General features: G+C 62.4%; 50 protein-coding genes. 32 read left to right on the forward strand and 18 right to left on the reverse strand.

Annotation, left to right across the window (positions count from 1 at the left end):
- A partial coding sequence (locus tag C7I87_RS13350; protein WP_149904665.1) for an alcohol dehydrogenase catalytic domain-containing protein occupies window positions 1–923 on the reverse strand: 923 nt, incomplete at its 3' end.
- 250 nt (window positions 924–1,173) lie between these two features.
- Here C7I87_RS13350 and C7I87_RS13355 point away from each other — a divergent pair.
- The 3 genes from C7I87_RS13355 (at window position 1,174) to C7I87_RS13365 (ending at window position 7,689) form a co-directional block, all read left to right on the forward strand.
- Window positions 1,174–3,186 carry an acetyl-CoA carboxylase biotin carboxylase subunit gene (locus C7I87_RS13355; protein WP_149904666.1) on the forward strand — a complete coding sequence of 671 codons (2,013 nt, stop codon included), beginning with the start codon at window positions 1,174–1,176 and terminating at the stop codon, window positions 3,184–3,186.
- 107 nt (window positions 3,187–3,293) lie between these two features.
- The gene (gene dnaE / locus C7I87_RS13360; RefSeq protein WP_149904667.1) at window positions 3,294–6,821 is read left to right on the forward strand and encodes a DNA polymerase III subunit alpha; all 3,528 of its coding nucleotides are present in this window, start codon (window positions 3,294–3,296) and stop codon (window positions 6,819–6,821) included.
- Between the two features lie 64 nt (window positions 6,822–6,885).
- The gene (locus C7I87_RS13365) at window positions 6,886–7,689 is read left to right on the forward strand and encodes a potassium channel family protein (RefSeq protein WP_149904668.1); all 804 of its coding nucleotides are present in this window, start codon (window positions 6,886–6,888) and stop codon (window positions 7,687–7,689) included.
- A 12-nt stretch (window positions 7,690–7,701) separates the two neighbouring features.
- Here the strand turns inward: C7I87_RS13365 and C7I87_RS13370 are convergent, their stop codons facing one another.
- Window positions 7,702–8,583: a DMT family transporter gene (locus C7I87_RS13370; RefSeq protein WP_149904669.1), complete on the reverse strand. Its 882-nt coding sequence runs from the start codon at window positions 8,581–8,583 to the stop codon at window positions 7,702–7,704.
- 190 nt (window positions 8,584–8,773) lie between these two features.
- Here C7I87_RS13370 and C7I87_RS13375 point away from each other — a divergent pair, with 190 nt between their 5' ends.
- Window positions 8,774–9,277, forward strand: a complete 504-nt coding sequence (locus tag C7I87_RS13375; protein WP_149904670.1) for a hypothetical protein — start codon at window positions 8,774–8,776, stop codon at window positions 9,275–9,277.
- 6 nt (window positions 9,278–9,283) lie between these two features.
- Here C7I87_RS13375 and C7I87_RS13380 read toward each other — a convergent pair whose 3' ends face one another.
- Window positions 9,284–10,612: a DNA polymerase IV gene (locus tag C7I87_RS13380; RefSeq protein WP_149904671.1), complete on the reverse strand. Its 1,329-nt coding sequence runs from the start codon at window positions 10,610–10,612 to the stop codon at window positions 9,284–9,286.
- Between the two features lie 65 nt (window positions 10,613–10,677).
- Here C7I87_RS13380 and C7I87_RS13385 point away from each other — a divergent pair, with 65 nt between their 5' ends.
- From C7I87_RS13385 to C7I87_RS13395, 3 genes are all read left to right on the forward strand, one after another.
- Window positions 10,678–11,253 (forward strand): GNAT family N-acetyltransferase, encoded by a 576-nt coding sequence (locus C7I87_RS13385; protein ID WP_149904672.1) that lies wholly within the window; start codon window positions 10,678–10,680, stop codon window positions 11,251–11,253.
- A gap of 79 nt (window positions 11,254–11,332) precedes the next feature.
- Window positions 11,333–12,805, forward strand: a complete 1,473-nt coding sequence (locus tag C7I87_RS13390) for a hypothetical protein (RefSeq protein ID WP_149904673.1) — start codon at window positions 11,333–11,335, stop codon at window positions 12,803–12,805.
- Between the two features lie 176 nt (window positions 12,806–12,981).
- Window positions 12,982–14,529, forward strand: a complete 1,548-nt coding sequence (locus tag C7I87_RS13395) for a hypothetical protein (protein WP_246696277.1) — start codon at window positions 12,982–12,984, stop codon at window positions 14,527–14,529.
- Window positions 14,530–14,586: 57 nt separating this feature from the next.
- Here C7I87_RS13395 and C7I87_RS13400 read toward each other — a convergent pair whose 3' ends face one another.
- A complete protein-coding gene (locus C7I87_RS13400; RefSeq protein WP_149904675.1) occupies window positions 14,587–15,249 on the reverse strand; it encodes a hypothetical protein in 663 nt (220 codons plus the stop codon).
- Window positions 15,246–15,545, reverse strand: coding sequence for a DUF3572 domain-containing protein (locus C7I87_RS13405; RefSeq protein ID WP_149904676.1), 300 nt, complete (start codon window positions 15,543–15,545; stop codon window positions 15,246–15,248). The genes C7I87_RS13400 and C7I87_RS13405 overlap by 4 nt, the downstream gene beginning before the upstream one ends.
- Before the next feature lie 201 nt (window positions 15,546–15,746).
- On the opposite strand from C7I87_RS13405, the gene C7I87_RS13410 reads away from it, so the two are divergent.
- The 9 genes from C7I87_RS13410 to C7I87_RS13455 all read left to right on the forward strand — a co-directional run bounded on the left by C7I87_RS13410 (window position 15,747) and on the right by C7I87_RS13455 (window position 25,993).
- Window positions 15,747–16,160 (forward strand): response regulator, encoded by a 414-nt coding sequence (locus tag C7I87_RS13410; protein WP_281409053.1) that lies wholly within the window; start codon window positions 15,747–15,749, stop codon window positions 16,158–16,160.
- Window positions 16,161–16,193: 33 nt separating this feature from the next.
- Entirely contained in the window at window positions 16,194–17,567 is a 1,374-nt protein-coding gene (locus C7I87_RS13415; protein ID WP_149904677.1) for a PleD family two-component system response regulator, read from the forward strand.
- Between the two features lie 559 nt (window positions 17,568–18,126).
- Entirely contained in the window at window positions 18,127–19,806 is a 1,680-nt protein-coding gene (locus tag C7I87_RS13425; RefSeq protein WP_246696268.1) for an FAD-dependent monooxygenase, read from the forward strand.
- Complete coding sequence (locus C7I87_RS13430) at window positions 19,749–20,483, forward strand: FadR/GntR family transcriptional regulator (RefSeq protein WP_149904678.1); 735 nt, start codon at window positions 19,749–19,751, stop codon at window positions 20,481–20,483. The genes C7I87_RS13425 and C7I87_RS13430 overlap by 58 nt, the downstream gene beginning before the upstream one ends.
- Entirely contained in the window at window positions 20,480–21,667 is a 1,188-nt protein-coding gene (locus C7I87_RS13435; RefSeq protein WP_149904679.1) for a PLP-dependent transferase, read from the forward strand. The genes C7I87_RS13430 and C7I87_RS13435 overlap by 4 nt, the downstream gene beginning before the upstream one ends.
- Window positions 21,668–21,696: 29 nt before the next feature.
- Window positions 21,697–22,974 carry an ABC transporter substrate-binding protein gene (locus tag C7I87_RS13440; protein WP_149904680.1) on the forward strand — a complete coding sequence of 426 codons (1,278 nt, stop codon included), beginning with the start codon at window positions 21,697–21,699 and terminating at the stop codon, window positions 22,972–22,974.
- Between the two features lie 175 nt (window positions 22,975–23,149).
- Window positions 23,150–24,073 carry a carbohydrate ABC transporter permease gene (locus tag C7I87_RS13445; protein ID WP_149904681.1) on the forward strand — a complete coding sequence of 308 codons (924 nt, stop codon included), beginning with the start codon at window positions 23,150–23,152 and terminating at the stop codon, window positions 24,071–24,073.
- Window positions 24,073–24,921 (forward strand): carbohydrate ABC transporter permease, encoded by an 849-nt coding sequence (locus tag C7I87_RS13450; RefSeq protein ID WP_149904682.1) that lies wholly within the window; start codon window positions 24,073–24,075, stop codon window positions 24,919–24,921. The genes C7I87_RS13445 and C7I87_RS13450 overlap by 1 nt, the downstream gene beginning before the upstream one ends.
- 4 nt (window positions 24,922–24,925) lie before the next feature.
- The gene (locus C7I87_RS13455; protein WP_149904683.1) at window positions 24,926–25,993 is read left to right on the forward strand and encodes an ABC transporter ATP-binding protein; all 1,068 of its coding nucleotides are present in this window, start codon (window positions 24,926–24,928) and stop codon (window positions 25,991–25,993) included.
- Window positions 25,994–26,079: 86 nt separating this feature from the next.
- Here C7I87_RS13455 and rpmG read toward each other — a convergent pair whose 3' ends face one another.
- The 8 genes from rpmG to C7I87_RS13500 form a co-directional block, all read right to left on the reverse strand.
- A complete protein-coding gene (rpmG, locus tag C7I87_RS13460) occupies window positions 26,080–26,247 on the reverse strand; it encodes a 50S ribosomal protein L33 (RefSeq protein WP_006201775.1) in 168 nt (55 codons plus the stop codon).
- 155 nt (window positions 26,248–26,402) lie between these two features.
- Window positions 26,403–26,861, reverse strand: coding sequence for a YqfO family protein (locus C7I87_RS13465; protein ID WP_149904684.1), 459 nt, complete (start codon window positions 26,859–26,861; stop codon window positions 26,403–26,405).
- 111 nt (window positions 26,862–26,972) lie between these two features.
- Window positions 26,973–28,151, reverse strand: a complete 1,179-nt coding sequence (locus tag C7I87_RS13470; RefSeq protein ID WP_149904685.1) for an MFS transporter — start codon at window positions 28,149–28,151, stop codon at window positions 26,973–26,975.
- 78 nt (window positions 28,152–28,229) lie between these two features.
- Entirely contained in the window at window positions 28,230–28,970 is a 741-nt protein-coding gene (locus tag C7I87_RS13475; protein ID WP_149904686.1) for an NUDIX hydrolase, read from the reverse strand.
- Between the two features lie 73 nt (window positions 28,971–29,043).
- Window positions 29,044–29,478, reverse strand: coding sequence for a DUF983 domain-containing protein (locus C7I87_RS13480; protein ID WP_188393835.1), 435 nt, complete (start codon window positions 29,476–29,478; stop codon window positions 29,044–29,046).
- On the reverse strand, window positions 29,478–31,784 hold the full coding sequence (rnr, locus tag C7I87_RS13485; protein ID WP_149904688.1) for a ribonuclease R: 2,307 nt from the start codon (window positions 31,782–31,784) through the stop codon (window positions 29,478–29,480). The genes C7I87_RS13480 and rnr overlap by 1 nt, the downstream gene beginning before the upstream one ends.
- A gap of 6 nt (window positions 31,785–31,790) precedes the next feature.
- Window positions 31,791–34,412 (reverse strand): type I DNA topoisomerase, encoded by a 2,622-nt coding sequence (gene topA, locus C7I87_RS13490; RefSeq protein WP_149904689.1) that lies wholly within the window; start codon window positions 34,410–34,412, stop codon window positions 31,791–31,793.
- Between the two features lie 344 nt (window positions 34,413–34,756).
- Window positions 34,757–35,134, reverse strand: coding sequence for a COG4315 family predicted lipoprotein (locus C7I87_RS13500; RefSeq protein ID WP_149904691.1), 378 nt, complete (start codon window positions 35,132–35,134; stop codon window positions 34,757–34,759).
- Window positions 35,135–35,411: 277 nt separating this feature from the next.
- Between C7I87_RS13500 and C7I87_RS13505 the strand changes: the two genes are divergently transcribed.
- Entirely contained in the window at window positions 35,412–36,158 is a 747-nt protein-coding gene (locus tag C7I87_RS13505; protein WP_149904692.1) for a cytochrome c biogenesis CcdA family protein, read from the forward strand.
- Window positions 36,159–36,283: 125 nt separating this feature from the next.
- Entirely contained in the window at window positions 36,284–37,660 is a 1,377-nt protein-coding gene (gene glmU, locus C7I87_RS13510; protein ID WP_149904693.1) for a bifunctional UDP-N-acetylglucosamine diphosphorylase/glucosamine-1-phosphate N-acetyltransferase GlmU, read from the forward strand.
- A gap of 3 nt (window positions 37,661–37,663) precedes the next feature.
- Here glmU and C7I87_RS13515 read toward each other — a convergent pair whose 3' ends face one another.
- On the reverse strand, window positions 37,664–38,035 hold the full coding sequence (locus tag C7I87_RS13515; protein WP_373424691.1) for an ADP-ribosylation/crystallin J1: 372 nt from the start codon (window positions 38,033–38,035) through the stop codon (window positions 37,664–37,666).
- Window positions 38,036–38,241: 206 nt separating this feature from the next.
- Between C7I87_RS13515 and glmS the strand changes: the two genes are divergently transcribed.
- From glmS to C7I87_RS13535, 4 genes are all read left to right on the forward strand, one after another.
- Window positions 38,242–40,065 carry a glutamine--fructose-6-phosphate transaminase (isomerizing) gene (gene glmS, locus C7I87_RS13520; protein WP_149904694.1) on the forward strand — a complete coding sequence of 608 codons (1,824 nt, stop codon included), beginning with the start codon at window positions 38,242–38,244 and terminating at the stop codon, window positions 40,063–40,065.
- Window positions 40,066–40,167: 102 nt separating this feature from the next.
- Entirely contained in the window at window positions 40,168–40,449 is a 282-nt protein-coding gene (locus C7I87_RS13525) for a type II toxin-antitoxin system RelE/ParE family toxin (protein WP_149904695.1), read from the forward strand.
- Window positions 40,450–40,487: 38 nt separating this feature from the next.
- The gene (locus tag C7I87_RS13530) at window positions 40,488–40,787 is read left to right on the forward strand and encodes a HigA family addiction module antitoxin (RefSeq protein WP_135915815.1); all 300 of its coding nucleotides are present in this window, start codon (window positions 40,488–40,490) and stop codon (window positions 40,785–40,787) included.
- A 90-nt stretch (window positions 40,788–40,877) separates the two neighbouring features.
- Window positions 40,878–41,630: a DUF502 domain-containing protein gene (locus C7I87_RS13535; RefSeq protein ID WP_149904696.1), complete on the forward strand. Its 753-nt coding sequence runs from the start codon at window positions 40,878–40,880 to the stop codon at window positions 41,628–41,630.
- Here C7I87_RS13535 and recG read toward each other — a convergent pair.
- Complete coding sequence (gene recG, locus C7I87_RS13540) at window positions 41,582–43,690, reverse strand: ATP-dependent DNA helicase RecG (protein WP_149904697.1); 2,109 nt, start codon at window positions 43,688–43,690, stop codon at window positions 41,582–41,584. The genes C7I87_RS13535 and recG overlap by 49 nt on opposite strands.
- A 91-nt stretch (window positions 43,691–43,781) precedes the next feature.
- Between recG and C7I87_RS13545 the strand changes: the two genes are divergently transcribed.
- The 4 genes from C7I87_RS13545 to C7I87_RS13560 all read left to right on the forward strand — a co-directional run bounded on the left by C7I87_RS13545 (window position 43,782) and on the right by C7I87_RS13560 (window position 49,930).
- Complete coding sequence (locus C7I87_RS13545; RefSeq protein WP_023783257.1) at window positions 43,782–44,069, forward strand: succinate dehydrogenase assembly factor 2; 288 nt, start codon at window positions 43,782–43,784, stop codon at window positions 44,067–44,069.
- A 71-nt stretch (window positions 44,070–44,140) separates the two neighbouring features.
- The gene (mfd, locus tag C7I87_RS13550) at window positions 44,141–47,638 is read left to right on the forward strand and encodes a transcription-repair coupling factor (RefSeq protein ID WP_149904698.1); all 3,498 of its coding nucleotides are present in this window, start codon (window positions 44,141–44,143) and stop codon (window positions 47,636–47,638) included.
- A 159-nt stretch (window positions 47,639–47,797) separates the two neighbouring features.
- Entirely contained in the window at window positions 47,798–49,171 is a 1,374-nt protein-coding gene (locus C7I87_RS13555; protein WP_149904699.1) for a class II 3-deoxy-7-phosphoheptulonate synthase, read from the forward strand.
- 189 nt (window positions 49,172–49,360) lie between these two features.
- Window positions 49,361–49,930 carry a DUF4337 domain-containing protein gene (locus C7I87_RS13560; protein ID WP_246696269.1) on the forward strand — a complete coding sequence of 190 codons (570 nt, stop codon included), beginning with the start codon at window positions 49,361–49,363 and terminating at the stop codon, window positions 49,928–49,930.
- A gap of 78 nt (window positions 49,931–50,008) precedes the next feature.
- On the opposite strand, the gene C7I87_RS13565 is transcribed toward C7I87_RS13560, so the two are convergent.
- Entirely contained in the window at window positions 50,009–51,079 is a 1,071-nt protein-coding gene (locus C7I87_RS13565; RefSeq protein WP_149904700.1) for a GGDEF domain-containing protein, read from the reverse strand.
- 388 nt (window positions 51,080–51,467) lie between these two features.
- On the opposite strand from C7I87_RS13565, the gene C7I87_RS13570 reads away from it, so the two are divergent.
- From C7I87_RS13570 to C7I87_RS13580, 3 genes are all read left to right on the forward strand, one after another.
- Window positions 51,468–51,884, forward strand: a complete 417-nt coding sequence (locus tag C7I87_RS13570; protein WP_149904701.1) for a GFA family protein — start codon at window positions 51,468–51,470, stop codon at window positions 51,882–51,884.
- A gap of 78 nt (window positions 51,885–51,962) precedes the next feature.
- Window positions 51,963–52,322, forward strand: coding sequence for a diacylglycerol kinase (locus tag C7I87_RS13575; RefSeq protein WP_149904914.1), 360 nt, complete (start codon window positions 51,963–51,965; stop codon window positions 52,320–52,322).
- Window positions 52,323–52,362: 40 nt separating this feature from the next.
- The gene (locus C7I87_RS13580; protein WP_149904702.1) at window positions 52,363–52,950 is read left to right on the forward strand and encodes a hemerythrin domain-containing protein; all 588 of its coding nucleotides are present in this window, start codon (window positions 52,363–52,365) and stop codon (window positions 52,948–52,950) included.
- 4 nt (window positions 52,951–52,954) lie between these two features.
- On the opposite strand, the gene C7I87_RS13585 is transcribed toward C7I87_RS13580, so the two are convergent.
- On the reverse strand, window positions 52,955–53,542 hold the full coding sequence (locus C7I87_RS13585) for a DedA family protein (RefSeq protein ID WP_149904703.1): 588 nt from the start codon (window positions 53,540–53,542) through the stop codon (window positions 52,955–52,957).
- Window positions 53,539–54,099, reverse strand: coding sequence for a DUF1003 domain-containing protein (locus C7I87_RS13590; RefSeq protein WP_149904704.1), 561 nt, complete (start codon window positions 54,097–54,099; stop codon window positions 53,539–53,541). The genes C7I87_RS13585 and C7I87_RS13590 overlap by 4 nt, the downstream gene beginning before the upstream one ends.
- A gap of 88 nt (window positions 54,100–54,187) precedes the next feature.
- On the opposite strand from C7I87_RS13590, the gene C7I87_RS13595 reads away from it, so the two are divergent.
- The 3 genes from C7I87_RS13595 (at window position 54,188) to C7I87_RS13605 (ending at window position 57,116) form a co-directional block, all read left to right on the forward strand.
- Window positions 54,188–54,904 (forward strand): DNA-3-methyladenine glycosylase I, encoded by a 717-nt coding sequence (locus tag C7I87_RS13595; protein ID WP_149904705.1) that lies wholly within the window; start codon window positions 54,188–54,190, stop codon window positions 54,902–54,904.
- 64 nt (window positions 54,905–54,968) lie between these two features.
- Window positions 54,969–56,645, forward strand: coding sequence for an NAD+ synthase (locus C7I87_RS13600; RefSeq protein ID WP_149904706.1), 1,677 nt, complete (start codon window positions 54,969–54,971; stop codon window positions 56,643–56,645).
- A 54-nt stretch (window positions 56,646–56,699) separates the two neighbouring features.
- Window positions 56,700–57,116 (forward strand): GNAT family N-acetyltransferase, encoded by a 417-nt coding sequence (locus C7I87_RS13605; protein ID WP_149904707.1) that lies wholly within the window; start codon window positions 56,700–56,702, stop codon window positions 57,114–57,116.
- The last annotated feature ends 372 nt before the right edge of the window (window positions 57,117–57,488 follow it).

Consider the following 57,488-nt stretch of genomic DNA (forward strand, 5'->3'; position numbering starts at 1 on the left):
TGGAACGGCCTGGTCGAAATCTCCTGGCCGGCGCCGGCGACGCCGATGACGACCGACTTGCCCCAGCCGCGATGCGAGGCTTCCAGCGCCTGGCGCATCACCTTGGTGTTGCCGGTGCAGTCGAATGTGTAGTCGGCGCCGCCGATCTGGTCGGCACCGCGTTTGGTCATGTTGACGAGGTGGGGGACGATGTCGCCCTCGATCTCCTTGGGGTTGACGAAATGCGTCATCCCGAAGCGCTCGCCCCATTCCTTCTTGTCGTTGTTCAAATCGACACCGATGATCATGTCGGCGCCGGCAAGCTTCAGGCCCTGGATGACGTTGAGGCCGATGCCGCCGAGGCCGAAGACGACCGCGGTCGCGCCTTGCTCGACCTTGGCGGTGTTGATGACGGCACCGATGCCGGTGGTGACGCCGCAGCCGATGTAGCAGATCTTGTCGAAGGGGGCGTCGGGGTTGACCTTGGCGACCGCGATCTCGGGCAGCACGGTGAAGTTGGAGAAGGTCGAGCAGCCCATGTAATGAAAGATCTTGTCCTTGCCGATCGAGAAGCGCGACGAGCCGTCGGGCATCAACCCTTGGCCTTGTGTCGCGCGGATGGCGGTACACAAATTGGTCTTTCTCGACAGGCAGGACGGGCACTGCCGGCATTCGGGCGTATAGAGTGGGATGACGTGGTCGCCCTTCTTGACCGAGGTGACACCCTTGCCGACATCGACCACTACGCCGGCGCCCTCATGGCCGAGAATGGCGGGAAACAACCCTTCGGGATCGGCGCCCGACAGCGTGAATTCGTCGGTATGGCAGATGCCGGTCGCCTTGATCTCGACAAGCACCTCGCCGTCGCGCGGTCCCTCGAGGTCGACCTCCATGATCTCCAGCGGCTTTCCGGCAGCGACAGCGACAGCGGCGCGGGTTTTCATCGGGCAATTCCTCCAAAGGCGATTTTTAGCTCAGGCTTTCAGGTTTTGGCCCGCTCTTCAACAGTCAGATGAGACGAAATCGCGGCTTTGTTGGCGCAGATAGCACACCGCTCGACAATCAGCCCCGGCTCGGCAGAGAGCGCGACGGTACGTCGGCAGGGGCGCCCTTCATCTCGTCCACTGCGGCACTTGAGACCTGGCGACATAGTCCATAGAACTGAGCCGTCTGCCGGAGGGGAATTCTGTCCGCATGTTCACCAAGATTCTGATCGCCAACCGTGGCGAGATCGCCTGCCGTGTCATCAGGACGGCGCGCAAGATGGGCATTGCCACGGTCGCGGTCTATTCCGATGCCGATCGCGATGCCGTGCATGTCGAGATGGCCGACGAGGCGGTGCATATCGGCCCGTCACCCGCCGCGCAGAGCTATCTCGTCCCCGAAAAGATCATCGCTGCCTGCAAGGCGAGCGGCGCCCAGGCCGTGCATCCCGGTTATGGGTTCCTGTCCGAGCGGGCCGCGTTCTGTGAAGCACTGGAAGCGGAAGGCATCGTCTTCATCGGCCCGAAGCCCAAGGCGATCAAGGCGATGGGCGACAAGATCGAATCGAAGAAATTCGCCAACGCCGCCAAAGTGTCGACGGTTCCGGGTTGGCTCGGCGTCATCGAGAATGCCGACCATGCGGAGAAGATCGCCGGCGAAATCGGCTACCCCGTGATGATCAAGGCTTCGGCCGGCGGCGGCGGCAAGGGCATGCGCATCGCCTGGGACCAGTCGGAAGTGCGCGACGGGTTCGACCGGGCGCGCTCGGAGGCGAAAAGCTCGTTCGGCGACGACCGCGTCTTCATCGAAAAGTTCGTTGTCGACCCGCGCCATATCGAGATCCAGGTGTTGGCCGACGCGCACGGCAACGCGCTCTATCTCGGCGAACGCGAATGCTCGATCCAGCGCCGCAACCAGAAGGTGGCGGAAGAGGCGCCGTCGCCATTCCTCGACGCCAAGACGCGCAAGGCGATGGGCGAGCAATCGGTGGCGCTGGCCAAGGCCGTCGACTACCAGAGCGCCGGCACGGTCGAATTCATCGTCGACAAGGACAAGAACTTCTATTTCCTTGAAATGAATACACGATTGCAGGTCGAGCATCCGGTGACGGAGCTTGTCACCGGCATCGACCTGGTCGAGCAGATGATCCGCGTCGCCGCCGGCGAGAAACTCGCCATCAAGCAGAGCGACGTGAAGCTGAACGGCTGGGCGGTTGAAAGCCGGCTCTACGCCGAGGATCCGTACCGCAATTTCCTGCCGTCGATCGGCCGGCTGACGCGCTACCGGCCGCCGGAGGAAGGACAGTTCGGCGACATCGTCATTCGTAACGACACCGGTGTCACCGAAGGCTCGGAAATCTCGATGTTCTACGATCCGATGCTGGCCAAGCTGTGCACCTGGGCGCCGACACGGCTTGAGGCAATAGACGCCATGTCGGAAGCGCTCGACAGCTTTGTCGTCGACGGCATCGAGCACAATATCCCGTTCCTGGCGGCGCTGATGCAGCATCCACGCTGGCGGGAAGGGGCGATATCGACTGGCTTCATCGCGGAGGAATATCCCGACGGTTTTGCCCCCGTCGTGCCGAACAGCGAGGAAAGGGCCGTGCTGGCATCGATCGTCACCGCGGTGGAACTGCTGCGCCGCGACCGTCTCGACCGGCTGGGCGGGCGGCTGGCGCCGCATTCGGGAGCGCTCAAGCGCGATTGGGTGGTGAAGATCGGCGAAGACTACCTGCTGGCGTCCATCCTCGGAGGCATGATCTCCATTCCGATGGAGATCGACCTGTCCATCGATGGTGGCAAGGCGCTGACCGTTTCGTCCGATTGGCGGCCGGGTGACCTCATCTGGCGCGGCATGGTAGGCAAGCGCAGGGTTGCGGCCCAGATACGGCCTGTCGCCAACGGCCTCCGCATCGCCTGGAAAGGCATGTCGGTGACCGCGCGCGCCATGTTGCCGCGCACCGCCGAATTGGAAAGGCTGATGCCGGCGAAGGTGGCGCCGGACACCTCGAAGCTGCTGCTCTGCCCGATGCCCGGGCTTGTCGTGTCCATTGCCGTTGCCGAAGGCCAGGAGGTCAAGGCCGGCGAGACCTTGGCCGTGGTCGAGGCGATGAAGATGGAAAACGTACTGCGCGCCGAGCGCGACCTCGTCGTGGCGAAACTCAACGCCAAGCCTGGCGATAGCCTGGCTGTCGACGCTGTGATCATGGAATTCGCCTGAGCGGGCTGGAAGCCTGTGGTCAGTAGTCGTTTGTGCTGGACTGGTATCGCCGGGTCCCGGACAATACATTTCCATCGACTCAAAGACCTTCGGCAGCGCGAGAAACCATGGCGGATGACAGACTTCCACGCGATCCCCTGAAGCGCGAGGCCGCGATCGCGGCCGCGCGGCCGGAGGTGCCGGCGCGGCCGTTCGTCCATCTTCGCGTGCATTCGGCCTATTCGCTGCTCGAGGGCGCGCTTCAGCTCGGCAAGATCGTTGGTCATGCCGTCAAGGACGAAGCGCCGGCCATCGCCGTCACCGACACCAACAATCTGTTTGGCGCCTTGGAGTTCGCTCAGAAGGCGGTGAAGGACGGCATCCAGCCGATCATCGGCTGCCAGATCGCGCTCGCTTTCTCCGGCGAAAACAGCGACGGCCAGCGCGACCGCCGTCGGCAAGGTCCCGATATGCGGCCGGTCGTGCTGATTGCGGCCACCGAAGCCGGCTATTCCAATCTGGTCCGGCTGGTTAGCCGCGTTTATCTCGAGACACCGCCCGGCGAAGCGGTGCACCTGACCACCGAAATGATGGACGGCCAATGTGACGGCTTGATTTGCCTCAGTGGCGGGCCGCGCGGTCCGATCGGCATAGCCCTGAAGGAAGATCGCCGCGATCTGGCCGAGGCACGCCTGCTCACGCTAAAGGCGATGTTCGGCGACCGTCTCTATGTCGAGCTGGACCGGGTTTCGGGTTATGATCGCATGATCGAGAAATACTCGATCGATCTCGCCTATGGCCACGAGCTTCCGCTTGTTGCCACCAACGAGGCCTTCTTCTCGTCGCGCGACGAGTATGAGGCGCACGATGCGTTGATCGCCATCGCGGAGGGTTCGGTCGTCGCCGTCGACACCCGCCGCCGGCTGTCGCCGGACAATTTCCTGCGCAGCCAGGCCGACATGGCGCAGCTGTTCGCCGACCTGCCGGAAGCCATCGACAACACGGTCGAGATCGCACTGCGCTGCTCCTACTATCCAAAAACCCGCAGCCCGATCCTGCCGCGTTTTACGGGCGGCGATGCCTCCGACAAGGACGCGGCCGAAAAGGCCGAGGCCGAGGAACTAGCCCGTCAGGCGCGCGAGGGGCTCGACGCACGGCTCGCCTTGCACGGACCGACCCCGGGCTACACGGTCGAGCAATATCGTGAGCGGCTCGAATTCGAGCTTGGCATCATCGAGAAGATGAAGTTCCCCGGCTACTTCCTGATCGTCGCCGACTTCATCAAATGGGCGAAGGCGCAAGGCATTCCGGTCGGGCCGGGGCGTGGTTCGGGCGCCGGTTCACTGGTCGCTTATTCCACCACCATCACCGACATCGATCCGCTGCGCTTCTCGCTGCTGTTCGAGCGCTTCCTCAATCCGGACCGCGTGTCGATGCCCGACTTCGACATCGACTTCTGCCAGGATCGCCGTGAAGAGGTGATCCGCTACGTCCAGCAGAAATACGGCCGCGACCAGGTCGGCCAGATCATCACTTTCGGTACGCTGCAGGCGCGCGCCGTGCTGCGCGACGTCGGCCGTGTTCTGCAGATGCCGTACGGCCAGGTCGACAAGCTGTCGAAGATGGTGCCGCAGAACCCGGCCAATCCGGTCAAGCTCGCCGACGCCATCGCCAACGAGCCGCGCTTCGCCGAGGAGGCGGAGAAGGAACCGATCGTCCAGACGTTGCTCGATATGGCGCAGAAGCTGGAGGGCCTCTATCGCCACGCCTCGACACACGCCGCCGGCATCGTCATCGGCGACAGACCTTTGTCGGAACTGGTGCCGATGTACCGGGATCCGCGCTCGGACATGCCTGTCACCCAGTTCAACATGAAATATGTCGAGCAGGCCGGGCTGGTGAAGTTCGACTTCCTCGGCCTGAAGACGCTGACGGTTCTGGAGACGGCGGTGAAGCTGATCCGTCGCCGTGGCATCGACATCGATCTGGCGACGATCCCGCTCGACGATCCCGACACCTACGCCATGCTGTCGCGCGGCGAGGTGGTTGGCGTGTTCCAGGTGGAAAGTGCCGGCATGCGCAAGGCGCTGATCGGCATGCGGCCCGACTGCATTGAGGACATCATTGCGCTGGTGGCTCTCTATCGGCCAGGCCCGATGGAGAACATCCCGACCTACAACGCCAGAAAGCACGGCGAGGAGGAGATGGCCTCGATCCATCCCAAGATCGACCATCTGGTGAAGGAGACTCAAGGCGTCATCGTCTACCAGGAACAGGTGATGCAGATCGCGCAGGAGCTGTCCGGCTATTCGCTCGGCGAAGCCGACCTTCTGCGCCGCGCCATGGGCAAGAAGATCCGCGCCGAGATGGACAAGCAGCGCGAACGCTTCGTCTCCGGCGCGGTCGAACGCGGCGTCGCAAAGCCACAAGCCGACTTCATTTTCGACTTGCTGGCCAAGTTCGCCGACTATGGTTTCAACAAGTCGCACGCCGCCGCCTACGCCGTCGTTTCCTACCAGACCGCGTATCTCAAGGCGCATTATCCGGTCGAGTTCCTGGCGGCGTCGATGACGCTCGACATGGGCAACACCGACAAGCTCGCCGACTTTCGCCAGGATGCGCTGCGCCTCGGCATCGAGGTCCTGGCGCCGTCGGTGATGACCAGCTTCCGTCCCTTCGAGGTCGGCGAGAACCGAATCTATTATTCCATGGCCGCCCTGAAGGGCGTCGGCGATGCGGCGGTGGAGCACATCGTCGCCGTTCGCGGCGAAAAGCCGTTCACGAGCCTGGCCGACTTCTGCGAGAGGGTCGACCCGAAGATCGTCGGCAAGCGGGTTTTCGAAAGCCTGATCATGGCCGGCGCGCTCGACTGCTTCGGCCATGATCGCGCCCAGATGATGGCTGGCGTCGAACGGATGATGGGGCTGGCGTCGCTCGCCCAGCAGAACGCCGTTTCGGGCCAGGCCGATATTTTCGGCGCCTCGCTCGGCGCCCAGTCGCAGGCGCTCAATCTGCCGGCGACCGATCCGTGGCTCGCCGCCGACCGGCTGCATCGCGAATTCCAGGTCGTCGGCTTCTATCTCTCGGCGCATCCGCTCGACGAGTACAAGGCGGCGCTGCAGAAGATGCGGGTACAGAACTGGGCGGAGTTCTCCGCTGCCGTCAAGCGTGGCGCTTCCGCCGGTCGGCTTGCCGGCACCGTTACCAGCAAGCAGGAGCGCAAGACACGCACCGGCAACAAGATGGGCGTGGTGGCCTTTTCCGATACTTCCGGCCAGTACGAGGCCGTGTTGTTTTCAGAAGGATTGGCTCAGTACCGCGATCTCCTCGAAGCCGGCCGCTCCGTCGTCATCACCGTCGCGGCGGAGGACAGGCCCGAGGGCGTCAACCTGCGCATCAACTCCGTGCAATCGCTGGAGGACGAGGCAAGCCGCATCCAGAAGGCGCTGCGCATTTTTGTCAGGAACGATGGGCCTGCCTCGATGATCCAATCCCAGCTTACTCAGCGCGGTGAAAGCCAGGTGAGCATCATCGTGATCAAGGACGAGGCGCAGGGCGAGGTCGAGATTGCCCTGAATGGCGGCTACCGTGTCTCGCCGCAGATCGCCTCGGCAATGCGCGCCGTACCCGGCGTGGTCGAAGTGGAACTGGTGTGATCTGCGCGCTTGCCAGGCGGCTACCCGCGGGAAAGCATCCGCAGTTCACGCCGTCGCAATCCGCATGAAAGGCACTGACAGCAGGGCACCGCAAGGTCTCTCCGCGATGGCGCGACTGCGCGACACGCTGCACAGGCTCTACCATGGGTGCTCGCCCGCCGCGTTCCGGTTCCAACTCGTGGCTGTCATCATCGACCTCGCCATTATCGCCTTCTTCATCGCCACACCGGTCATCCAGCAGTCGGCCTCGTTCCTGTGGCTGGATTATGCGGTAGCGGCCCTGGTCGTCGCCGATCTGGGTGCCAGGCTGCTGGCGTCGAACGACATGCTGCGCCTGATGAAGCAACCGACCTTCTGGGTGGATGCCTTCATCCTTCTGACGCTGTTGATGCCGACGGCGCTCGCAAATCTCGCCTTTCTGCGCATTCTGCGGCTGTGGTCGCTGTCGCGCAGCGGTTCGATCTGGCGACATTTCGAGATGCGCGGCCTGAGACCATGGCGCGAGGCAAGCCACGCTGTCATCAACCTGTTGACGTTTCTCTTCGTCATCACGGGCTTCGTCTACACGTTCTTTTTCCGCAATGGAGCTGGACTGGAAAACTATATCGATGCGCTTTACTTCACCGTCGCGACCGTGACGACTACCGGCTTCGGCGACATCGTGCTGCCGGGCATCGCCGGCAAGCTGACGGCGATCGTGACCATGATCATCGGTATATCGCTGTTCGTCAGGCTGGCGCAGGCGATCTTTCGGCCGGCCAAGGTGTTCTTCCCCTGTCCGCAATGCGGACTGCGGCGGCACGAGCCGGACGCCGTGCATTGCAAGGCCTGCGGTCAGGTTCTGAACATACCGAACGAGGGCGACTGATCGGCGGCGGGGTTACGAAGCGGCCACTTCCGCCGGCCTTGCCGGTTTCCGCTGAAGATTGAGCAGGTTGCCCATCAGGATGAGCAACGCGCCGCCGGCGGTGAAAGCGTCGATCTGCTCGCTGTAAAGCAGCCAGCCGATCAGAGCCGACAACGGCACGCGCAGGAAATCCATCGGCGAAATGACGGTGGCGTCGGCGTAGCCAAGCGCCCGGGCCATGCAGAAATGCGACGACATGCCGGAGAAGGCAATCAGCACGATCCACGGCCACAGTTCCAGCGGCGGGTTGCGCCACTCGTAAAGGGCTGGAACGAGGCCGACCACCGACTGGATGATCAGCATCCAGAAGATGATGCGCACGACGCTGTCCGTCCGCGTCAGCGACTTGACCATGACCACCGAGATGCCGAAGCAGACCGCGGCGCCGAGCACGACGAGATGGCCCGGATCGACCGAGCCCACACCGGGGCGAACGATGACCACCACGCCGATCAGGCCCAGCACGATCGCGGCAAGCTTTGGCCGGGACAGCTTTTCACCAAGAAAAGTCACCGCCAGGATAGCTGTCCAGATCGGCGTGGTGAATTCGATCGAGATCAGCACGGCCAGCGGAATCAAGGTCAATGCGTAGAGCCATGCCGCCTGCCCGGTATAGTGGATGACGTTTCGGGCGATATGGGCGAGGGGACGTCGCGTGCGCATCGCCGCAAATCCGCCGCTCGCAAACACTAGCGGCAAGAGGATGAGGAATCCGATCACCGAGCGCAATTCCAGCACCTGGAAGACGTTGAGTTCGGCCGTGGTGGCACGGCCCGCGACCGACATCGCCAGGAACGACGTGATCGACAGCGTCATCCAGAACGCGGCCTTGGGGATCGAAGGGGTAGGTGCCATGTCCGCTATGTCGCAAGCCGGGGTTTTTGCCGCAACCACTAGCTGCCCCATTTGAGTGGGCCAGAGATACCGGCGCGAAGTTTGCAACAGTCTTGTCGCGGGGGGAACCTGACATGGCAAGGTGCGTTGAGTCGCGGTACCCGCCTGAGCATCACCGATTGCCGTTTCACCCATCACAAGGAGACCTTCGATGTCACTCACGCGGTTCGTGCTTGCTGGATGCCTGCTCGTGGCGGCCACTGCCGCGCATGCGGACGACAGCAAGTTTCTCCAGTCCTTCCAGGGCAATTTCGCCGGCAAGGGAACCGTTCAGGTGACGACGCAGGCGCCAACGGTCAGCGTTTCCTGCACGTTCAAATCGGATGCGACATCGTCCTCGCTGTCGCTCGACGGCAACTGCCGCGGCCTGATCCTGGTGACGCGCGCTATCAGCGCTCGTCTGAAGGTCACCGGCGGAAAATACAGCGGCGTCTATGTGGGATCACGCACCGGACCGGCGCAGCTGAACGGACGCCGTTCAGGCAATGCGATAAACCTCGCCATCCGCTGGGCCAAGGAGGTCAATGGCGACCGCGCGGCGCAGCTTACCGTGCAGAAAAACGGGGCCGACGGCATTGTTTTGACCGTAGTCGACCGTGATCCCAAGACCGGCAAAAACGTGGTGACCAGCCGCATCGATCTTCGACGCAGCTGATCGGCCTCAATCTTCAAGGGGCTCGGGCGGATGGGCGTCGCGACCCCTGCCGAAGGTGTAGCCAGTTTCTACCGCCTTGCGGCCGAACTTGTCGCGCAACTCATCGATGGCGCCTTCGGCAATGGCGCGCTTGCGCGACTGGACATCGACCAGGTCGGGCGGGTCGGCCTTGTCGTCGTCGGAGAGATCGCTGACGCCGATGCCCAGCAATCGAAATTTCGTTCCGTCCGTCTCCTTGCGAAGAAGCTCCACGCCGGTTGAAAAGATGCGGTCCGCGAGCCGGGTGGGGTCGCCGAGCTGGCGGTTGCGCGTGCGTAGCTTGAAATCCTGGGTTTTCAGCTTCAGCACCACGGTGCGCCCGGCAATGCCTGACTTTTTCAGCCGCGCCGAGACCTTTTCCGAAAGGCCTCTCAGCACCGAGACAAGCTCGTCCAGCGACGCGATGTCGGTGTCGAAAGTGGTTTCGGCCGATATGCTCTTGGCGTCCTGGTCAGGATCGACGCGGCGGACATCCTCGCCGCGCGAAAGCCGGTAGAGCCGTTCGCCCATCACCCCATAGCGGCGCATCAGGTCGCCGCGCTCCATCTTCTGAAGCTGGCCGATTGTGCGGATGCCATCCTGTTCGAGCGTGGCGTTGAACGCCTTGCCGACACCCCAGATCATCGTCACCGGCTGCGTTGCCAGAAAGCCGACCGCCTCGGCCTCGCCAATGACGGAATAGCCGCGCGGTTTGCGGAAGTCGGACGCTATCTTGGCGAGAAACTTGCAATAGGACAGGCCGGCCGAAACAGTGATGCCGATTTCCTTCTCCACCGCCAGCGCGAAGCGCGCCAGCACCACTGCCGGCGGCAGACCATGCAGCCGCTCGGTGCCGGCGAGGTCGAGAAATGCCTCGTCGATCGACAGCGGCTCGACCAGCGGCGTCAACGCCTGCATCATGGCGCGCACCTCGCGGCCGACGGCCACGTATTTTTCCATGTTGGGCGCGATCACGACCGCCTCGGGGCAGGCCTCGAGCGCCTTGAACATCGGCATGGCGGAGCGCACGCCGCGGATGCGCGCGATGTAGCAGGCGGTGGAGACGACCCCGCGCTTGCCGCCGCCGATGATCAACGGCTTGTCCTTGAGCGCCGGGTTGTCACGCTTTTCGATGGCCGCGTAGAAGGCATCGCAATCGATATGGGCGAGGTGCAGCCGGTAAAGCTCGGGATGGCGGGCAAGGCGAGGGCTGCCGCAACGTTCGCAGCGGAGCGTTTCACCGCGCTGAAACGTCAGGCAGTCACGACAAAAACCGTGATCGGGATTGTTGACAGGAGCCGCCATCGCTGCGAACATAAAGAGAACAGATGCAATGGTACGACAGTGCAGGGCTAGCGACAAGCTTGGCCTGGGGAGAACGCATGAGCACGACCATAGTGCCGCTGGCGCCGGAGCTCTGGCCTGATTTCGAGGACCTTTTCGGCAAGCAGGGCGCCTGCTACGGCTGCTGGTGCACGCATTTCAGGCTGGCGCCGGCGGCGCGGCGCGAAAGCAGCCGTGAACGCAACAAGGATCACATCAAGGCGCGCATCGAAGCCGGTCCGCCGCCCGGCCTGCTGGCTTTCGAGGACGGCAAGGCGGTTGGCTGGATGCAGATCGGGCCACGCGCCGACGTGCCCGAGTGGAACAACAAGGGCCGGGGCTCGGCGCCGATCGATCCCGCCGACGCTTCCGATCCGGCCGTCTGGGCGATCTCCTGCTTTTTTATCCGTGCCAAGGCACGCGGCAGGGGCATCACGCATAGGCTCGTCGAAGGCGGCATCGATTTCGCGCGCAGGAACGGGGCACGGCTTATCGAGGCCTGTCCGATCGACCTGTCGCGCGATTCGCGTTCGATCGGCCTGTTTGTCGGCTCATCTGGGGTCTTCGAGAAGGCCGGGTTCGAGAGGCTTGTGGAACGCAAGGCCGGCCGACCGCTGATGCGGCTGGTGTTGTAAGGGAACTTCAGCTTGCGATTGCAACACAGTATTTCTAGAGCAAAGCGATTTTACTCATCCGGAAATAAGGGGGACTAAAGTGAAGCGTGTTCTGCCAGCTGTTCTTGGTTTTGCCCTGGTTGCGCCCGCCTGGGGGCAGACCGTCGACAATCGGGGCGCAAAGCAGCTTTCCGATAATCTGTCGCGCTATGTCGGGAAGCAAGTGCTCAGCGGAGGTATTTTGAAGGTTTCGGCCGTAGGCGATGCCTACAAGATTACCTTCGATTTGAAGGCGATCGCAGCCGGCTTGCCGAAACAGGATCCGCCGAAGTTCGATTTCCCGCCTTACACGCTGCTGGTCAAACCGCGCGGCGACGGTGGCTGGGACGTGTCCTCGGATTTTTCGACCAGCGGGTCAATCCAGATAGATGGCCCGAATGGTCAGACAAGCGCGCGGATCGTCATCAAGGATGGCAAGTTCACGGGTGTCTACGATCCTGAGCTGGCGGCATTTACCAAGGGCGACAGTTCGATAGCAGGCATGACGATGACGTCGCGCATGCCCAGGCAAGTAACGGAACTCGGCATCGGCTCGAGCACTTCCAAGTTCGGCGCCAGCAAGTCAGCGAACGGTGGTGTCGACCTCAAGGTGACGCGGGCGATAGCCGACTTGGTCGAAACGGTTAAAATCGACGACCGGGCCGTTGGAGCGATCAAAGCTTCGGACCTCGTCGTGGACGTAACCGCCAAAGCAATACGGACAAGGCCGTTCCTGGACCTGTTGGCGTTCGCCGTAGCCCATGAAGATGAGGCGCGGCTGAAAGCCGACCAGGCGGAGCTCAAAGCACTTCTGCTCGCCGCGCTGCCGCTCTGGGATCAGTTGGCCGGAACCTATTCGTTCAAGAACGTTGCCTTTGATACATACGCGGGCAATTGGGGCGCGGCGCAACTGAGCACCGCATTCGCGGCCGATGGCGTCGCCCAGAATGGTAAGCTCGATTACGCAATCAAAGCCTCTGGCTTGACCTTCCCCGAGGTCATACCCGGCTGGATCGCCGCAATACTTCCCACCGAGCTTGATCTGAAATTCGGCGGGTCCAACATTGACCTCGACAGCATGGCCAGAAAGACGATCGAGACATTCGATCTCGGCAAGAACCCGCCGCTGCCGGCGGGATTCCGCGATCAGATCAAGAACGACTTCATGGCCAACACACCGAAATTCATCGTCGGCCGCAGCGTCTTCAGGAATGGCGGCACGGAGATCGCGATGGAGGGCGAGATGACCTTCCCCGGCCAGAAGCCAGATGCAACCATGACCATCGACGTCGCGGGCTACGACAAGATCGTTGCGGCCCTGCAGACGGCGGCCAAAACCGAACCAGAAGCGGCACAATATTTCCCATTCGCATTGGCCGTCAAAGGATTTGCCAAGACGTTGCCGGACGGCAGGATGGAGTGGGTCATCAATGCCAAGCCCGACGGCTCCGTGGTGGTCAATGGCGCCATGTTGAAGCCGGCCGATCCGGCTGTGGACGATAGCGGTGGGGGCGGGGCGAAACTGAATCCTTGATTCTGCAGCGGTGCCAGATTGTGCGGCTGGTCGACGACCCCTCCGCCGCGCCAAATGCGGCCGCGGTTGAAGCCGATTGCCCTACTGTCATCGTCTTGCAGTCGTGATGGTATTTCCCTACCAGAGATACGAAGCGATTTTGCCTTTCGACCGAACGGAGAAGTCCCGTGAACCGTATGTTGCCAATTGCCTTTACCGCGCTTCTGCTCAGCGCGCCTGCTTTCGGCCAGACCGTCGACAGCCAGGGCGCCAAGCAATTGTCCGATGACCTGTCGCGCTATGTCGGTAAACAGGCGCTCGACAAGGGTATCCTGAAAGTTTCGGCCGAAGGCGACGCCTACAGGATCGTGTTTGATTTCAAGGCGCTGGCCAGCAGCTTCCCCAACCAGAAGCTGGTGAAATTCGACTTTGCGCCCTACGCCCTGCTGGTCAAGCCGCGCAGCGACGGATCCTGGGATGTCTCTATGGACTTTTCACAGAGCGCCTCCTTTGAGTTCAACGGCCCTGAGGGAAAGCAAAGCACGCGGTTTTCGATCAAGGACGGCAAGGGCAGCGGCGTCTACGATCCCAAGCTGGCGGCCTTCACTAGCGCCACAAGCTCGATTGCCGGGATGACGATGTCGTCGCAGGACGCCAAGCAGCAGATGGATGCGAGCGCCGGTGCCGGCAGCGCGACCCTGTCGGCGACCAAGGCGGCCAATGGCGGCGTGGATTTTACGACGACGCAAAAGATTTCGAACTTCGTCGAAGCGATAAAATTCAATGATCCCGAGAGCGGGCTGAATTTTCCCGTTACCGTGAAGTCGCCGGAATTTTCTGTGGAGGCCAGCGGCAAGGGCGTGCAGACCAAGCCGCTGCTCGATCTCCTGGCGTTTGCCGTGGCCAATGAGGACGAAAAGACGCTGAAGGCAAACCAGGCGCAGCTCAAGTCGCTTCTGCTTGCAGCACTTCCGGTGTGGGAGCGTATCGACGGAACCTACGGCTTCAAGGATTTCGGGGTCGACAGCCCGATCGGCACGTTCGGCGCGACCCAGCTCGGCATAACGTTCGGTTCCGACGGCGTCGCCCAGAACGGCAAGATCAGCTATGGCATCAAGGCTTCGGGGCTGACCGTGCCGCAGCAGCTCTTGCCGAGCTGGAGCGTGGCACTGCTGCCTACCGATATCGACCTGAACTTCGGCGGCGCCAACATCGATCTGGACAGCATGGCGAAGAAGGCGATCGAAACCTTTGATCTCAATCGGGATCCGCCGCTCTCAGCAGAGTTCGGAGACCAGCTCAAGGCCGACTTCCTGGCCAAGGCGCCGAAGGTCGTCATTGGCCATAGCACCGTGAAGAACAAGGACATGGAGATTGCGCTGGAAGGTGAGATGACAAGCTTCGGCCAGAAACCCGATGCAAATCTGACCGTCGACGTGGCCGGCTTCGACAAGATCATGGAGCATCTGCAGGAAGCGGCGAAGGCGGAGCCGGAGGTCGGGCAGTACGTGCCCGTCGCTCTCATGGCGAAGGGTTTTGCCAAGACGCTGCCGGACGGCAAGCTGGAATGGGCTATCAACACCAAGGCCGACGGCTCGGTCACCGTCAACGGCGTCATGCTGAAGCCCGCTGATCCGGCGGCGGATGACAAAGTCGATGGCGGTGACGGCGCGGACGATGACAACGGCGGCAGCGGTAATGGCGGCAGCGCTAACGGCGGGGCAGGGGCGAAACTCAATCCTTGAGGGTTCTGTCCTCGAGCAATTCCAGGAAAAGCGTGAAGCGGTTTTCCTGGAATTGCGTCAAAGCGACTGAAGTCCTAGCGCGCCAGTGATCTTCGGCGATGCTTCGTGCCAGTCCTGGACGACGATGACATCGTCCGGGACCGATGGCAGGAACGCGCGCAGCGAATTGTCGGCCATCAGGTGGAAAAGATTTGCGTCGGCGACCGATTCCCGCACCGAAGCCAGGTTGGCTGGCTGGTCGTCGACGAAGACCACCGGCCTGCCGCTCTTGCCGCGCAGCTTGGCCACCGCCGGCCCCTTGGCCATTTCGGTGGTCAGCAGAGGATAGGCTAGCCCAAGTGCGTCGAGATGCGCCCGGCGCACGGCGCGATGCCTGTGCGGCATGGCCGTCAGCAGTATGATTTCCGCGCGGTCCCCAAGCCCGGTCAGGGCTTCCGCGGCTCCGTCGGTGATGCTCTGCCAATCGGCTTGCGCGTCGAAGAAATCGCCCAGGAGTGCCGTGACTTCGGATTGCTCGATCAGCCGACCGCTGGCCGTTTCGGCAATGTTGCCGGTCAGTCGGAAGGAAGCCAGTGTCAGGCCGTAGCCGCGCGCCTTGAGGAAATGCGGAAACGGGCGGATGAATTCGAGCACCACATCGTCGACATCGAGCACCAGCAGCGGCCGGTCGTCGGCCGCGAGCTCCTCGATCTGGCGTGCGGTTTCGGGATCATCGCTCATGTGGAACGCTCGTGATTGTCATCGCCAGTCGGCAAGGCGCGCAACGCCTTGCCGATAGCGGCTGGTGGCGTGCCGGTTTCCTCGGCGAAGCGCATCAAAGTCGGCTCGTGGGCCAGAATGAACTGCAGGACGCCGGCCAGGAAACCCGGCTCGCCGGCCGCCCGGCGGATCGAATGCGCCTCTATTCCCGTGACCGCCAGAAAGCGCGGTAAAAGCTCGGGATCGGCGGCAACGAAGCCCAATGCCTTCACGGCAATGGTTTCCGCCTCTTCGCGCATTGACGCTGCGTTTGCCATCACTACCTTCGGTGTGTGGAATGAGTCTCTCCCGCAGTAATGGCAAGAGTTGCTTGCGGCAAGCCATTAGAGTGTTGCGCGCCCTTTGGACGCGCGGGGGCGAGGCGGAATTCGTGCTGCTTTGCAGGCCCCGGGTTTCCGTTTCGTCAATCATATTGCCGTATAGTGAAGCAGGGTTTGGTGCGTTCAAGGAAAGAGCGCATGACGGCACCTCCAGTGGAGGAAGGCCGGGACGGGATGTCGATGCCTAAGAAGGTCATGATCGTCGAGGACAATGAGCTCAATATGAAGCTCTTTCGGGACCTCATCGAAGCCAGCGGTTACGAGACGGTGCGCACCCGCAACGGTCTGGAGGCGCTCGACCTGGCGCGCCAGCACCGGCCGGACCTCATCCTCATGGACATCCAACTGCCCGAAGTGTCGGGGCTGGAAGTGACCAAGTGGCTGAAGGAAGACGACGATTTGCACGTCATCCCGGTCATAGCGGTAACCGCCTTCGCGATGAAAGGCGACGAGGAACGCATCCGCCAGGGCGGCTGCGAGGCCTATATTTCGAAGCCGATCTCGGTGCCGCGTTTCATCGAAACCATCAAATCCTATCTGGGCGATGCCTGATGCGCCCTTCCAGCCGAGCCGGAGCCTTGTGAAATGACCGCGCGGATCCTCGTCGTAGACGACATCCCTGCCAATGTGAGGCTGCTGGAGGTCCGGCTGCTGGCCGAATATTTCGAGGTGCTGACCGCCACCAACGGGCCCGATGCGATCGAGACCTGCGAGAACGGCAAGGTCGATGTCGTGCTGCTCGACGTGATGATGCCAGAGATGGATGGGTTCGAGGTCTGCCGGCGGCTGAAGAGCGATCCGGCGACGTCGCACATCCCGGTGGTGATGATCACCGCGCTCGACCAGGTCTCTGACCGCGTGCGCGGGCTGGAGGCTGGCGCCGACGATTTCCTGACCAAGCCGGTCAACGACCTGCAACTGATGACGCGCGTCAAGAGCCTTGTGCGCCTTAAGTCGCTGACCGATGAGCTTCGGCTGCGCGCCTCGACGACACGCAACATCGGCATCGAAGAACTTTTGAGCCGCAATTTCGCGTCCGAGGACACGGTGCCGAAAGTGCTTCTGATCGACGAGCGCAAATCGTCGGTCGAGCGCATCCAGAAGATGCTGCGCGACCGTGCCGACCTCGACGTCACCGGCGATCCGCATGCGGGATTCTTCCAGGCCGCCGAAACGCCCTATGAATGCGTGATGATCTCGACGGCCTTCGCCGATTTCGATCCGCTCAGGCTCTGCTCGCAACTGCGCTCGCTCGACCGCACCCGTTTCGTGCCGATCATCCTGCTGGCGGAGGAGGGCGAGGAGGAACGCATCATCCGTGGCCTCGAACTTGGCATCAACGACTATCTGATGCGGCCGATCGACCAGCAGGAACTGACAGCGCGGCTTCGCACCCAGGTGCGCCGCAAGCGCTACAACGACCAATTGCGCGCCAGCGTCACGCAGACCATCGAAATGGCCGTGACCGACGGCCTGACCGGTCTGCACAACCGCCGCTATCTCGACAGCCACCTGCAGACGCTGTTCGACCGCGCCGTGGCGCGGCGACGGCCGCTGTCGGTGATGATCACCGATCTCGACCGCTTCAAGTCAATCAATGACACGCACGGCCATGACGGCGGCGACGATGTGCTGCGCGAATTCGCACGGCGGCTGCGCAAGAACGTCAGGGGTATCGACCTTGCCTGCCGGTTCGGTGGCGAGGAGTTCGTGGTGGTGATGCCCGACACCGACGGCACCGTGGCCGAGAAGGTGGCCGAACGCATCCGTGCCGAAATCGCTCAGATGCCGTTCGCCATCGGTACCGATGGCAAGACGATCGAGGTCACCATCAGCGTTGGCGTGTCATCGGTGCTGAAAGGCGTGGATACGGCGGCGGCGCTGATGAAGCGCGCCGATCTCGCTCTCTACGAAGCCAAGAGCGGCGGCCGCAACCGCGTCGTCGCCAAGGCGGCCTGACGGTCCGGGCCCGATTATCGGGTCAACCCAACAGGGTTACCCATTTACCTTAATCCAAGCGATTCGCGAGCCTTGGTTAAGAAACTGTTGATTTTTATAAGCTCTTGCGCAAATGTGCAGGCCAAGACGAAGCCGGCACGAGGGTAGATAGCCGGCTCGATCCCTAGAAATACCCCATGATGCTCAGGTCCGCCGCATCTCCTGGGTCCGTGGGGTCGGCCGGCCGGCGCTGGCACATAGTGGCCTCCTCGTACCGCTGCCAAACGCCGACCGGCCCCCTTTGTCCGCTATGACATTAGGAATCTGCGTCAAGCTCCGAAAGTGCCGGGGCTTTTTTGTGCGCGGCAGGATCTGAAGAACGCTTCCTGGCTTGTAACGGCTTCCGTTGCACCTCGCGCGCCGTTACTTCGCAACGCCGCAACTTTTCACTGCCGTACAAAAAGGGGAAGGAGAGAAGCTATCCCCTCCCTTTCATAGATATGGCGCACAAGGGGGTTGCGGCAAGATCCGACTGTTCCCGTAAAACCACAGTCCAGTTTAACGGAAACGGGGGTGGCGAATGCCGGAATTGTTGCCAGGAGGCCAAGTGCGTCGGGACCACGCGGTGGTGATCGCCGGAGGCGGTCCGACCGGGTTGATGCTGGCGGGTGAACTTGCATTGGCAGGCGTCGATGCGGCCATTGTCGAGCGGCGCCCGAACCAGGAAATCATCGGTTCGCGCGCGGGTGGCCTGCACGCACGCACCATCGAGGTTCTCGACCAGCGCGGAATTGCCGACCGGTTCCTATCGCAGGGACAGCTGTCGCCGTCGGTGGGCTTCCACATGATCCGATTGGACATCAGCGATTTTCCTACACGGCACAACTATCTGCTGGCGCTACGGCAAAACCATATCGAGCGGATATTGGCCGACTGGATCAGCGAGCTAGGGGTGCCGATCTATCGCGGACAGGACGTCAGGGGCTCCGCACAGGATGATGGTGGCGTCGACGTCGATCTGTCCGGTGGCCAGTGCCTGAGAGCGGACTATCTCGTCGGCTGCGACGGCGGACGCAGCACGATCCGCAAGGCGGCGGGCATCCCGTTCGACGGATGGGACCCGACGATGAGCTGGATGATCGCCGAGGTCGAGATGGCACAGGAACCGACATGGGGGTTTCGCAGCGACGCCTGCGGTATCCATGCGATAGGCAAGATTGAGGAAAGCGGCCGAGTGGGTGTCGTGCTAACCGAGAGGGAACTGATCATCGGTGGCGAACCGACACTGCGCGACCTCAGCGAGGCGCTCGTAGCTGTCTACGGCACCGACTACGGGGTGCACAGTCCGACCTGGATTTCCCGGTTCACCGACATGACGCGCCAGGCTGCCGCTTACCGCGACAGACGTATTCTGCTGGTTGGCGATGCCGCGCACATCCATCCGCCGATGGGCGGACAGGGCCTCAACATCGGCGTGCAGGACGCGGTAAACCTCGGATGGAAATTGGCCCAGGTGGTCAAGCTGGTATCGCCGGAGAGCCTGCTCGACAGCTACCATGCCGAGCGCCATCCGGTCGCTGCCCGCGTGCTGCGCAACGCGCTGACGCAGGTTGCGCTTCGTCGCAGGGACGCACGCACCAAGGCATTGAGCGATACCTTTACCGAGCTGCTTGGTATGGAAGAGCCACGCAAACGGATCGCTGCGGAGATGTCCGGCCTGGGTGTCCACTACGACCTGGGCGAAGGGCATCCACTGCTTGGGCGGCGAATGCCCGACCTCGATCTCGTCACCGCCGATGGCCCGTTGCGGCTGTTTACCTTGCTGCACGACGCGTGGCCGCTGCTCCTCAATCTGGGTGGGCCATGCAGGCTGGACATTGCACCCTGGGCCGACCGGATCCGGCAGATCGATGCCGGGTATGCCGGTCTCTGGGAGCTTCCTGTACTTGGAACGGTCGCTGCGCCCGACGTGGTCTTGATCCGCCCAGATGGATATGTGGCCTGGGTTGGAGTTGGGACCCAACAGGGATTGGCCGAGTCGCTGACCAGATGGTTCGGACCGGCTGCCGCGGCCAGTATCCTTCCGAACACGGCGCTTCACAGCCTTCCACAGGCCGACGGCTGGCTGCCTCCTGACAAGCGGTTGACAGGAGGTCCTATCCATGCAGAATTGGTTGGACCATTGGACCACTTGGAGGAAGTGTGGACCAGAACAGCCTGCCACCCATTCAGACGACGGCGCGCGACGACGCCGTGCTGAAGGCATTGGTAGGCTTTGTCCTTGCCGAGGCCTTGCAGCCTGGTGAGCGACTGCCGACCGAACGCATCCTTTCCGAGCGGCTGAAGGTCAGCCGCAACACGGTGCGCGAAGCGCTGACGCGGTGGGAGGGGCTTGGTCTGGTCGAACGCCGGCAAGGCAGCGGCACTTATCTCAAGGCGGCCGTCTCGCCTGATATGCTGCATCTGCCGCTGACGCTGGCGGGCGGCAATGACTTCACCAGCCTGATGCAGACACTGGAAATCCGCCGGGCACTGGAAGCGGAAGCGGCGGCGTTGTGCGCCGAGCGGGCAAGCCCCGCCGACATTGCCGAGATCGAAAGCAAGCTCGACATCATGGAGCAGGCGTTTCGCACCCTTGACGGCATGTCGTCGGAAGAGGACTGGGAATTCCACCAGGCGATCTACCGGGTCTCAGGCAATCCGCTGTTCGAGCAGATCATCGCCGCCATGCATGAACTGTTCCATCGCTTCTGGGAGCATCCGCTCGGTGTGCGCGATTTCGGCCATGCCAGCTTTCCCTATCACCGCACCATCTACGAACGCATCGCTGCGCGTGATCCGCAAGGCGCGCGCGACGAGGCGCTGAAGCTCATCGCCACCGTCGAAGATGACCTGAAGCGCGGTGCGGCCAAACTCAAACTTTCGGACCTGAGATGAACGAGCACCCAGCCAGTTTCGACCATGATTATCTTGCCGAGGCGGCGACGCTGTTGGCGCATGACGAACCGTTCCCAGGCGGCGCTGTCGTGCCACCGATCTACCAGACCTCGCTGTTCACCTTCGCCAACTATGCCGAAATGGCCGATACGTTTGCCGGCAAACGAAAGCAGCCGATCTATTCGCGCGGCGACAATCCGACGGTCATGGAGTTCGAAGCGCGTGTCGCCGCACTCGAAGGCGCCGAGGCCGCGCGCGGCTTCTCCAGCGGCATGGCGGCGATAAGCGCCACAGTGCTTGCCTTCGTCGGGGCTGGCGAGCGCATCGTTGCGGTACGCAACTGCTATGGCGATGCCTACCGGCTGTTCGAGCGGCTCCTGCCGCGGCTCAACATCAAGGTCGATTATGTCGACGGCTCGGATCCGGATGCGGTTGCGGCGGCACTTCCCGGCGCCAAGCTGCTTTATCTGGAAAGCCCGACCTCGATGATGTTCGAGCTCCAGGACCTGCCGCATCTGACCCGGCTGGCTCGGGAACAGGGAATCGTCACCACCATCGACAATTCCTGGGCGACGCCGGTGTTTCAGAAGCCGATCTCGCACGGCGTCGATCTCGTGCTGCACTCGGCCTCGAAATATCTCGGTGGTCACAGCGATACGGTCGCCGGCGTGGTGGCAGGTTCGGCCGCGCACGTCAAACACATCAACGAGCAGACCTATTCCTATCTGGGCGGCAAGCTGTCGCCTTTCGAGGCCTGGCTTTTGCTGCGCGGGTTGCGCACGCTGCCGCTGCGCCTGCCGCACCACATGAAGAGCGGGCTCACCATAGCCGAGCGGCTGAAGGCGCATGGCAATGTCGAGCGGGTCAACCACCCCGCCTATTCCAATCATCCGGGCAAGGCGACGCTTGCCGGCTATGGCGGGTTGTTCTCGTTCGAGGTGACGGACGATATCGACATTCCCGTCTTCGTCGACGCGTTGAAATATTTCCGCATCGGCGTCAGCTGGGGCGGTCATGAAAGCCTGGTCGTGCCGGCCAAGGCGTCGCTGGAGCAGACGCCGGGACTGAATTCGATGGCGCGCTTCGGCGTCAGCCCCCGAACCATCCGCTTCAATGTCGGATTGGAAAGTGTCGAGGATCTCTGGGCGGATGTCGCCCAGGCCTTCGAAAAAGCCAGAAAATAACAAGCGGGTTCAAAATGGGAGTCTTGAACATGAAAAAACTGACCGTCATGCTAGCTACTGTTGCGGGGCTGGCAATTTCCGCCGGGAGCGCGCTCGCCGACTCGACCCTGAAAATGGTCGAGGTGATCACCAGCCCGCCACGCACCGAATTCCTCAAAAAACAGATCGCCGAATTCGAGGCGGCCAATCCTGGCGTCAAGGTCGAGCTGGTCTCGCTGCCCTGGGGACAGGCGTTCGAAAAGTTCCTGACCATGGTGCAGGCCGGCGATACGCCTGACGTGGTCGAGATGCCAGAACGCTGGATGGGGCTTTACGCCAACAATGCCCAGCTCGAGGATCTCGGCCCCTACATGGCCAAGTGGGACGACGCCAAGACGCTCGGCGACCGCGCCAAGCAGTTCGGCTCGACGGTCAACAACACCCAGTTCATGATCCCTTATGGATACTATGTGAACGCGCTTTTCTGGAACAAGAAGCTGTTCAAACAAGCTGGCCTCGATGGTCCGCCGGCGACGCTCGACGATTTCGTCGCCGATTCCAAGAAGATCTCCGCCATTCCCGGAAAATACGGCTACTGCCTGCGCGGCGGGCCGGGCGCCTTTAACGGCATGCACATGTTCATGAACATCGCCGCCGGCAAGGGTGGCTATTTCAACGAGGATGGGACCTCGACCATCAATGAAGAGGGCTCGGTCAAGGGGCTGCAGATGCTGGCCGACATGTACAAGAACGGCCTGGCGCCGAAGGATGCAGTGAGCTGGGGCTTCAATGAAACCGTCACCGGTTTCTATTCCGGCACTTGCGCCATGCTCAACCAGGATCCGGACGCGCTGCTCGGCATTGCCGACAAGATGAGCGCCGACGACTTCGCCGTGGCGCCGATGCCGGTCGGTCCGAGCGGCAAATCCTATCCGACACTGGGCTATGCAGGCTGGGCGATGTTCGCCAATTCACAGCACAAGGACGACGCCTGGAAGCTGATGGCGACGCTACTCTCGCCGAAGGACAATCTGGAATGGGCCAAGGAAGTCGGTGTCATCCCGATCCACAAGGGCGCCGACCAGGACGCCCACTTCAAGACCGAGCAGTTCAAGGGCTGGTTCACCGAGCTCAGCGACAGCTCCAAATATGAAATGGTGACCCCTCCGACGCATCTGGAAAACCTCGGCAATTTCGTCGACCAGGTGGCCATCAAGAATTTCCAGGAAGTGCTGCTTGGCCAGAAGACGGCCAAGGACGTCGCCGACCAATGGGCTGCGTTCCTGACCAAAGAACAGCAGGACTGGATGGCTAAGAACAAGAAGTGAGCACCTCTTTTCCTTCTCCCGTTTGCGGGGAGAAGGTGGCCCGACAGGGGCAGCGCTGAGTGCTGAGAAGCTGGCGCCGCCCCTCATCTGCCTGCCGGCATCTTCTCCCCGTGAAACGGGGAGAAGGACGCTGTCGCCAATCCCGGCGCCCCTCCAGGAGACGATCCAGCACGCCATGACCTATGCCGTATCCGAAATTCGATCCGCAGAGCGGCCGCGAAAGAAGCGGCTCTCCTACGCGACGATCGAGCCTTGGCTCTATCTCAGCCCGGCGATCATCCTGCTGGTCGTGGTGCTGCTCGTGCCGCTGGTGATCGGCATCAGCTACTCCTTCCGCAAATTCTCTGCCTTCAAGTCGGAATATGTCGGGCTCGGGCAGTATCAGGCGATGCTGTCGGACCAGGTGCTGGGCCAGGCGCTGGTCAACACGTTGTGGTGGACGGTCGCCAGCCTGTTCTTCCAGTTTTTCCTCGGCCTTGGCCTGGCGCTGCTGCTCGACAAGCCTTTCCCAGGCCGCAAGGCGGTGCAGGCACTGGTCTTCCTGCCCTGGGCGGTGCCGTCCTTCCTGTCGGGGCTGACCTGGGCCTGGCTGTTCAACCCGATCGTTGGCCCGCTGCCGCACTGGCTCTTTGCGCTGGGGTTGAAAGCCGAACCGACCAACGTGCTGTCCGATCCTGCCACCGCCATGTGGGGGCCGATCATCGCCAATGTCTGGTTCGGCATTCCGTTCTTCGCTATCACGCTGCTGGCGGCGCTGAAGTCGATCCCGTCGGAACTGCATGAGGCGGCGGCGATCGACGGCGCTTCGCCATGGCAACGCTTCACCAAAGTGACGCTGCCGTTCCTGGCGCCGACCATCGCCATCACCGTGATGTTGCGCACGATCTGGATCGCCACTTTCGCCGACCTGATCTTCGTCATGACCGAGGGCGGACCGGCCGGCTCGACCAACACGGTGCCGGTCTACATCTATGTCAGCGCCTTCAAATCGCTGGACAAGGGCTATGCCTCGGCTGTGGCCGTGCTGCTGCTCGTCCTGCTCATCGCCTATGCGATCGTGCTGATCGCCATCCGTCGCTCGCTTGTGAGGCACGTCTGATGATCGCGGGACGCTCAGCCTCACAGCGCTTGTTCGGCGGCATCGGCCTTTACGCCGCGATCGCGGTCTATGTGGTCTTCGCTCTGTTCCCGATCTACTGGACATTGAAGATTTCGGTCACGCCGGAGCGGCTGCTCTATTCCGAAGGCATTACCTTCTGGCCGTCGCATATGACGTTGCAGAATTTCGTCACCGTGCTCGAGGCCACCGATTTTCCACGCTATTTCCTCAACAGCGTCATCGTCTCGGTGTCGACGGCTGCCCTGGTGACGGTCATCGCCACGCTTGCCGGCTACGCCATGTCGCGTTTCGCCTTTCGCGGCAAGGCTGCACTGGCTCTCATGTTGCTGCTGACCCAGACCTTTCCGCTGGTGATGGTCATTCCGCCGATCTATCGCGTGATGGGTCAGATCGGCCTGATCAACAGCCTGACAGGGCTGATCATCATCTACACCGCCTTCAACACCGCCTTCGCCACCTTCCTGATGCAGTCCTTCTTCGACGGCATCCCGAAGGATTTGGAAGAGGCGGCGATGATAGACGGCTGTACCCGCGCGCAGGCGATGCGCCGGGTGATCGTGCCGCTGACGCTGCCCGGCATGGGCGCGACGCTGGGCTTCGTCTTCACCGCCGCCTGGAGCGAGCTTCTGTTTGCGCTGATGCTGATTTCCAGCGACGACCAGAAGACCTTTGCCGTCGGCCTGCTTACCTTCATCGGCAAGTTCGCCGTCGACTGGGGGCAGATGATGGCGGCGTCCATCCTGGCGCTGATCCCGGTCTGCATCTTCTTCGCCTTCCTGCAACGCTATCTCGTCACCGGCCTGACCGCCGGCGCCGTCAAAGGATAGATCGATGGCTTCTGTTACACTTGATAAAGTCCGCAAGGATTATGGCGCCGTGCGCGTCCTGCACGCGGTCGACCTGGAGATCGCCGATGGCGAGTTCGTCGTCCTGGTCGGGCCGTCCGGCTGCGGCAAGTCCACGCTTTTGCGCATGATCGCCGGGCTCGAGGAAGCCTCGGGCGGCGAGATACGTATCGGCGAGCGGGTGGTCAACGATGTTGCGCCCAAGGACCGCGACATCGCCATGGTGTTCCAGTCCTATGCGCTCTATCCGCATATGGACGTGTCGAAGAACATGGGCTTCAGCCTGATGCTGAAGAAGGCCGAGAAACCGGCGATCGATGCTCGCGTGGATGGCGCTGCCAAGCGTCTGGGGCTCGATACGTTCCTTCAACGCCTGCCCAGGCAATTGTCCGGCGGCCAGCGCCAGCGTGTCGCCATGGGCCGCGCCATCGTGCGCGATCCGAAAGTCTTCCTGTTCGACGAGCCGCTGTCGAATCTCGACGCCAAGCTGCGCGTCCATATGCGCGCCGAGATCAAGGCGCTGCACCAGCAGTTGAAGACCACTTCAGTCTACGTCACCCACGACCAGATCGAGGCGATGACCATGGCCGACCGCATCGTCGTCATGCATGACGGGTTGATCCAGCAGGTCGGCGCGCCGCTCGATCTCTATGATCGTCCGGCCAACATGTTCGTCGCCGGCTTCATCGGTTCACCGGGCATGAATTTCCTGCCGGCGACGGTGGAGAAGGGCGGCACGGTGGAAGCCGTGTTGTCCGATGGCCAGAAGCTTCGGCTGCCGGACGGCCTGCCGCTCAGGGACGGTGACGTCATCACCGTCGGCCTGCGGCCCGAGCATATAAGGCTGGCCGATGACGGCGCCCTGCAAGGCGAAGTGGGAGTGGTGGAGCCGCTCGGCCTGTCGACGCAATTCTATGTCAAACTGGCCGGCCAGCAGCTTTGCGTCTTTGCCATGGGCCGCGCCGGCGTGAAGTCCGGCGACATGGTGCGGCTGTCGGCCGATCCGGCGGCGCTGCATCTGTTTGACAAGGAAAGTGGCGACCGCATCGGGTGAGGCAACTCAGCCCCGTAGCCATCTGCTTTCGCAAACAAAAACGCCGCCCGATGGGCGGCGTTTTTGTTTGCAGAAGGAAACCCAGATTACTTGATCTTGGTTTCCTTGAATTCGACGTGCTTCTTGGCGACCGGGTCGTACTTGCGGAACGACAGCTTGTCGGTCTTGGTCCGGCTGTTCTTGCTGGTGACGTAGAAGAAACCGGTGTCGGCGGTCGACAGAAGCTTGATCTTGATGTTTGCGGCTTTGGCCATGATCTCAGTCCGTTATGTTCGTGGAGTTTTGGCCGCTGGAGCACGGGGAAAACACCCGGACGCGGGAAACTTGGCGCGACACTTAAAGAACGTGCCTGGAAAGTCAAGCCCAGCGGACCTCATGTGGCCCGCCCAAGCTGCCCAATATGCATAAATCAGGCGGTTTCCACCTCTGATACCGCAACCTTCTTCCAGTCTCCGGTCGTGTTCCACCAGCGATTCGGATTGGCGCGGTCGTCCAGACCCTTGGAGCGGCTGGCAAGGATCGGCTGGATGCGGATCACCGGCTCCTGATAGGAATGCGCCTGGAAAATCGCCTCGACGACGCGGGCCGCCAGCGCCTGGTCATCCGGCAATTCGAATGAAACCTCAACCGTGCCCGGGCGGCGGCGCAATTCAGTCTCGGCGCCCGCCGCGGCCCCATCAAGCGGCCTGTAGCGTTCGATGCCATGCGCCGACTGATACGCATTGCGGTCATACTTGCCCATTGCAAGCGGTGCGATCGCCACCACCGCGTCCATGATGCGGTCGACGTCGGCGGCCGGAGCCTGGAAGCTGACGAGCAGCAGGAGCGTCATTCGCAGCGAAGTGGTTTCAAAGCCGCTGTCGATCATCGGGGTGTCCTCGGTTCAGGTGTTTTAGGACACCCTTTTAACCGGTGGCTGCTGACACGGTTCTGTCAGCAGCCTGCCGCTGCACGGTCCCGACAAACGACTGGTCGGGCTCTACAGGACGATCTTGCGGACGAGCCTGAAGCAGACCAGGGCGATGTAGGCTGCGAAGAACACGCCGAGCGACCAGCCGAAACCGGAAGGCCCGAAACTATCCATGCCGATGCCGATCGCCTGCGGCCCAAGCACCATGCCGACGCCATAGCACAGCACGAAAGCGGCGTTGGCCGACGCCAGTTCGTGGCCGGAGAGCTGCGAACCGAGATGGGCGAGGCCGATCGTGTACATGGCCGCGACGACACCGCCCCAGACGAAAAGCAGGGCGGCCATCGAGTGCCAGTTCGCGGCAAAGAACGGCATGAATATCGTGCCGGCCAGACCGACCGTGGCGCAGGCAAGCAACAGATAGCGCCGGTCCGAGACGCGGTCGCTGATCATGCCAATCGGGATCTGCAGCAGCACATTGCCAAGGCCGATCATGGTCAGCAGCAGTGCCGCATCGGCTTCGGAGTAACCGATCCGGTTGCCATAGACGGGAAACAGCGCGAAGCCGCCGGTCTCGACCGCCCCGAACACCAGCACGGCGAAAGTCGCGGTTGGCACCAGCCAGATGTAGCGCAGGAAGTGACTGGTTTCACTGTCAGCCACGATGGCGGGGCTTTCGTTGCGCGCGGCCAGCACCGGTATGGCGGCCAGCGTCACCAGGGCGATGATGACGCCGAACGGCCTGAAGCCGGAACTGCCGAGATGAGCGAACAGCCACGGCCCCGCGGCAAAGCCGAGCGACAGGACGGTGGCGTAGATGCCGAGGACAAGGCCGCGGCGGTGCGGCGGCGCCGACGTGCTGATCCAGAATTCGGACAGGATGAACAGCACGGTCAGCGCGACGTGCAGCACGATGCGCAGCGGGAACCACATCCAGAAATCAGGCGCGAAATGGAAACCGACGAAGGCCAGCGCGCCGGCGGCGATCATGGCGATCATCGTCCAGGCGACGCCAAAGCGCATGGCAAGCGGCGTGGCGAGCGGCGCCCCAGCGATCGAGGCCAGGCCGGCGACGGCCGTGTTGAGGCCGATCATCGAAGCAGAATGGCCGCGTGTTTCCAGGATGACGCTGAGCAGCGGCATGCCGAGGCCGATGGCAATGCCGACGACGCTGATCGACGAGATCGCCGCCACCATCGGCAGCCAGTGTACGCGTTCGTCGCCCTGTGGTTGGGTATCGACCGTCATGAGATGCTGAATACTCTGTCTGTTTGATCTTACGCAATTCCGGACGGAAAACCGCGTCACACTTTTCCTGGAATTGCTCTAGAGAAGTTCGCGGGTGAAGCGGTTGCGGACAAGCCGGTAGAAGGGGACGGCGCCGCCCGGACGCAGCAGCGGATCGTGAGCGAGCCGCTTTTCCAGCTCGTCCAGGATCATTCGGGTGATGTCGGGGATGTCAGCCTGCTTGGCCTTGGCGAGCGGCAGCCAGACCAGTTCCTCCAGTTCGTTGGTCGGGCCGCCATCGGGCAATTCGATGGCGACGTCGCCACGCCAGGCGCTGAAGAAGCGAGTATCGAAGCGGCGCACCCGGTTCGGCGGCGTGATGGCACGCGCGACGAAGCGCAACGCCTCCAGCGACGGTGCCACGCCATGTTCGACGAAGCCCTGCCAGTCGCGCCTGGTCGTGGCAAAGGCGCTTTTGCGGCCGATCAGCAGGCCGGCTTCCTCATAGGTCTCGCGGACCGCCGACAAGGCGATGGCACGGGCGCGGGCGTGGCTGGTGCGACCGGGGCCGGCCGTCAGCTTGGCTTCTTCGTGCTGGTTCAGTGCGGTTGCCGTCGGGATGCGGCTGTCGGCAGGGTCGGTGCGGCCGCCCGGGAAAACGAATTTCCCTGGCATGAAGGCGTGCGCGGCGTGGCGGCGTCCCATCAGCACCAGGACGTCGTCGCCCTTGCGGTCGAGCAGGATGAGTGTCGCGGCGTCACGCGGACGCAGGGGGCGGCCGCCATGCGTGGCAAGACCCTTGTCGAGCTTGTCGGCATCCGTCTTGGTCATTGCTTCCATGCGCAGGACCTAGCGGAAACTTCTTGCATGCGAAAGTGGCCTTAACGATTGGCATGTTGCTCCAGCCAACACCTCAGGCCCCGGGACGCGGCTCGATCACATCCTTTTCGCCACCAAATCCGTGCATATAGAACGCCCATTGCAATCCGATGACGGCGCCTTTGACAGGCTGCAGCAACGCGACCGACAGAAGGATGGTCAAGGGCACCCAGATGAGGATGTGCTGCCAAGTGGAGAGCGTCGAGGTCGCCTCGACACCCATGAAGGCGCCGAGCACGATATGGCCGACGATGACGATGACCAGATAGGCGGGCAGATCGTCGGCGCGATGGTGATGAATCTCCTCGCCGCAGACGCTGCAGGTCTCGACGGTCTTGGTGAAGCCGCGGAAAAGCTTGCCTTCGCCGCAATTCGGGCAGCGGCCCAAGAGGCCGCGCTTCATCGCCGTCCACAATGGGCGGGCAATCCGGCCCGAGTGATGTTCGCCGCCAAAAACCTGTTGTTCCATCATCGTCTCCTGCCGCGCGACCCCGGTCGCGATTGCGACGCACGGGCGCGGCCCTTAGCCTTGTGAAACGACCTGCTAGAGCCTGGCAGGGGCTTAGGGTCGGTCAACATCTCGAAGCGCATCGCTCCGGCCATTGGCGCCACCTCGACGAGCCGGACCTCGACGCGATCCGCGAGCTGGTAGCCTTTGCCCGAGCGTTCTCCGAACAGGGAGCGGGCCGTTTCGTCGTATATATAGTAATCGCCGCCCAGAGTTGACACAGGGATGAAACCATCGGCGCCATACTGCGGCAATTGGACAAAAAGTCCTGATTTGGTGACGCCGGAGATGCGGGCGTCGAAGCGGTCGTCGATGCGCTCGGCGAGGTAGGCTGATATCAGCCGGTCGACCGTGTCGCGCTCGGCGGCCATTGCGCGGCGTTCCGTGCCGGAGATCAGCACCGCAACGTCTTCAAGGCGGGCCTCCTCGTCTTGCGTCAGTCCTCCCGGCCCGAGGCCAAGCGCGGCAATAAGCCCGCGATGCACGATCAGGTCGGCGTAGCGGCGGATCGGCGAGGTGAAATGCGCGTAGCGCCTGAGGTTGAGGCCGAAATGGCCGATGTTCTTGGGTGAATATTCGGCCTGGCTCTGCGAGCGCAGCACCACTTCGTTGACCAGCGCCTCATTGTCGGCGCCGCGTACGCGCTCCAGAATGCCGTTGAACTGGCTGGGCCGCATCTGGGCGCCGCGCGCCAATGACAGGCTAAGCGTCTGCAGGAATTCGCGCAGCGATTCCTGCTTGGCCAGCGACGGCGCGTCGTGAATGCGGTAGACCAGCGCCTGCTTCTTGCCCTCCAGCGTCTCGGCGGCCGCGACATTGGCCTGGATCATGAACTCTTCGATCAGCTTGTGGGCGTCGAGCCGCTCCGGCACGATGACGCGGTCGACCGTGCCATCCGGTTTGAGCAGGATCTTGCGTTCCGGCAGGTCGAGCTCGAGCGGCTGGCGGCTGTCGCGGCCGCGCTTGAGGATCGCATAGGCATCCCACAGCGGCCTCAGCACGGTGTCGAGGATCGGGCCGGTCTTGTCGTCCGGCACGCCGTCGATCGCTGCCTGGGCCTGGCTGTAGGCGAGCTTGGCCGCCGACTTCATCATGACGCGGTGGAAGGAATGCCTGATCTTGCGGCCATCGGCGGAGAAGGTCATGCGCACCGCCAGCGCCGGGCGATCCTGGCCCTCGCGCAGCGAGCAGAGATCGTTGGAGATGCGCTCGGGCAGCATCGGCACGACGCGATCCGGGAAATAGACCGAATTGCCGCGCTTCAGGGCCTCGCGGTCGAGCGCCGTGCCGTAGCGGACATAGGCGGCGACATCGGCGATCGCGACAGTGGCGATAAAGCCGCCGAGATTTTTCTCGTCGAGGTCAGCGGTGGCGAAGACGGCGTCATCATGATCCTTGGCGTCGGCCGGATCGATGGTGACCAGCGGCAGGTCGCGCCAATCCTCGCGATGGTCAAGTGTCGCCGGCTTCACCGCCTCGGATTCGGCGATGACGTCGGCCGGGAAAATGTGCGGAATGTCATGCGCGTGGATGGCGATCATCGAGACCGCCTTTTCACTGGTCAGCGAACCCAGCACGTTGAGCACCTTGGCTCTCGGCAGCCCATAGCGCGAAGCGCGCGCGGGCTCGACCTCGACAAGATCGCCGTTTTTGGCGCCGTTCTGAAATTCCTTGTCGACGATCAGCTCGGGTTGGCGCCGTTCCACCGGCTCGATGCGGAAGCTGCCGTCCTGAAGCACGCGAAAGACACCGAGGACGGCATCCGTGCGCTTCTCGAATATCTTCATCACCCGGCCGGTATAGGCAGGCCCGGATGGATCGTCGGTCGGGAAGGTCTTTGCCAACACGCGGTCGCCGATGCCTGGCGCCGGTCCGTTGCCGCCGCGCGAAACGCGGATCGAGACCACGGGAGGCTCGCCGGGGTCGACCGCCTCGGCCGGATGCGCCAGCAAGATGCCGTCGCCATCACGGCCAAAGATGTCGAGCACGGCGACATGGGGCAGGGCGCCAACGCGGGCCAGCCGCTTGCGCTCCTTGGTCAGGACGCCTTCGTCCTGCAGGTCGCGCAGGAGATCCTTCAGCCAGATGCGGTCGTCGCCGCGTAACGCGAACGCCTTGGCGATGTCGCGCTTTCCGGCACGGTCGGGGTTTTCGGCGATGTAGCGCAGGATTTCGTCACGCGAGGGCCGATAGTCGTCCTTGACCTTGGCCCTGGTATCGGCGGTGCGCGGATCGCCGTGGCTTCGTCCGGTGATCCTGCGCGCCACGCCGTCCTATCCTTTTTTCTTCGCAGCCGGCTTCTTGGCGGCTGCCTTCTTGGTTGCCGGCGTCTTGGCCGCTGCAGCCTTGCGGAACGGTTTCTTGCCGCCACCGCCCTTGGCTTCCTTCTCGGCAATCAGCGCCAGCGCATCCTCGATCGTCACCGATTGCGGGTCCTTGCCCTTGGGCAGCGTGGCGTTGACCTTGCCGAAATTGACGTAGGGTCCGTATTTGCCGTCGCGCACGACGATCTTGCCGCCGCCATCCGGATGGTCGCCGAGCTCCTTCAGCGCTGCCGGCGTGCCGCCGTTGCGACCGCCCTTGCCCTTGGACTGCTTCTCGGCAATCACGGTGACGGCGCGGTTGAGGCCGATCGAGAACACGTCCTCGATGCTGTCGAGATTGGCGTAGGTGCCATCGTGCAGCACGAACGGGCCGTAGCGGCCGAGCCCCGCCGAGATCATCTTGCCGGATTCGGGATGTTTGCCCACGTCGCGCGGCAGCCCCAGCAGGGCGAGCGCCTTCTCATGGTCGATGGATTCAGGCGTCCAACCCTTGGGCAGGCTCGAGCGCTTGGCTTCCTTGCCATCGCCGCGCTGGATGTAGGGGCCGAAGCGGCCTGAGCGCAGCGTGATTTCCTCGGCCGTGTAAGGATCCTTGCCGAGCACCTTGGTGCCGTCCTCGCCACCGCCGTTTTCGCCATTGGGATTGGCGGCGTCGCCGAGCTGGCGGGTGAAGGAGCATTCGGGATAGTTCGAGCAGCCGACGAAGGCGCCGAACTTGCCGAGCTTCAGCGACAAATTGCCGGTGCCGCATTTGGGGCAGATGCGCGGATTGGAGCCGTCCTCGCGGGCGGGAAAGACCAGCGGCGCCAGTTCCTCGTTCAGCGCATCGAGCACGTCGGTGACCCGCAATTCCTTGATGTCGGCAACGGCGCCCGAAAAATCCTTCCAGAAATCGCGCAGCACGTCCTTCCAGGCGAGCTTGCCGTCCGAGATTTCGTCGAGCTTCTCCTCCAGCGATGCGGTGAAGTCGTATTCGACATAGCGCTCGAAGAAGCTTTCCAGGAAGGCCGACAGCAGGCGGCCCTTGGCCTGCGGCACCAGCCGGCGCTTGTCGATCGTGACATAGTCGCGGTCCTCGAGCGTCTTCAGGATCGCCGTATAGGTCGAGGGACGGCCGATGCCGAGTTCTTCCAGCTTCTTGATCAGCGACGCCTCGGAATAACGGGGCGGCGGCTCGGTGGTGTGCTGGGTGGCATTGATTGCGCGGCGGGCAAGCTGCTCGCCGGAGCGGATTTCAGGCAGACGGCGGTTTTCCTCGTCTTCCGCGTCATCGTCCTTCTGGTCGGTGTAGGCGGCGATGAAGCCATCGAAGCGGACGACTGAGCCGACGGCGCGAAGCTCGGCGGTGCGGGCGCCATTCAGCGCCTCGATCTCGACAGTGGTGCGCTCGATCTCGGCCGGCTGCATCTGGCTGGCGATGGCGCGCTTCCATATCAGTTCATAGAGCCGTGCCTGGTCGGCATCGAGATATTGCCGGACCGATGCCGGGGTACGCATGAAATCCGTCGGACGGATCGCTTCGTGCGCTTCCTGGGCGTTCTTGGCCTTGGCGGTGTATTGGCGCGGCTTTTCCGGCAGGTATTTGGGGCCGAACTCCTTGGTGATCGCGTCGCGGGCGGCATCGATCGCCTCGGGCGCCATCTGCACGCCGTCGGTTCGCATATAGGTGATCAAGCCGGCGGTCTCGCCGCCAATGTCCATGCCCTCATAGAGCCGCTGCGCCACCTGCATGGTGCGGGTGGCCGAGAAGCCGAGGCCCGATGAGGCTGCCTGCTGCAGCGTCGAGGTGGTGAAGGGCGGGCCGGGGTTGCGCTTGGTCGGCTTGGCTTCGACGGACAGCGCCTTGAAGGTAGCACCTTCGAGCATCGCCTTGATGTCGTCGGCCTGCGCCTTGTTGGCAATGTCGAGCTTTTGCAGCTTCTTGCGCTCGAAGGCGGTCAGGCGGGCTTCGAAAGTCTCGTTGCGCGGCGTGCCGAGGATGGCAGCGATCTGCCAGTATTCCTCGCGGATGAAACGCTCGATCTCGGATTCGCGGTCGCAGACCAGGCGCAGCGCCACGGACTGGACGCGGCCGGCGGAGCGGGCGCCCGGCAATTTGCGCCACAGCACCGGCGACAGCGTGAAGCCGACGAGATAGTCGAGCGCCCGGCGCGCGAGATAGGCATCGACCAGCGGTGCATCGATCTGGCGCGGATTGGCCATGGCCTCCAGCACCGACGATTTGGTGATGGCGTTGAAGACGACGCGGCTGACCGGCTTGTCCTTCAGCGCACGCTTCTGCTTCAGGACTTCCAGCACGTGCCAGGAGATCGCTTCGCCCTCGCGATCCGGGTCGGTGGCGAGGATCAGGCCGTCGGCATCCTTAACCGCCTTGGCGATGTCGGCGAGCCGCTTGCCGGACGCGGTGTCGACCGCCCAGGACATGGCGAAGTCTTCATCCGGGCGCACCGAGCCGTCCTTGGCCGGCAAATCGCGGACGTGACCAAACGAGGCCAGAACCTTGTAGTTCCTGCCCAGGTATTTGTTGATTGTCTTCGCCTTGGCCGGCGATTCGACGACGACGACGTCCATGAGGTCTCATATCAGCTGTGATGCGGCAGAAGAATTCCGCTGCGCGCGACGAAATCTCGGTTCTGTTCGTCGCTCACATGGCCGCGCTTTTGCATCCGGTCAAGGGGAAGCGGCCAAATTGCGGGGATGCCGGCAGCAATACACTCTTAGAGTGTATGGAGAAAATCACATAATTTCGGTCAAGGGCGACGACGAGGGAAACGACCGCTTCAAACTCCGGCCGAGTCGTGGAAAGCCGTTCAATGCGGCGCCGGGCAATGCCGCCGATCGGCTGCTGGCCGCCGGCTACATGGAGGAATACGGCGACCAGCTTGCCCGTCGGCAGGCGGAGAGCAGGGGCAGCCCTAATCGGCCTTGACGACGTGCCAAACACCGGCGACGCCATCACCGCTCATATCGCCAGCCTTCTTGTCCTTGATGAAGGTGTAGACCGGCTTGCCGCCATAGGCCCACATCTTGGTGCCGTCGGTGCGATCGACAACGCTCCATTCGCCGTCCGCCTTGGCGCCGGCCTCGGCCTTCAGCGGCGGCCAGTTGGCGGCGCATTTGTCGTAGCAATTGCTCTTGCCTTTCTCGTCCTTGTCGTAGGTGTAGAGCGTCATGCCCATGGCGTCGGTATAGATCTTGGTGCCGCCGGCCTCGCCTTCCTTCCACGCCTCGGCTGCAAAGGATGCGGCGGTGCTGAGCAGGAGCGCGGCCAGCCCTGTGGCTATCGTTTTCATGAGAATCTCCCTGGCTGATATCTGGAGGCGCACGGAAATCGCGGCCTCCTTGTGTCAACGCCGTGCAGAGGCGCTTTCGTCCCGAGAAGGCATGCCGGCATCGACAACTGGCGGGCGCGATTGCCAGTAACAATTCCTCCAATTCGATCGTACTTGAGTGAGTGGAGCAGCGGAGGCCAGTGCGATTGCCCAAACAGCGACCGGTTGCCACACATTGGTGATTGGCGCACAGGGCAGCGCGTCGCTATATCGGCGCTGGAACAGTCGGAGCTTTAGAATGGCATTGGACATCGGCTATGTCAGCGCGGTCGGAGCAGGGGCTATCTCGTTCCTGTCGCCATGCGTGCTGCCGCTGGTGCCGCCCTATCTCTGCTACATGGCCGGCGTTTCGGTCGACGATTTCCGCGGCAATGCGGGTGCGACGGCCAAGGAAGGTGCACGCGGCGCGTTGCTTTATTCCTCGATCGCCTTCGTGCTCGGTTTCTCGACCGTTTTTGTCGCGCTCGGTGCCGGCGCCTCGACCATCGGCCGGCTGCTGCGTGTTTGGCAGGAGCCGCTCGCGATGGGCGCCGGCGTGCTGATCATCCTGATGGGCCTGAATTTTCTGGGCATCCTGCGCATCCCGCTGTTGTCGCGCGAGGCGCGCTTCCAGTCGCAGGGCAAGCCGGCCAGCGCCGTCGCCGCCTATGTCATGGGGCTTGCCTTCGCCTTCGGCTGGACGCCCTGCATCGGCCCCGTGCTCGGCCCGATCCTGACGCTGGCTGGCGGCCGCGAGACCGTGGGCGAAGGCGCCCTGCTGCTTGCCGCCTATTCGCTCGGTCTCGGCATCCCGTTCCTGATCGCCGCGCTGTTTTCCGGCGCCTTCATGCGCTTCCTCGGCAAATTCCGCGTCCATCTCGGCCGCGTCGAAAAGGCGATCGGCGCGCTGCTGGTGGTCGCCGGGGTGTTCTTCCTCACCGGCGGCGTGCAGACGGTATCCTACTGGCTGTTGGAAAACTTCCCGGTGCTTGGGCGGCTGGGGTAGGCCTACTGATTAAAAGTCAGTTGCTCTTCCCTCTGCCATCTCACCGGAATTTAACCGCATTGGTGCAGCATGGCGCCACTGCTATCCTGTCTTGATTCCCAACCCTTTTCATATGGTTGCCTTCCATGAGCCAGAGAACCTGCCTGTCCGTCATCCTCGCCGCTGGCGAAGGCACACGCATGAAGAGCGCACTGCCGAAGGTGCTGCACCACATTGCCGGGCTGCCGATGGTCGCCCATGTGGTGAAGGCCGCCGAAGCCGCCGGCGCCAGCGGCCAGGCGTTGGTGATCGGGCATGGCGCCGACGAGATGCGCAAGGCGGCGACGAAGTTCGCGCCGAAGGCCGAGACCTTCGTGCAGGAAAAGCGCTTGGGAACGGCACATGCTGTCTTGGCTGCTCGCGAAGCGATATCAAAGGGTTATGACGATGTGCTGGTGATGTTCGGCGACACGCCGCTGATCGACGCGGATGCGCTGATGGCAGCGCGGTTCAGGCTCGCGGAAGGTGCGGCTGTCGTGGTCATCGGCTTCCGTCCGCCCAATTCGACCGGCTATGGCCGGCTGATCGAAAAAGGCGGCAAGCTGACCGCCATCCGGGAGGAAAAGGACTGCAGCGCAGAGGAACGGAAGATTGGTTTCTGCAATGCCGGCATGATGGCGGTGGCCGGCGCGCATGCGCTGAAGCTGCTTGACGCCGTCGGCAACAAGAATGCCAAGGGCGAGTACTATCTAACGGACATTGTCGAGATCGCCAGAGCCCAGGGCCTCGATGTGGTTGCCACCGAAGCCAGCTTCGAAAGCGCGCTCGGCATCAACAATCGCATCGACCTGGCGCAGGCCGAGGCCATCTGGCAGGCACGCCGTCGGCACGAGGCCATGTTGTCGGGCGTGACGCTGATCGCGCCGGAAACCGTGTATTTTTCGTACGACACCGAGATCGGCGCCGACACCATCGTCGAGCCGAATGTCTGGTTTGGTCCTGGCGTGAAAATCGCCGGCGGCGCCAAGATCCACGCCTTCAGCCACATCGAGGGCGCCGCCATCGCGTCCAATTGCGATGTCGGGCCATTCGCGCGGCTGCGGCCAGGTGCCGATCTCAGGAACAAGGCCAAGGTCGGCAATTTCTGCGAGGTCAAGCAGGCCGTTATCGAGGATGGCGCCAAGGTCAACCACCTGACCTATATCGGCGACGCGCGCGTTGGCGCCGGGGCCAACATTGGAGCGGGCACCATCACCTGCAACTATGACGGCTACTCAAAGTTCTTCACCGACATCGGCGAGGGCGCCTTCATCGGCTCCAATTCGTCGCTCGTGGCACCAATCACCATAGGCAATCGCGGCTATATCGCCTCGGGCAGTGTCATCACCGAAAGCGTACCCGACGATGCGCTGGCCTTCGGCCGGGCTCGCCAGAAGACGATCCCCGGCAAGGGGAAGGAGCTGCGCGAACGGCTTGCTTCCGCGGCGGCGGCAAAGAAGAAAGCTGGTGGCGCTGACCATTAGGGGTCAGCCTGCAGACTCCGTGTCTTTGCCGAAAGAAGCGGTCACCTCGATCTTCCCGATGATCGCCTTGTTGAAATCATTGAGGTCCTCGGCGGGAATCCAATATTCCAGATGAGCCTTGCTGCCTGCATGCTCGACCCGGTAGCGCTCAAGAAAGCTTTTTAGCACCTTGAATCGGGTCACGAAGCCAGCGCCGCTGGCCGGGACATTCCAGTCGCGGGCGATCTGCGTCGCATAGGCTTCGGTCAGAACCGGATAGAAGATCGGCTGGTCCGGCAAGCGCGGTGGGAATGCCCGCATGCCGGATGCCTCGATCAGTTCCAACTCCTTCGGCCCGACAGGACGCCAAAGTGTGACGGTGGCTTGGCTCATCATGGCCGGACATTAGCCAATTGTTGCGGAAAGAAGAACCAGCCGCCTGAAAACCGAACGATTGCAATAACCGGATTGCAAGAGCGGCCTGTCATGGTGCATGCCTGCAGAGGCGTCCGTACACGGGACGAAATGCAATGTGACTTTCGCGGCAGGCCGGCCACGCCTAAATAGCGCTGGTTTTCCACGGGCAATCGGGGACTGTCTGCATGTGCGGTATTGTTGGAATCATCGGCCACTCACAGGTTGCGCCGCTCATCGTCGACGCACTGAAGCGGCTCGAGTATCGCGGCTACGACTCGGCAGGCGTCGCCACCATCGAAAAGGGCGAGCTTGGCCGCCGCCGCGCCGAGGGCAAGCTGGTCAACCTCGAACGCCGGCTCAAGGATGAGCCGCTCGACGGCACGATCGGTATCGGCCATACGCGCTGGGCAACCCACGGCGTGCCCAACGAGACCAATGCGCACCCGCATTTTTCCGACGGCGTCGCCATCGTCCACAACGGCATCATCGAGAATTTCGCCGAACTGCGCGACGAGCTGATCCGCGACGGCTATTCGTTCTCGTCGCAGACCGACACCGAGGTCGTGGCACATCTGGTGGCGCGCGAACTCGTCAATGGGTTGAAGCCGGTCGAGGCCGCGCACAAGGCGCTGAAGCGGCTGGAAGGCGCCTTTGCGCTGGCCATCATGTTCAAGGGCGACGAGGACCTGATTGTCGGCGCCCGCAATGGTCCGCCACTGGCGGTTGGCCATGGCGATGGGGAGATGTTCCTGGGCTCCGACGCGATCGCGCTCGCTCCGTTCACCAATTCGATCACCTATCTCGAGGACGGCGACTGGGCGGTGGTGCGCCGCGACAGCGTCGCCATCTTCGACATCGACGGCAAAAAGGTCGACCGCAAGCGCCAGCAGTCGCTGTCGACCAGCTTCATGGTCGACAAGGGCAATCGGCGCCATTTCATGGAAAAGGAAATCCATGAGCAGCCCGAGGTGATCTCGCACACGCTGGCGCATTATGTCGATTTCGTCTCCGGCGTCTCCAAGCCGCTCGACCTGCCATTCGATTTCGCCAAGATCGGCCGCTTGGCCATCTCCGCCTGCGGCACTGCCTATCTCGCCGGCCTGATCGGCAAATACTGGTTCGAGCGCTATGCGCGGCTGCCGGTCGATATCGATGTCGCCTCGGAATTCCGCTACCGCGAGATGCCGCTGTCGGCGAGCGATGCCGCCTTCTTCATCTCGCAGTCGGGCGAGACCGCCGATACGCTGGCTTCGTTGCGCTACTGCCGCAAGGCCGGCATGAAGATCGGCGCCGTCGTCAATGTGCTGGAATCGACCATGGCGCGCGAATCCGATGTCGTGCTGCCGACGCTGGCGGGGCCTGAGATCGGCGTTGCGTCGACCAAGGCTTTCACCTGTCAGTTGTCTGTGCTCGCATCGCTTGCCGTGCGCGCCGGAGTGGCGCGCGGGGCGATCTCGAACGAGCAAGAGAAGATCCTGGTGCGAGCGCTTTCGGAAGCACCGCGCTATGCCAACCAGGTGCTGAAGCTCGAAGAGCAGATCGAGCGGGTCGCGCGCGAGATATCGCGCTACTCCGATGTGCTCTATCTCGGCCGCGACACCAATTTCCCGCTCGCCATGGAAGGCGCGCTGAAGCTCAAGGAAATCTCCTACATCCATGCCGAAGGCTATGCCGCGGGCGAACTGAAGCATGGGCCGATCGCGCTGATCGACGAGAACATGCCGGTGATCGTCATCGCGCCGCATGATCGCATCTTCGAGAAAACCGTGTCGAACATGCAGGAAGTGGCGGCTCGAGGCGGCAAGATCATCCTGATTACCGATGCCAGGGGCGCGGCACAGGTGAGCGTGAAGACGATGGAGACGATCGTGCTTCCGGATGTGCCGGAAATCATCTCGCCGATCATCTACGCGCTGCCGATCCAGATGCTCGCCTATTTCGCCGCCGTGTTCATGGGCACCGACGTCGACCAGCCGCGCAATCTGGCGAAATCGGTGACGGTGGAGTAGCTATCGGCAACTCCCAATTTGCCGTCGGCAAATTTTGTACCGATCGATGATACTTGCGCGCCACTCTGTATCAATATATGATACAACCAAGAGGGCGCCTCGTTGATCGTTTCGTTTAAAGGTAGGGCGGTCGAAGCGGTTGCCGAAGGGAAGGCGCCAAAAGGCTTTCCGCCGGATTTGGTTGCTCGTGGCGAACGTCGTCTTCGCGCGATTGCCAACGCTGCCCAACTGAATGACCTTCGGTCGCCGCCCGGAAATCATCTGGAAGCCCTGAAAGGGAGCCGCGTTGGGCAACATTCAATTCGTATCAACGACCAGTGGCGCATCTGCTTCAGATGGACGGCTGCTGGCGCTGAAGACGTGGAGATCGTCGATTACCATTGAACGGGCACTTGCCCTGAACCCTTGAGGACTCCTGAACTATGCTCAAGTTCGCACGTCCAGTTCATCCTGGAGAATTCCTGCGTGAAGAATATCTCGTCCCGCTCGGCATGAGTGCAGGCGCGCTGGCGAAAAAACTCAATCTTCCGCGCACCCGTATTGAACGCATTGCCAAGGAGGAGATCGGCTTGACACCCGACACGGCCCTTCGCCTCGCCAGGTTTTTCAACACCACGCCTGAATTCTGGATGAATTTTCAGCAAGCTTACGAGCTTGAGACCGAGGCGAAGAAGTTGGCGCCGGAACTTGAGAAGATCGCGCCGCTGGAAGCAGCCGCATAATAGGACCTTTAAAAACTTCTAAAAACTTCGCGGTTCCAAAGCGTCTTCCGGTTCACTAATGTCGCGCCGCAACCCGCGCCTCGGTGAACCATGTCTGACGCTCCGAAGACTTCCGGCATGACCCGGCTGAGGAACTATTTCCTCACGGGCTTCATCGTCTGCGCGCCGCTGGCGATCACCGCTTATATCGCCTGGTCCTTCATCGGCTGGGTCGATTCCTGGGTCAAACCCTACATCCCGGCACGCTACAGCCCCGATACCTATCTGCCGTTTCCGGTTCCGGGGTTCGGACTGATCGTCGCGCTGATCCTGATCACGCTGATCGGCTTCCTGACGGCTAACATCGTCGGCCGCGCCATCGTCGGCTTTGGCGAGCGCCTGCTTGGCCGCATGCCGCTGGTGCGCGGCATCTATGGCTCGCTGAAGCAGATTTTCGAGACAGTGCTGTCGAACAAGGGCGACATGTTCCGCCAGGTTGGGCTGGTCGAATATCCACGCAAGGGCGTGTGGTCGCTGGTGTTTGTCGCCAGTGAAAAGGAAACCGAGATCAACCAGAAGCTCGACCGGGACGGCGATCCGCTGATCGCCGTGTTCATGCCGTGCACGCCGAACCCGACGACCGGTTTCCTGATGTATGTTCTGAAGTCGGACATCGTGCTGCTCGACATGACGATAGAGGACGGCGCCAAGCTGATCGTGTCCGCCGGATTGGTGGCCCCCGAGGTGAAGACCAAATTGGTGACGCTGAATGGTGAGCCGATCAACGGGACGGTGGCCAATCCGCCGCTAGGATCTCATCCGGCGCGCAAGAGCCGCACCGCCTCGTCGCGGCCGAACAAGTAGAGCAAGAGGCGCAGGGCCTCGCCGCGATCCGATTGCAGTTCGGGGTCGCGCGCCAGGGTCAGTCTGGCGTCGTCGCGGGCGGCCTCCAGTAGGTCGGCATGCGCCTCGATGCGCGCCACCTGGAAACCCGGCGTGCCGGACTGGCGCGTGCCCAGCAACTCGCCTTCGCCGCGCAATTTCAGGTCCTCCTCGGCGATCAGGAAGCCGTCCTCGGTGTCACGCATCACCGACAGCCGGCGTTTGGCGGTTTCGCCAAGCGGATCCTTGTAGAGCAGCACGCAGGATGAGGGTTTGTCGCCGCGCCCGACCCGGCCGCGCAACTGGTGCAGTTGGGCGAGGCCGAAGCGCTCGGCATGCTCGATGACCATGATGGTGGCGTCAGGAACGTCGACGCCGACCTCGATGACCGTGGTGGCGATCAGGATGCGCGTCTCGCCTTGCTTGAAGGCGCGCATCGCCTCATCTTTCTCGGTGCCCTTCATGCGGCCATGAACAAGGCCGATGCGGTCGCCGAACAACGGCTTCAGCGAGGCGAAACGATCCTCGGCCGACATCAGTTTTATCTCTTCGGATTCCTCGACCAGCGGGCAAATCCAGTAGATCTTCTGGCCATCCGCAACGGCATCGAGCATGCGGCCGACCAATTCGTCGAGCCGTTCCAGCGGCAGCGTGACGGTGCGGATCGGTTGGCGGCCGGCCGGTTTTTCCGTCAGCTTCGATACGTCCATGTCGCCGAAGGCGGTCAGAACCAGCGTGCGCGGGATGGGGGTCGCGGTCATCACCAGCATGTCGGGCGCATCGCCCTTGGCGGTGATGGCAAGCCGCTGATGAACGCCGAAGCGATGCTGCTCATCGATGACGGCCAGGACCAGATCGTGGAAGCTGACCGTTTCCTGAAACAGCGCGTGGGTGCCGACAACGATATCGATCTCGCCGCTGGCGAGACCAGCCAGTGTTTCGGCTCGCTCGCGGCCCTTTTCGCGGCCGGTGAGGATGGAGACGCGCAGCCCGACCTGGGCGGCAAGTGGGGTGATCGTCGCCAGATGCTGGCGCGCCAGGATTTCGGTCGGCGCCATCAGCGCCGCCTGGCCGCCGGCCTCGACAGCGCGGGCCATCGCAAGCAGCGCCACCACCGTCTTGCCAGAGCCGACATCGCCTTGCAGCAGCCGCAGCATGCGTTCCGGATCGGCGAGATCGGCGTTGATTTCGGCGAGCGCGAATTCCTGCGAGGCAGTAAGCGAATAGGGCAGGGCTGTACGCAGTTTCTCGACGATGCTGCCATCGCCGACGAGAGGGCGGCCTGACAGGCGTCGCACCTTTGCCCGCACCAAGGCCAGCGAAACCTGGCCGGCGAGCAATTCATCATAGGCGAGGCGCCGCCATGCAGCCCCTTCGACCGCGACATCGATCGGATCGGTGGGATAATGGATGCGGGTCAGCGCGTCGCCGAAGGACGGGAAGCTCTGGCGGCGCATGAAGGCGCCATCCTGCCATTCAGGCAGTTCCGGCAAACGGCCGAGCGCCTGGCCGATTGCGCGGCGCAACACCTTGCCGGAGAGCCCCGCGGTCAGGGGATAGACCGGCTCGACCAGCGGCAGGTTCTCAGCCTCGCCGGCGAGTGCGATATGGTCGGGATGGACCATGGTCGGGCGTCCGTTGAACCATTCCATGCGGCCTGACACCACGACATGCTCGCCCACCGGCATTGCCTTTTCGAGATAGGCGGCATGGGCATGGAAGAAGGTCAGGCCGATTTCGCCGGTATCGTCATGGGCGTAGACCCTGTAGGGCACCGACCGGTTGCCGCGCGGCGGCGGCTGGTGGCGGTCGATGCGCAACTCGAGCGTCACGATGGCGCCTTCGGCCGCCAGTGCGATGCCAGGCCGGTTGCGGCGGTCGATGACTGTGTGCGGCAGCACGAACAAGAGATCGCAGGCGCGTGCGGCGCGATCGCCGAGGTCGGCCGCCACGACCTTCTCGATCAGCGCACCGACCTTCGGCCCGACGCCGGCAAGCGAGGTGATCGGGACAAACAGGGGATCGAGGATGGAAGGACGCATGATGTCAGCTTATGTCGCGACGGCCGCAGCGCAAGGCTGACACCGCCCACTATCCACGCTATATGCGCCGCTTGAAGCGAGGATGCGCACAATGACTGGAACGAAACGATCAAGCGAGGGGCTGGACGCGCACCGCCGCAAGCTGTTGTTCCGCTCCTGGCATCGCGGCATGCGCGAGATGGACCTCATCCTCGGCACCTTCGCCGATGCCGAGATCGGCACCTTGACCGCCGAGGAAATCGACCAATATGAGAGGCTCCTCGATATTGTCGACACAGAATTCCTGCCGCTGGTCACGGGCGAACGCCCGGTGCCGGCGGAGATCGACTGTGCCGTCCTGCAAAAAATCCTGGCGTCCCGCCGGACCATGACTTTCTGAACAAAAGCAATTCCAGGAAAAGTGCGAAGCGGTTTTCCGTCCGGAATTGCGATAGACAAGACCGTGATTTGATGGCTCTCATTCCTACCATTGGCTTGCCGAAGGGCCGCGCCGGCCAGTTCATCGTCGACGGTGTCGCCGACGGCTACGAGGCCTTCGCGCTGGTACAGACGGCGCTCGAGATCGCACCCGACAAGCCGGTTTTGTTCGTGGCTCGCGACGGCCAGCGCCTGCCTTCCATCATCGAGGCGCTGTCCTTCGTCGCGCCCGGCTTGCCTGTGCTGGAGCTGCCTGCCTGGGACTGCCTGCCATACGACCGTGTGTCGCCCGGTTCCGATGCCGCGGCCAAGCGGCTCGATGCGCTGACCGCCATGATCGCACTGGCGAAGAAACCGCACCGTGCCGTCATTCTCACCACCGCCAATGCGCTGGTGCAGCGCATCCCGCCCGCTGAGCTTGTCGAGGCGCAGACCTTCCACGCCAGGCCCGGCAACCAGATCGACATGAATGCGCTGATCGCGCGGCTGGAGACGTCGGGATTCGAGCGGGTACCGACCGTGCGCGGCATCGGCGAATTCGCGGTGCGCGGCGGCATTCTCGACCTCTTCGCACCCGGCTGGACCGAGGCGCTCAGGCTCGATTTCTTCGGCGACACGCTGGAATCGATCCGTGTCTTCGACGCCGCCACGCAGCGCACCACCGGCCAGCGCAAGTCGATGGCACTGCAGGCGATGAGCGAGGTGGCGCTGACGCCCGAAACCATCAGCCGCTTCCGCCGCGCCTATATCGAAGCCTTTGGCGCGCCATCGCGTGATGACGGGCTCTACGCGGCGGTCAGCGAGGGGCGGCGTTTCGCTGGCATGGAGCATTGGCTGCCGTTCTTCTATGAGCGGTTGGAGACGGTATTCGACTACCTGCCCGACGCACCTGTCGTTTTCGACCATCTAGCGCATGAGGCGCTTGCCGAACGCCATACGCTGATCCTCGACCACTACGAGGCGCGCAAAAAGCAGGCTGACGGGGCGCTCAGGGATGCGGTGCCCTACAAGCCGGTTGCGCCGGACCTGCTCTATCTCTCGCCGGAGAATCTCAAGGCTTCGCTTGGCCAACGCGAGGACATCGACTTTACCGTGTTCGATGCGCCCGATTTGGGGGGTAAGAAAGTCTTCCACGCCGGCTCGCGCCATGGCCGCAGCTTCGTCGAGGAGCGAGCCGATCCGAACGTCAATGTATTCGATGTCGTCGTCCGGCACATAGCCGACGAGCGCGCGGCGCGCCGCCGCGTCGTCATCGCCGGCTGGACCGAAGGCTCGCTCGACCGGCTTGGCCAGATCCTGGCCGAGCACCATCTCGGCAATCTCAAGCAGGTCGAGACGCTGGCGGAGGCTGAACAGCTCGAGCGGGGACAGGCCGCATTGGCGGTTTTGCCGCTGGAATCCGGCTTTGAGACCGAAAAGCTGGTTGTTGTCGCCGAACAGGACATTCTAGGCGACCGGCTGATCCGCCGCTCGAAGCGCAAGAAGCGTGCTTCCGATTTCATCGCCGAGGCCTCGGCTCTGTCGGCCGGTGACATTGTCGTCCATACCGACCATGGCATTGGCCGTTTTATCGGCCTGCGCACCATCGAAGCGGTCGGCGCGCCGCATGACTGCCTGGAAATCCACTATGCCGGCGACGACCGGCTGTTCCTGCCGGTGGAAAACATCGAGCTGCTGTCGCGCTACGGCTCTGACACAGCCGAGGCAACGCTGGACAAGCTTGGCGGCGGTGCCTGGCAGTCGCGCAAAGCCAAGCTGAAGCGGCGCCTGCTCGATATGGCCGGGCAACTGATCCGCATCGCCGCCGAGCGGCAGATGCGCGCCGCACCGGCGCTGGTGCCGGCCGAAGGCCTCTATGACGAGTTTGCCGCCCGCTTCCCTTACGAGGAAACCGACGACCAGCAGACGGCCATCGACTCGGTGCGTGATGACCTTGGCGCGGGCAAGCCGATGGACCGGCTGATTTGCGGCGATGTCGGCTTCGGCAAGACCGAAGTGGCGCTGCGCGCCGCCTTCATCGCAGCGATGGAAGGGTTTCAGGTCGCGGTGGTGGTACCCACGACACTGTTGTCGCGCCAGCACTTCAAGACATTCTCGCAGCGTTTCTCAGGGCTGCCGATCCGTGTCGCCCAGGCGTCGCGGCTGGTGGGCTCAAAGGAATTGGCCGAAACCAAGAAGGGCATCGCCGAAGGGCAGGTCGACATCGTGATCGGCACCCATGCTCTGCTCGGCTCCGCCATCTCGTTCAAGAACCTTGGCCTGCTGATCATCGACGAGGAGCAGCATTTTGGCGTCAAGCACAAGGAACGGCTGAAGGACCTGAAGACCGACGTACACGTGCTGACGCTGTCGGCGACGCCGATTCCGCGCACGCTGCAACTGGCGCTGACCGGCGTGCGCGAGCTGTCGCTAATCGCCACGCCGCCGGTCGACCGCATGGCGGTGCGCACCTTCATCTCGCCCTTCGACCCGCTGGTCATTCGCGAGACGCTGCTGCGCGAGCGCTACCGCGGCGGCCATTCCTTCTATGTGGTTCCGCGTATCAGCGATCTCGCTGAAATCCATGATTTCCTGAGAGAATCCGTGCCGGAGCTGAAAGTCGCGGTGGCGCATGGCCAGATGCCGCCGGGCGAACTCGACGACATCATGAACGCCTTCTACGACGGCCAGTATGACGTGCTTCTGTCGACCACCATCGTCGAATCCGGCCTCGACATCCCGACCGCCAACACGCTGATCATCCATCGCGCCGACATGTTCGGCCTGTCGCAGCTCTACCAGTTGCGCGGCCGCGTCGGACGCTCGAAGGTGCGCGCCTATGCGCTGTTCACCCTGCCGGCCAACCGAAAGCTGACCGACACGGCCGAGCGCCGGTTGAAGGTGCTGCAGTCGCTCGACACGCTGGGCGCCGGCTTCCAGCTCGCCAGCCATGACCTCGACATCAGGGGCGCCGGCAATCTTCTGGGTGAAGAACAGTCCGGGCACATCAAGGAGGTCGGATTCGAGCTCTACCAGCAGATGCTGGAGGAAGCGGTCGCCGAGGTGAAGGATTCCGGCGAGGTCCAGGATGGCGGCTGGTCGCCGCAGATCGCTGTCGGCACTGCGGTGATGATCCCGGAAGGCTACGTGCCGGACCTTCAGCTCAGGTTGGCGCTTTATCGCCGTCTCGGCGATCTCGAAACGACCGAGGAGATCGACGCCTTCGGCGCCGAGCTGATCGACCGTTTCGGGCCGCTGCCGGAAGAGGTGAAGCATCTCCTGAAGATCGTCTTCATCAAGGCGCTCTGCCGCAAGGCCAATGTCGAGAAGCTCGATGCCGGGCCGAAGGGCGTCGTCATCCATTTCCGCAAGCGCGAATTCCCCAACCCTGTCGGGCTGGTCAAGTATATCGGCGAGCAGGGTTCGCTGGCCAAGATCCGGGCCGACCATAGCGTGGTCTTCATCCGCGACTGGCCGACGGCGGAGAAGCGTCTGGCGGGCTCGGCTGTCGTCATGACGCAGCTGGCAAGGTTGGTGGAGAAGGCAGCCTGATCTCGCCTTCCGGGCCAGGCGGGAGGCGCCGGGCCATTCGCCAGCACCGAAATTCCGGTCTAGAATAGGAAATCGGCTTCGTGTATGGAGCCGCCACCCCATTTAGGGGCTGGAAATGGCGGGCAAGGGTGTTCGCCGGAAAGAGCGTTGGGTGCAGCGATGACGAAATGGTCGCCGAATTCATGGAGAGCAAAGCCGATCAAGCAGGTTCCCGCCTATCCGGACCTTGCCGCGCTGAAGAACACGGAAGCCCAACTCGCCACCTTTCCGCCGCTGGTCTTTGCCGGCGAGGCGCGCAAGCTGAAGAAGCAGTTGGCGGCCGTCGCTGCCGGTGAGGCCTTCCTGCTCCAGGGCGGCGATTGCGCCGAGAGTTTTGCCGAGCATGGCGCGGACAACATCCGCGACTTCTTCCGCGTCTTCCTGCAGATGTCGGTGGTGCTGACCTTCGCCGGTGCCCAACCGGTGGTGAAGGTTGGCCGCGTCGCCGGCCAGTTTGCCAAGCCGCGCTCGTCCGATAATGAGACCAAGGGCGAGGTGACGCTGCCGAGCTATCGCGGCGACATCATCAACGGCATCGAGTTCGACCAGAAGTCGCGCATTCCCGATCCTGCCCGCCAGGAAATGGCCTATCGCCAGTCGGCGGCTACGCTCAACCTTCTGCGCGCCTTTGCCCAGGGCGGCTATGCCAGCCTGGAGAATGTGCATCGCTGGATGCTCGGCTTCGTTTCCGACAGCCCGCAGGGCGAGAAGTATGAATCGCTTGCCAACCGCATCACCGAGACGATGGATTTCATGAAGGCCGTCGGCATCACCTCGGAAACCAACTATGCGTTGCGCGAAACCGACTTCTACACCAGCCATGAAGCGCTGCTGCTCGGCTACGAAGAGGCGTTGACCCGTGTCGATTCGACCTCCGGCGACTGGTACGCCACGTCGGGCCATATGATCTGGATCGGCGACCGCACGCGCCAGCCCGACCACGCGCACGTCGAATATTGCCGCGGCATCAAGAACCCGCTCGGCCTGAAATGCGGTCCGTCGCTGACGCCGGACGGTCTGCTGGAGCTGATCGATCTGTTGAACCCCGAGAACGAGCCGGGGCGGCTGACGCTGATCGCTCGCTTCGGTTCCGACAAGGTTGCCGACCATCTGCCGAAGCTGGTGCGCGCGGTGCAGAAGGAAGGCCGCAGCGTGGTCTGGTCGTCGGATCCGATGCACGGCAACACCATTGAAGCCGCCGGCTACAAGACGCGGCCCTTCGACCGCATCCTGAAAGAGGTGCAGACCTTCTTCGAGGTGCATCGCGCCGAAGGTACGCATCCCGGCGGCATCCATGTCGAGATGACTGGCAAGAACGTCACCGAATGCACCGGTGGCGCGCGTGCCATCACCGCCGAAGAGTTGCAGGACCGCTACCACACCCATTGCGACCCGCGCCTCAACGCCGACCAGGCGATCGAACTGGCGTTCCTGGTCTCGGACCTGTTGAAGAAGAGCCATCCGGTGCAGCACAAGCAGGTCGCGAACGGCTGACCAATCCCAATGGAGCGATAAACGGAGGCGCCTGAGAAATGCAGGCGCCTTTTTCGATCCGAGATGCTGCTGTCCAGGCGGTTTGTAATTTCAAACTTTACGGAAATGTATGCTGACGCGACCATTGCAAAACCAAGATTGAGGTGAAAGTCGTCGCCGACACCATCATATCGGACCGGGATTCGGCGAATGGCACTGGAAGACGCTACCCAAGAGCACCTTGAGAACGCCGAGCATGCCGAACATGCCGCGCATGAGGGCAATCCTTTTCTGACTACGGTCTCTGTAACCATAGCGGTGCTGGCGGTTCTCGCCGCGACGGTCGGCAGCTTTGAGTCGCTCGAAACCGCGGAGGCGATCAACGACAAGAGCGAAGCCGCCTACCTCCAGAACAAAGCCAGCGATCAGTGGAGTTTCTTCCAAGCCAAGAGCATCAAGAAGAACAGCTATGAGATCGCAGCGGCAATGGGTGGCTCCGCCACAGACCAATTCCAGGTCGCTGCGAAGCGTAATGAAGCCGATGGCGCGGAGATTCAGGCCAAAGCAACCGAATTTGAAAGGCAGGTCGATGAAAAGCTGCGCGACAGCGACCTGCGGGAACACCGTCATCATGTCCTGACGTTTGCGGTGACGCTGCTGCACATCTCGATCGCCGTCGCGACACTCTCCATCATTACCCGTGGCAAGCGCTGGCCTTGGATCGGCTCGCTGGCGCTGGGGGCCCTGGGTGTGATTTCGGCTGGCCTTGCCTATGCCTGACCAGGCCGGGACTCCGGGCTGGCATCACCATCCCTGTGGGAGGCGCGCATTGCCAGCGGTCGGCAATCCAAAGGGTAATCAGTCCTTCTTGTAGAGCAGCCAGCTCTTGCCGGCGCGCCCTGCCATGGCCGAATGCCTGGTGACGCGGTTGCGCCCGCTGACTTTCGAGCGATAGAGCGCCCGATCCGCCTTGGTGTAGAGGTCTTCGGGGCCTTCCGCCTCGGACGCCATGCAAATACCCATCGATACCGTCACGGTGCCGTAATTCATGCCGGTCTGGCTGCTGGTGAACGGCGTCTGCTCGATCAGGGCGCGAATGCGTTCCGCGATCTCATAGGTTGCGTCCTCGCTGGCACCCTCGATGATCAGCGCGAACTCCTCGCCGCCGGTGCGGGCAACGAACATGTCGCCGCGGATGCTGGTCTGGAATATCTCGGCGATGATCTGGATGATCTTGTCGCCGACAGGATGTCCGTAGCGGTCGTTGATATCCTTGAACCGATCGATGTCGACAAGGATCAGGGCATTGAACAGGATACCCTTGTTGCTGTTGTAGATCCTGGTGATTTCCTTGTCGAAGGCGCGGCGGTTCCAGATCTGGGTCAACGGATCCGTGTCGGCCAGCCGCTTGTATTCCTCGAGCTTCGACTTGACGCTCTCGAGTTCCGCCGTCTTGTCGCTGAGCGTCGAGGCGACCTGCCGTCCGTGATCGATCGTCGAATTGGTCGCGATGGTCATTGCGTTGGCGATCTTTTGCAGAAGATCCTGGGAGAGAAGGCTGCGGTTGCTCAGGCCGCTTGATGTCTCATCGAGGATTCTGCCGTATTTTTCGATGTGGCTGCGCTCGCTGCGCAGGAGCGACGCGACCTCTTCGAGCTCCCGGGCGATGATGTCTCTGGCATGCTCGACGATGCCGGGGCCATGATTATGGGCAAAGAAGGCGCGTCCGATCTGGTCCAGTTCGTCCTGCGTCGGCCGGTTGCTCAGCGATACAACGGCGAGGCTAAGCTCGCGGTTGGTGCCGCTCAACGCCTCATAGAAGATCTCGTAGTTGCGTGGCAGACCGAGCACGCCAAGCTGGCGCATGGTCGCGACAACGGTGGCTGCAATATCGGTGCTTCGTTCCGTCGGGGCTGCTGCCGGCTGCATGTCAGATTCACTCTTCCCCTCGGACCCCGACGCAAATTCGCGGGTCCATTGATCGCCGACCTGGGGAGCGTTACCCGTGCTCCAGAACATCTTGCGAAGACGCGCGTCCCCGCCCGCACCCTTCGCTTGAGATATCATAGTTGCGGCAGCGCTAAAGTTTCCTTAATTCGCACGCCTTCCACAGGTTTTCTCTACCTGTGGCTGTAAGCGCGTAAATTTTTGCACCGCCATCCCGGACAACACCGAGTTCGAGACCCTCGGCGTGCTGCTGCAAAACTCACTTTCGAATTCGTCACGCCAATCGACGTCGTATTTGCTTGCGTGTAACCACTGCAAAGCTGGAATCCTGACAAGGATGCTGGACGAGGTTTCTTCGAGGAGTGCCGAAATGAGCGACAACCACCAGGGATCGTGCCTGTGCGGAGCGGTCCGCTTCCGGACCAGTGGAGCGCTGCGTGGCGTTGTCTACTGCCATTGTTCGCAATGCCGGAAACAAAGCGGGCATTTCTATGCCGCGACCAATGTCGCCGATACCGACATCGTGATCGAGGGCGAGGAAAGCATTACCTGGTATGAAGCGTCTGCCTTCGCCAGGCGTGGCTTCTGCAACGCATGCGGGTCAGTGCTCTTCTGGAAAGCAATGGATCAGGACTATATTTCAGTGATGGCGGGATCGTTCGACAAGCCAACGGCGCTCAAGGGTGAATGTCATATCTTCGTCGGCGACAAGGGCGACTATTATTCGATAGACGACGGGCTGCCGCAGTTTGAAAAGTCGACACCATCCATACCGGTCGCTGACTGAAATTTGGACGATCAGCCTTATTCCATTGATCGGGGCATTGCTTTATCCCGGGCCGGTGATTCCGAGAGGGGCCTTGGCATGCAACGGCTGATCGATGCTTTTATCAATTCGGTGCGGGCATTTCGTAAGCTTGCAGTCAGCGAGAAGGCTTTCCAGCAGGAACTGATGCTGCTGGTGCTGGCCTTGCCCGCCGGCTGGTTCATTTCAGTGTCGTGGCGCGGCTACGCGCTGCTGATCGGCGCGGTGCTCCTGTTGATCATGGTCGAAGTGCTGAACACCGGCATCGAGGCGGCGTGCGACGCAATTTCTCGTGAATTCCACATCGACATCCAGCTCGCCAAGGATTGCGGCTCGCTGGCGGTGCTGATTTCGGTGGTAATTGCCGGCGGCGTGTGGGGCATCGCTCTCATCGAGCGCATAACGGGGGTGCCGATCTGAGACTTCGATCCCTATATGACAGTCACCAAAGGAGACCGTCATGGCAGGGTCCACGAATTCCTCGCTTCTCGAGCGCCTCGGCCTGCCAGACGACCTGCGCTGGCTGGCCGAAAAGTATCCTCGCGAGAACTGGCTGACTCACGCCAACGTCCACGGCGTAGCGAATATGTGGCTGCAACGGCATGACATGTTCCGCGAACTCGGTGGCATGCTGAGCGGCGGTATTGACGACTATCGTGAAGGCAGGCTGGCAGCCCCTGATTTCGCGCGCTGGTTCACGCCGCGCCTCAACCATTTTCTCGGGCATCTCGATGGTCACCACAATGTCGAGGATTACCAATATTTCCCGGTTTTCGCCAAGGCGGAGCCCCGTCTGAAACGCGGCTTCGACATTCTCGATGCCGATCACCACACGATCCACGATGGACTGGAGCGCAACGCCGAGGCGGCGAATGCCTTCATCCGTACACTTCAGGAGAGCGAGGACAAGCAGCGCCTCGCCGCCGATGCCTATGCCGCCGAAAACAGCAGGCTGATCGCCATGCTGACCCGACATCTCGCCGATGAGGAGGACCTGATCATCCCGCTCATTCTCGATCGGGGTGATCAGGTGCTCGGCATCGACTAACCGGTCAAAACTCCTTGGCGCGTTCCCTTTTGGCGATGTGACGGGCCATGAGCCAGGCAATGATGGCAACGGCCAGACCAATGCCTAGACCGATCAACAGCCGCTCGTGGTGTGCCAGTGCCTTGCCGATGAGCTGTTCTGCGCCCAGTCCGAAGAAGTAGCCGAGCGTGCTGAACAGCATCGCCCAGATCAGCGATGAGATGGCGTTGAGGATGACGAAGCGCGGCGCCGGGATGGTCGAAAGGCCGGCCGCGATCCCGCCGACCAGGCGCATGCCGTAGACATAGCGGTTCGACAGAACGAAGATGTTGGGATGGGTGTTGAGCAGGCGGTAGGCGCGGCGAAAGCCGGGCCGCCGGCGCAGTCTCACGACATGGCGACTATCGGCGAAACTCCTGCCGAGGATGAAGAAAAAGGTGTCGCCAGCGAAGGCGCCCAGCGCTGCCGCGACAAAGGCATGCCACAACACGAAAACATGCTGGTGGGCGAAGAAGCCACCCAGGATCGCGGCACTTTCGCCTTCGGCCACGCAGCCGAGAAAAACCGCCAACAACCCGTATTGTTCGATGAAATGGTGGATCGTCTCGGTCATGACGCCGACTGCTGTGACAGTCTTTCATCGATCCGCTTGACCATTTCCGCCAACCGCACGATCTCGTCGCGCATGCCGATGATCTCGCTGTGGCGCAGCTCGTCCAGTTTCTCATGCAACGCCATGATCTCGATCTCGGCCTTCAGATTGACCTCGTAATCGTGGGCGGCATCGATGCGGTCGCGCTCGGTCTGGCGGTTCTGCGCCATCATGATGACCGGCGCCTGCAAGGCGGCGACCATCGACAGCACAAGGTTGAGGAAGATGAAGGGGTAGGGGTCGAATGCAGCGCGCGACAGCAGCCAGACATTGCCTAGTGTCCACACGATCAGGAAGGCGATGAAGGTCAGGATGAAGGACCAGGAGCCGCCGATGCGGGCGATCGTATCGGCAAGGCGGTCGCCAAAGGTCTGGTGGAAGGCGACGGCCTTGTTGGTGTCCCTGGTGATAGTGGTATGCTCGATAGTGCTTTGCAGCACCCGGCTCTCCAACTGGCTCAGCCCATCCGGCTTTCGCTTCAGCCAACGGTTCGCCAGATCGTCGATCGTCTTGTTCATGGCCGTCTCCAAGAGCTTTGCTGCGCTAGACGTAGAGGCTGCCGGCCCGGGCGGGAAGTGCTAGATTGAGGCGAACCGAGGGGGACCGATGGCCGACTTCAAGAAAATTCGGGATCGCGCGGCAAATCGCAAGGGCGGTGAGGCGGAACTGACCTCCCTGTTGGGGCCGGTGCCCGACAATGCGGCGGTGGCAGGCATCACCGATGACCGTATCCTCTCGACGATAGCCGAGCGCGTGTTCGCCGCCGGCTTCGTCTGGCGGGTCATCGAGCAGAAATGGCCCGGATTCGAAGAGGCGTTCCTGCGCTTCGAGCCCAAGCGGCTGTTGTTCCAGCCTGACGATTTCTGGCACGACCTGGCTTCCGACCAGCGCATCGTGCGCAATCCGCAAAAGATCAAATCCGTTCGCGACAACGCCGCTTTCGTCGAACGCGTGTCCAGGGAACATGGCGGCTTCGGCAATTTTCTCGCCGAATGGCCCGCCGATGACCAGGTCGGGCTGATGGCCTATCTGGGCAAGCATGGCAGCCGGCTCGGCGGCAAAACCGGCCAGTATTTCCTGCGCTGGCTAGGTTGGGATGCTTTCATCATTTCGTCCGATATGACGGCCGCCCTTCGCGACGCGGGGCTCGACATCGCCGAAAATCCGACATCGAAGAAGGATCTCGACAAGATCCAGGCCCAGATCAACCGATGGGCTGATGAGACAGGCCTGCCGCGCCGGCACCTCTCGCGCATCCTGGCGATGTCGATCGGCGAAAACCACTCGCCGCAATCGTTGCGCGAGTACATGGGCGACGATTGACGGTCTGAATTGGTCCAAACGAACGCCATTGCGGGGCGAATTTTGCCGCGCTAAGTCAGCAGGCATGACCAACAAGCTCGACATACTGCGTATCGCCATTGCCCAGCTCAACCCGACTGTCGGTGACGTCGCCGGCAACCTCGCCAAGGCGCGCGAGGCGAGGGCGGATGCTGCCCGCCAGGGCGCCGATCTCGTGCTCTATACCGAGCTTTTCCTCGCAGGCTATCCGCCGGAGGATCTGGTGCTGAAGCCGGCCTTCCTCAGGGCATGCGAGCGGGCGGCCGAGGACTTCGCCAGGGATACCGCCGATGGCGGTCCGGGTGTCATCATCGGCACGCCGCTGAAGCGCAAGAGCGGCACGCACAATTCGATCGTCGTCGCCGATGGCGGCAAGATCATCGCCGAACGCTACAAGCTCGACCTGCCGAACTACGGCGAGTTCGACGAGAAGCGCGTCTTCCAGGCCGGGCCTGAGATCCAGGGGCCGGTCAATTTCCGTGGCGTGCGCATCGGCATACCGATCTGCGAGGACATCTGGGGCGAGGTCGGCATCTGCGAGACGCTGGCCGAAAGCGGCGCGGAAATCCTGCTGGTGCCGAACGGTTCGCCCTACTATCGCGCCAAGATCGACGTTCGCCACCAGGTCGTCATCAAGCAAGTCATCGAATGCGGCCTGCCGATCATCTATGCCAACCAGCTCGGCGGCCAAGACGAGCTCATCTTCGACGGCGCCTCCTTTGCCATCGGTGCCGACAAGACGCTCGCCTTCCAGATGAGCCAGTTCGAGGACGCGGTCGACGTCACCACCTGGAAGCGCGGGGATGACGGCTGGGTCTGTTCACAAGGGCCGATGTCGAAAATCCCCGAACGGGAAGAGGCCGACTATCGCGCCTGCATGCTGGGCTTGCGCGACTACGTCAACAAGAACGGCTTCAAGAATGTGGTGCTCGGCCTCTCCGGTGGCATCGATTCGGCGATCTGTGCTGCCCTTGCGGTCGACGCGTTGGGCGAGGAACGGCTGCGTGCCGTCATGATGCCATATCGCTACACCTCGAAGGACTCGCTCAAGGATGCCGAGGACTGCGCCCGTGCGCTCGGCTGCCGCTATGACATCGTGCCGATCTTCGAGCCGGTCGAAGGATTTTTGCACACGCTGACGCAGTTGTTCGAAGGCACCAAGGAAGGCATTACCGAGGAGAATTTGCAGAGCCGCGCGCGCGGCACTATCCTGATGGCGATCTCCAACAAATTCGGCTCGATGGTCGTCACGACAGGCAACAAGAGCGAGATGTCGGTCGGCTACGCCACGCTTTACGGCGACATGAACGGCGGCTTCAATCCCATAAAAGACCTGTACAAGATGCAGGTCTATGCGCTGTCGCGCTGGCGCAACAGCCATGTGCCGCCGGGCGCACTCGGGCCTTCAGGCGAGGTGATCCCGAAGAACATCATCGACAAAGCGCCGTCGGCGGAGTTGCGCGAGAACCAGACCGACCAGGATTCGCTGCCGCCCTATCCGGTGCTGGACGATATTCTGGAATGCCTGGTCGAGAACGAGATGGGCGTCGACGACATCGTCGCGCGCGGCCATGACCGGGCGACGGTGACGCGCATCGAGCACTTGCTCTATATCGCCGAATACAAGCGCCGGCAGGCGGCACCGGGTGTAAAGATCACCAGGAAGAATTTTGGCCGCGACCGCCGCTATCCCATCACCAACCGTTTCAGGGATCGTGGATAGGCGTCCTTTCGCCTGCTGAGCGAGGGTGCGCGATGCTGCGGCGAGTGTGCAATCATGCCCGACTGTGAAATCAGCTTCGACCTGTCACGCATCGATTTCCGCGCGACCTCCGACCTATTGATGGGGAGCTATTGGGGCGCTGGACGCAGCGATGCGTTTCATCGCCGGGCCTTTGCCAACTCGTTCTGCGCCGCCGCCTACATCGCTGGCAAGCAGGTCGGTTTCGGCCGGGCGATCACCGACCGTACGGTATTCGCCTATCTCGCCGACATCATCGTCTGGCCCGAACATCGCAGGCAAGGCATCGGCTTGCGGCTGGTGCGGGCACTCATCGACCATCCTGAACTCAGCACCGTCTCGCACTGGAGCCTGTCGACCAGTGACGCGCACCGGGTCTATGAAAAGCTGGGCTTCAAGGCATCGACGGATGGGCGATACATGCGCCTCGATCGTGCGCCGCCTGCCGGGTAACACCATGCGACGACGATAGGCACCAGTCGCGAATGTTGCAAAATCGCCTCATCGGCTGGTCCAGCACTGCTTTGGGCCATGGCTTGCCTTGGCGAACGATCGAAGCATCCCTATAACACCCTCTCCGCGATTCCCTTCAGGGAGGACCGAATGCCAGGATTTGACATCGTTATGCGAGGCCGCGAGGCCTAGGTCTGCGCCGGTGTTCCCAAGTATGGGAACCACACCGGACCCAGAAAAGGCATTTGCCGCTGCCGATCGCCGCCCATGGGCAGGCGACCGACCATAGCCGAACCTCCGCATTCACGGGCAATTTCGCCCGGGCGCGGTTTTTCAACTTTTGACCTTACTGGGATCGGGCTCGTTTGCGCC

The sequence above is a fragment of the Mesorhizobium sp. SARCC-RB16n genome, from assembly GCF_008520305.1.
Lineage (GTDB): Bacteria > Pseudomonadota > Alphaproteobacteria > Rhizobiales > Rhizobiaceae > Mesorhizobium.

Bases quoted from the DNA above. Each gene is read 5' to 3' on its own strand.
- C7I87_RS13500 (WP_149904691.1), bottom strand. From the start codon at position 35,134: ATGAAAACGATAGCCACAGGGCTGGCCGCGCTCCTGCTCAGCACCGCC.
- glmS (WP_149904694.1), top strand. From the start codon at position 38,242: ATGTGCGGTATTGTTGGAATCATCGGCCACTCACAGGTTGCGCCGCTC.
- C7I87_RS13455 (WP_149904683.1), top strand. From the start codon at position 24,926: ATGGCTTCTGTTACACTTGATAAAGTCCGCAAGGATTATGGCGCCGTG.
- recG (WP_149904697.1), bottom strand. From the start codon at position 43,690: ATGCGTCCTTCCATCCTCGATCCCCTGTTTGTCCCGATCACCTCGCTT.
- C7I87_RS13570 (WP_149904701.1), top strand. From the start codon at position 51,468: ATGAGCGACAACCACCAGGGATCGTGCCTGTGCGGAGCGGTCCGCTTC.
- C7I87_RS13425 (WP_246696268.1), top strand. From the start codon at position 18,127: ATGCCGGAATTGTTGCCAGGAGGCCAAGTGCGTCGGGACCACGCGGTG.
- C7I87_RS13435 (WP_149904679.1), top strand. From the start codon at position 20,480: ATGAACGAGCACCCAGCCAGTTTCGACCATGATTATCTTGCCGAGGCG.
- C7I87_RS13440 (WP_149904680.1), top strand. From the start codon at position 21,697: ATGAAAAAACTGACCGTCATGCTAGCTACTGTTGCGGGGCTGGCAATT.
- C7I87_RS13400 (WP_149904675.1), bottom strand. From the start codon at position 15,249: ATGAGCGATGATCCCGAAACCGCACGCCAGATCGAGGAGCTCGCGGCC.
- mfd (WP_149904698.1), top strand. From the start codon at position 44,141: ATGGCTCTCATTCCTACCATTGGCTTGCCGAAGGGCCGCGCCGGCCAG.
- C7I87_RS13560 (WP_246696269.1), top strand. From the start codon at position 49,361: ATGGCACTGGAAGACGCTACCCAAGAGCACCTTGAGAACGCCGAGCAT.
- C7I87_RS13365 (WP_149904668.1), top strand. From the start codon at position 6,886: ATGAAAGGCACTGACAGCAGGGCACCGCAAGGTCTCTCCGCGATGGCG.
- C7I87_RS13465 (WP_149904684.1), bottom strand. From the start codon at position 26,861: ATGATCGACAGCGGCTTTGAAACCACTTCGCTGCGAATGACGCTCCTG.
- C7I87_RS13475 (WP_149904686.1), bottom strand. From the start codon at position 28,970: ATGGAAGCAATGACCAAGACGGATGCCGACAAGCTCGACAAGGGTCTT.
- C7I87_RS13555 (WP_149904699.1), top strand. From the start codon at position 47,798: ATGACGAAATGGTCGCCGAATTCATGGAGAGCAAAGCCGATCAAGCAG.
- C7I87_RS13470 (WP_149904685.1), bottom strand. From the start codon at position 28,151: ATGACGGTCGATACCCAACCACAGGGCGACGAACGCGTACACTGGCTG.
- C7I87_RS13545 (WP_023783257.1), top strand. From the start codon at position 43,782: ATGACTGGAACGAAACGATCAAGCGAGGGGCTGGACGCGCACCGCCGC.
- C7I87_RS13410 (WP_281409053.1), top strand. From the start codon at position 15,747: ATGACGGCACCTCCAGTGGAGGAAGGCCGGGACGGGATGTCGATGCCT.
- C7I87_RS13595 (WP_149904705.1), top strand. From the start codon at position 54,188: ATGGCCGACTTCAAGAAAATTCGGGATCGCGCGGCAAATCGCAAGGGC.
- glmU (WP_149904693.1), top strand. From the start codon at position 36,284: ATGAGCCAGAGAACCTGCCTGTCCGTCATCCTCGCCGCTGGCGAAGGC.
- C7I87_RS13415 (WP_149904677.1), top strand. From the start codon at position 16,194: ATGACCGCGCGGATCCTCGTCGTAGACGACATCCCTGCCAATGTGAGG.
- C7I87_RS13445 (WP_149904681.1), top strand. From the start codon at position 23,150: ATGACCTATGCCGTATCCGAAATTCGATCCGCAGAGCGGCCGCGAAAG.
- C7I87_RS13590 (WP_149904704.1), bottom strand. From the start codon at position 54,099: ATGAACAAGACGATCGACGATCTGGCGAACCGTTGGCTGAAGCGAAAG.
- C7I87_RS13600 (WP_149904706.1), top strand. From the start codon at position 54,969: ATGACCAACAAGCTCGACATACTGCGTATCGCCATTGCCCAGCTCAAC.
- C7I87_RS13395 (WP_246696277.1), top strand. From the start codon at position 12,982: ATGTTGCCAATTGCCTTTACCGCGCTTCTGCTCAGCGCGCCTGCTTTC.
- C7I87_RS13355 (WP_149904666.1), top strand. From the start codon at position 1,174: ATGTTCACCAAGATTCTGATCGCCAACCGTGGCGAGATCGCCTGCCGT.
- C7I87_RS13535 (WP_149904696.1), top strand. From the start codon at position 40,878: ATGTCTGACGCTCCGAAGACTTCCGGCATGACCCGGCTGAGGAACTAT.
- C7I87_RS13530 (WP_135915815.1), top strand. From the start codon at position 40,488: ATGCTCAAGTTCGCACGTCCAGTTCATCCTGGAGAATTCCTGCGTGAA.
- C7I87_RS13505 (WP_149904692.1), top strand. From the start codon at position 35,412: ATGGCATTGGACATCGGCTATGTCAGCGCGGTCGGAGCAGGGGCTATC.
- C7I87_RS13580 (WP_149904702.1), top strand. From the start codon at position 52,363: ATGGCAGGGTCCACGAATTCCTCGCTTCTCGAGCGCCTCGGCCTGCCA.
- dnaE (WP_149904667.1), top strand. From the start codon at position 3,294: ATGGCGGATGACAGACTTCCACGCGATCCCCTGAAGCGCGAGGCCGCG.
- C7I87_RS13375 (WP_149904670.1), top strand. From the start codon at position 8,774: ATGTCACTCACGCGGTTCGTGCTTGCTGGATGCCTGCTCGTGGCGGCC.
- C7I87_RS13515 (WP_373424691.1), bottom strand. From the start codon at position 38,035: ATGATGAGCCAAGCCACCGTCACACTTTGGCGTCCTGTCGGGCCGAAG.
- C7I87_RS13605 (WP_149904707.1), top strand. From the start codon at position 56,700: ATGCCCGACTGTGAAATCAGCTTCGACCTGTCACGCATCGATTTCCGC.
- C7I87_RS13585 (WP_149904703.1), bottom strand. From the start codon at position 53,542: ATGACCGAGACGATCCACCATTTCATCGAACAATACGGGTTGTTGGCG.
- C7I87_RS13370 (WP_149904669.1), bottom strand. From the start codon at position 8,583: ATGGCACCTACCCCTTCGATCCCCAAGGCCGCGTTCTGGATGACGCTG.
- C7I87_RS13575 (WP_149904914.1), top strand. From the start codon at position 51,963: ATGCAACGGCTGATCGATGCTTTTATCAATTCGGTGCGGGCATTTCGT.
- C7I87_RS13405 (WP_149904676.1), bottom strand. From the start codon at position 15,545: ATGGCAAACGCAGCGTCAATGCGCGAAGAGGCGGAAACCATTGCCGTG.
- C7I87_RS13450 (WP_149904682.1), top strand. From the start codon at position 24,073: ATGATCGCGGGACGCTCAGCCTCACAGCGCTTGTTCGGCGGCATCGGC.
- C7I87_RS13385 (WP_149904672.1), top strand. From the start codon at position 10,678: ATGAGCACGACCATAGTGCCGCTGGCGCCGGAGCTCTGGCCTGATTTC.
- rpmG (WP_006201775.1), bottom strand. From the start codon at position 26,247: ATGGCCAAAGCCGCAAACATCAAGATCAAGCTTCTGTCGACCGCCGAC.
- C7I87_RS13380 (WP_149904671.1), bottom strand. From the start codon at position 10,612: ATGTTCGCAGCGATGGCGGCTCCTGTCAACAATCCCGATCACGGTTTT.
- C7I87_RS13565 (WP_149904700.1), bottom strand. From the start codon at position 51,079: ATGCAGCCGGCAGCAGCCCCGACGGAACGAAGCACCGATATTGCAGCC.
- topA (WP_149904689.1), bottom strand. From the start codon at position 34,412: ATGGACGTCGTCGTCGTCGAATCGCCGGCCAAGGCGAAGACAATCAAC.
- C7I87_RS13480 (WP_188393835.1), bottom strand. From the start codon at position 29,478: ATGGAACAACAGGTTTTTGGCGGCGAACATCACTCGGGCCGGATTGCC.